This is a genomic window from Candidatus Annandia pinicola (genome assembly GCF_020541245.1).
In the GTDB taxonomy this organism is placed as follows: Bacteria; Pseudomonadota; Gammaproteobacteria; order Enterobacterales; family Enterobacteriaceae_A; genus Annandia; species Annandia pinicola.
Genome location: NZ_CP045876.1, coordinates 230,685 through 288,355, shown reverse-complemented (window position 1 = coordinate 288,355; position 57,671 = coordinate 230,685). Strand labels below are relative to the sequence as shown.

Genomic DNA, 57,671 nt, shown 5'->3' with positions numbered 1-57,671 from the left:
ATATATTTTAAGAAGTGACGGAGAAGACTAAGTTGGCCAAGCGAATGATATATTGGTTCAAACATTTAGATGGAATATTACTAAAAATAATATTCATAACATTGATGTGTTAAGATTATGAAGCCGTGAGAAAATAACTGATGTCATGCTCACAAGAAAAACTTCTACTTTAAAATAATATTAAATCGTACCTAAACCGACACAGGTAGTCAGGTAGAGAATACTAAGGCGCTTGAGAGAACTAAGGTGAAGGAACTAGGCAAAATGGTGCCGTAACTTCGGAAGAAGGCACGCTAATAAGTAGGTTATCAATTATTTTCTTAATATAGCCGATATTAGCTTCAAACAACAGCTGGCTGCAACTGTTTACTAAAAACATAGCACTGTGCAAACACGAAAGTGGAGGTATACGGTGTGACGCCTGCCCGGTGCCGGAAGGTTAATTAATAGAGTGACATTAAATTGAAGCTCTTGATCGAAGCCCCGGTAAACGGCGGCCGTAACTATAACGGTCCTAAGGTAGCGAAATTCCTTGTCGGGTAAGTTCCGACCTGCACGAATGGCGTAATGATGGCCAGACTGTCTCCACCTTAGACTCAGTGAAATTGAATTTGCTGTGAAGATGCAGTATACCTGCGACAAGACGGAAAGACCCCGTGAACCTTTACTACAGCTTGATACTGATCATAAAAAATTAATGTGTAGGATAGGTGGTAAGCTTAGAAGTATAGACGCCAGTTTATATGGAGCTGTCCTTGAAATACCACCCTTTAATTTTTAATGCTCTAACCTTGTATTGAAAACAAATATGGGGACAATGTCTGGTGGGTAGTTTGACTGGGGCGGTCTCCTCCTGAAGAGTAACGGAGGAGTGCAAAGATTGGCTAATCACGGTCAGAAATCGTGAGGTTAGTGCAAAGGCAAAAGCCAATTTGACTGCGAGCATGACAATGCGAGCAGGTGCGAAAGCAGGTCTTAGTGATCCGGTGGTTTCTATGTGGAAAGGCCATCGCTCAACGAATAAAAGGTACTCCGGGGATAACAGGCTAATACCGCCCAAGAGCTCATATCGACGGCGGTGTTTGGCACCTCGATGTCGGCTCATCACATCCTGGGGCTGAAGCAGGTCCCAAGGGTATGGCTGTTCGCCATTTAAAGTGGTACGCGAGCTGGGTTTAGAACGTCGTGAGACAGTTCGGTCCCTATCTGTCGTGGGCGTAGGATGATTGAGAGGAGCTGCTTCTAGTACGAGAGGACCGAAGTGGACGCATCTCTGGTGTTCGGGTTATCATGTCAATGGTATTGCCCGGTAGCTAAATGCGGAAAAGATAAGAGCTGAAAGCATCTAAGCACGAAACTTACCTCAAGATTAATCATCCCGAAACTATTTATTATTAGATTTATTTTCATTTATAGTTTCCTTAAGGGGCGTTGAAGACTACAACGTTGATAGGCTGGGTGTGTAAACATAGTGATATGTGTAGCTTACCAGTACTAATTGGACCCGTGTGACTTATAATTATAATTTTATTTGAAAAATGAAACTATCTATATTTTTTTTCTGGCGGTAATAGCTTAGTGGAACCACCTGATCCCATACCGAACTCAGAAGTGAAACGCTGTAGCGCCAATGGTAGTGCGGGGTTTCCCTGTGCGAGAGTAGGATACTGCCAGATTATAAATTTAGAATTTAAAAATAACCCCCCCCCAATAATTTTTTATATATTATATTTTTTTTAAATTATAAACCATTTACTATTTTTTAAAGATAATTTTTTTTTTTTTTTTTTTTGGCCGGCTTAGCTCAGAAGGTAGAGCAACTGACTTGTAATCAGTAGGTCGCCAGTTCGATTCCGGTAGCCGGCAATCTAATAAAATTTTAAAAAAAAAAAAAAATACATTTTTAGGTGGGATTCCCGAGTGGTTAAAGGGAGCAGACTGTAAATCTGCCGTCATTGACTTCGAAGGTTCGAATCCTTCTCCCACCATATAAATAATTACTGTTATATTATAATAATTTGCGGATATAGTATAATGGTATTACTTTAGCCTTCCAAGCTAAATACGCGGGTTCGATCCCCGCTATCCGCTAAAATAATAATTTATTAATTAAAAAATATTATTTATAATATAGCTGATGTAGCTCAGTAGGTAAGAGCACACCCTTGGTAAGGGTGAGGTCTCCAGTTCAAATCTGGACATCAGCAATTAAAATTATTTTGCAATTTTATAATTTTTAAATTATTTATTTTATTTGGAAATATTAATATAATGTATAATTCAATTTTACGTATTACTTTTAAATCATTTAATTATAATATAATTTATAAAGAAATGATTAAAATTATTGAAGTTGTTTATTTAAATGGTGTAAATATAAGAGGTCCTATTTGTTTACCTACAAAAATAGAAAAATTTACTGTATTAACTTCTCCACACGTACACAAAGATGCTCGTGATCAATATGAAATACGTACATATAAACACTTTATTGATATAATAAAACCAAATGAAAAAATAATAGATTCATTAATGCATATGGATTTAGTTTCTGGAATTAGTATAAATATTAGTATTTATTAAATTTTATAATACAATAAAAGAGGTTTTTTATAATATTTTATGATGGGTTTAATAGGTATAAAATACGGAATGACAAGGTCATTTGAAAAAAATGGAAATTCTGTACCAATAACAATAATTCATATAATTACAAATCGTGTTACACAAATTAAAAATTTAAAAAAAAATAACTATTTTTCATTACAAGTTACTGCTGGTTATAAAAAAGATTGTCGTGTTAAAAAACCTATTGAAGGACATTTTTTTAAAGCTTTTGTAGAACCAGGATGTGGTTTATGGGAATTTAAAACTTCTTGCGAAGAAAATCAAGGATTTTTATTAGGACAAGATTTAAATGTTGATCAATTTATTGGTGTTAAAAATGTTGATGTTACAGGAATATCTAAAGGTAAGGGTTTTTCTGGTACAATAAAAAAATGGAATTTTAGTTTACAAGATGCAACTCATGGTAATTCATTATCTCATAGAGCCCCTGGATCTATAGGTCAAAATCAAACACCCGGAAGAGTTTTTAAAGGAAAAAAAATGTCAGGTCATTTAGGTAATAAAAAAACAACTATACAAAATTTAGCTATTTCAGAAATCGATACAAAAAATAATTTACTTTTAATAAAAGGTTCAATACCTGGACATTTAAATAGTTATGTAATTATAAAACCCTCTATTAAAAAAAATAAAAAAATAAAACTAACATGATAATAATGTTATATGATAAAAAAAAAAATGTAGAAATCTCGGATAGTATATTTAATAAAAGTTTTAATAAAACATTACTTCATCAAGTCATAGTTTCTTATTCATTAAAATATAGACAAGGTACACATTCACAAAAAAATCGTTCTTTAGTATCAGGTTCTAACAAAAAACCTTGGAAACAAAAGGGAACTGGAAATGCTAGAGCTGGTTCTAAAAAAAGTCCTATATGGCGTAGTGGTGGAGTTACATTTGCAGCTAAATTACAAAATTATAGTCAAAAAATAAATAAAAAAATGTATTGTAATGCTTTAAAAATTATTTTATCAGAATTAATAAGACAAAAAAGATTATTAATATTTAATAAATTTTATTTAAAAAATTATAATACAAAAAGTTTAATTAATAAAGTAAAAAAAATTAATTTTAAAAAAATTTTAATAATAATAAATTATTATGATATAAATATTATGTTAGCTTCTAGAAATTTATATAAATTTAATATATGTTATTTAAGATCTATGAATATATTAAAGCTATTATCTTGTGATAAAGTTATTATTACTTTAGATTCTATTAGAAAAATAGAGAAATCTTTAAAATGAAAATAATAGATAAAAAACTTTATTTAACATTAAAGAAACCTTTTATATCTCAAAGAATTTCTTTTTTAAATAAAGAAGGTAATAAATTTATATTTAAAACTTCTTTAAAAACTAATAAAAAAGAAATTAAAAAAGCAATTATACAAATATTTAACACAAGTTTAATTAGTATAAATACATTAATTGTAAAAAAAAAAAAAATAAAAAGAGGAAAATTTATACATTATCATAAAAGTTGGAAAAAAGTATATATTTCTTTTAAAGAAAAAATATATATAGGACTTCCAAATCTTAAAATTACAAATAAACAGGTAAAATGAATATTATTAAGTGTAAACCTACATCTCCTGGTAGACGACATGTTATTAAATTAATTAATAATGAAATAGATAATAAAAATAAACCATATTATAAATTAATAAAAAAAAAAAATAAAACAGGTGGTAGAAATAATAATGGTAGAATAACTACTAGGCATATTGGTGGTGGAAGTAAAAACATGTATCGTATTATTGATTTTAAAAGAAACACTGATAATCTTACAGCTATTATATTAAAATTAGAATATGATCCTAATAGAACAGCAAATATTGCATTAATTATGTATTCTAATGGTAAAAAAAAATATATTTTAGCTACTAAAAATATGAAAGTAGGTGAATATATTCAGTCAGGGCCCAAAGCTCCTATTAAAAATGGTAATACATTACCTATAGAATTTATACCAATAGGATCTATAGTACATAATATAGAAATTAAACCTGGTAAAGGGGGGCAATTATCAAGATCAGCTGGAAGTTATGCAAGAATAATTTCTAAAGAAAAAATATATTCTTTTTTAAAGTTACGTTCTGGAGAAACGCGTAAAATAGAAAATAAATGTAGAGCAACAATTGGAGTTGTTAGTAATGAAAAAAAAATGTTAGTATCATTAGGTAAAGCAGGAGCATCAAGATGGAGAGGTATAAGACCAACAGTAAGAGGAACAGCTATGAATCCTATAGATCATCCTCACGGTGGTGGTGAAGGTAGAAATTTTGGTAAACATCCAGTTACACCTTGGGGTATAAAAACTAAAGGTAAAAAAACTAGAAAAAATAAAAGAACAGAAAAATTTATTATTCATCATAGAAAATAAATAATTTTTAAGGATATTATGAGCAGATCTGTTAAAAAAGGACCATTTATTGATTTACATTTATTAAAAAAAGTTGAAAATCATTTAAAAAATAAAAATAAAAAACCTATAAAAACCTGGTCACGACGTTCTACAATTTTTCCGGAAATGATAGGTTTAACAATTGCTGTACATAACGGTAAAAAACATATTCCTGTTTTTATATTAGAAGAAATGGTTGGTCATAAGTTAGGAGAATTTTCTCTTACAAGAACATATCGAGGTCATAATAGTCCTGATAAAAAAATAAAAAAAAATAATAATAAAGAATAAAATATGGATATTATAACTAAATACCTTTATGTTAATTCTTCAGCTCAAAAAATGAGATTAGCGGCTAATTTAATAAGAAAAAAAGCAATATGTACTTCATTGGACGTATTAAATAATGTTAATAAAAAATCTGCTGTAATTTTAAGAAAAGTATTAGAAGCTGCAATTTCAAATGCAGATGATTATAATTTTATTGATATAGATAAATTAAAAATAAAAAGTATATATGTTAACGATGGTCCTTCATATAAAAGAATTATACCTAGAGCTAAAGGAAGAGCTGATTATATTAAAAAAAAAAAATGTCATATTACTATCGTTTTACATTATTAATTAAAGGATAAAAAAAATTTTATGGGTCAAAAAGTTAATCCTAATGGAATGAGATTAGGTATTGTAAAATTACATAATTCTTGTTGGTTTTCTAATAAAAAAGAATTTGCTAATAATGTAAATTTTGATTTTAAAATTCGTAATTTTTTAGAAAAAAAATTATATAAATCATCTATATCTAAAATTATAATTGAAAGAATTAAAGAAAAAGTTAATATTAATATTTATTCTGGAAAACCTAGTACAATTTTAAATAAAAATAATGATCTTTTAAATAAAATTAAAACTGAGTTATTTAAAATAATAAATGTTAAAATCCAAATTAATGTTATTGGAATATATGATTTAGAATTAGATTCTAAAATTGTATCTAATAATATATCATTACAATTAGAAAAAAGAATATCATTTAAAAGAGCAATTAAAAGAGCAATACAAAATGCAATGAATTCAGGCGCTCAAGGAATTAAAATTGAAATAAGTGGTCGTTTAGGAGGATCTGAAATAGCTCGAACTGAATGGTATAGAGAAGGTAGAGTTCCATTGCATACTTTAAGAGCTGACATAGATTATAGTCATTCAGAAGCAAAAACTACTTATGGTAAAATTGGTGTTAAAGTTTGGATTTTTAAAGGAGAAGTATTAGATAAATTAATTAATAAAAAAAAAACTAGTTATTTTTCTAAATAGTAATAATAATAATGAGGTAAATTTGTGTTACAACCTAAACAAACCAAATTTAAAAAGATGCAAAAAGGTAAAAATAGAGGGTTTTCTAATAAAGGTTCTAATATATTTTTTGGAAAATTTGCTCTTAAAGCTATAACAAGAGGCAGAATTACTTCAAGACAAATAGAAGCTGCTCGTCGCTCAATGTCTAGATATGTTAAAAAAGAGGGTAAAATATGGATTAGAATTTTTCCAGATAAACCTATTACAAAAAAACCATTAGAAGTACGTATGGGAAAAGGAAAAGGTAATGTGGAATATTGGGTTATTTTAATTAAACCAGGAAGAATATTATATGAAATAGATGGAGTAAATCAAGATATTGCTTATAAAGCTTTAAAAATAGCTTCATCTAAATTACCTGTAAAAACAATTTTAATAAAAAAAATGGTAATATTATGAAAAAAAAAATATTAACTGTTTTCTGTTTTTTAAAAAAAATAAATCATTGTCTTATTAGAGAATTATATCAATACTTTATTTTAAAAATGAAAATAATTTTAAAATCTTTAAATAAAACTCATTTATTAAAAAAAAAACGTAGAAATATTGCAAAAATTAAAAATATGATTAAACAAAAGATTGAATATTATGTTAAAAAAAAAAAATAATATATTTTATGGAACTGTTATTAAAAAAAAAATGAAAAAAACAGCAACAGTAATTATTAAAAGAATAGTAAAACATTTAATATATGGTAAATTTATAAAAAAAATAACTAAAATACATATACATGATGAAAATGATAAATGTAAAATTGGTGATTTAGTTTTAATTAAATCATGTAAACCAATATCAAAAATTAAAAGTTGGAATTTAGTTAAAATTTTAAGATAAATAATTTATAAAATAATTATTTTTAAAATTATTAATATAAAAAAATATTATTTTTATGGAAATTAAAAATGATTTATGAACAAACTGTATTAAATGTAGCTGATAATTCTGGAGCTAAAAAAGTAATGTGTATTAAAGTTTTAGGAGGATCAAAAAAAAAATATGCTAATATTGGAGATATTATTAAAATAACTGTTAAAGAAGCAATTCCTAAAAGTAAAGTAAAAAAAGGTGAAGTATTTAAAGCAGTTATAGTAAGAACAAAAAAAGGAGTTAGAAGATTAGATTGGTCTATTATAAGATTTGATAGTAATGCATGCGTAATATTAAATAATACAAATGATCAACCAATTGGTACACGTATTTTTGGACCTATAACTCGTGAATTAAGAAATTCTAAATTTATGAAAATAATTTCTTTAGCACCTGAAGTTTTATAAAAGGTAAATAAATGAAATATAAAATTAAAAATAGAGATTATATAATTATTACAAAAGGTAAAGATAAGGGTAAAATTAGTATAGTTAAAAATATTTTTAATAATGGTAAGGTTTTAATATATAATTTAAATATAAAAAGAAAACATTTAAAAGTTTCTAAAATAAAAAAAATTTACGGTATTATACCTAAAGAAAATTATATAAATATTTCTAACATTGCTATTTTTAATCCTTATACAAACAAAGCAGATAAAATAAAATTTAAATTTGTATTAGGTAAAAAAATAAGATTTTTCAAATCAAATGGATTTAATATTATATAAATGGAAATATATGGAAATAAATTTAAAAAAGTTTTATAAAAATAATGTAATTAAAAAAATAATGTTAAAGTCATATTATTATTCAGTTATGCAAGTACCGAGATTAATTAAAATTATATTAAATATAGGTATTGGAAGTAATTTTAATGATAAAAAAACTTTAAATTATGCATTATCTGATTTAACTGCTATTACAGGGAGAAAACCAATAATAACTAAAACAAAAAAATCTATAGCTGGTTTTAAAATAAGAAAAGGATTTCCTATTGGTTGTAAAGTAACATTAAGAAAAAATATTATGTGGGAATTTTTAAAAAAATTAATACATATTGCTATACCTCGTATTAGAGATTTCCGTGGTTTATCTAAAAAGTCCTTTGATGGTTATGGTAATTATAATTTAGGAATTAAAGAACAAATAATATTTCCAGAAATTAATTATAATAAAATTGATCGTATTAGGGGTTTAGACATTAATATTATAACTACTGCTAAAAATAATAATGAAGCATTTAATTTATTATCTGAACTTAATTTTCCTTTCCGTAAATAAAGGATAATTTAATGGCTAAAAAAAGCTTAATAGAAAGAAATAATAAACGTATAAGGTTATCAAAAAAATTTTTTAAGAAAAGAGAATTATTAAAAAAAATAATTAAAGATATAAAAATAAAAAAAGAAGATCGTTGGGATGCAATTATAAAATTACAAAAATTACCTAGAGATTCTAGTACAATTCGTCAAAGAAATAGATGTAAACAAACAGGAAGAGCAAATTCTTTCATAAGAAGATTTGGTTTAAGTCGTATTAAATTACGTGAGTTTGCTATGCGTGGAGATATTCCTGGATTAACAAAATCAAGTTGGTAAATTATAAAAAAAAATAGGAAATATATATATAAATGAATATACAAGATCCTATATCTGATATGATAAATCATATTCGTAATAGTCAAATTGTAAAAAAAAAAAAAATTACTATGTATTCTTCAAAATTAAAGAATTCTATTTCTAAAATTTTAAAAGAAGAAGGATATATTGAAGATTTTAATATTATTAATAAAAATAAAAAAAAAATATTGGAAATTAAATTAAGATACTTTAAAAATAAATCAGTTATATATAATATAAATCGTGTAAGTAAACCAAGTTTAAGAATATATAAAAATAAAAATAATTTACCTAAAATAATTGCAGGATTGGGTATAGCAATAGTATCAACTTCTAAAGGATTAATGACAGATCATAACGCTCGTAAATATGGTCTAGGTGGTGAAATTATTTGTTATGTATCTTAAAAAAATAATTAAGGAGGGAAAATAATTTAAATGTCTCGTGTTGCTAAAATACCAATTGTAATACCCGAAAAAATAAAAGTAAAAATTAAAAATAATAAAATTATTATAAAAAATAATATAAATAAACTAATAGTTAATATAAATAGATTAGTTAAAATTGAAAAAATTAAAAATAAAATAATATTTAAACCTTACAAAGATAATAAAAATAGTTGGATACAATCAGGAACAATAAGATCGATCGTTAATAATATGATTATTGGAATTACTAAAGGTTTTACTAAAAAATTAAATATTATCGGTATAGGTTATAGAGCTTCTATAAAAAATAATATTATTGAATTTTTTTTAGGTTATTCTCATACTATTATTTATAAATTACCAAAAGATGTTAATGCAGTATGTTTATCACAAAATGAAATTGTTCTTAAAAGTATAAATAAACAATCTATAGGTCAAGTTGCTGCTAATATAAGATCTTATAGAAAACCAGAACTTTATAAAGGTAAAGGTATTCGTTATAGTGATGAAATAATAAATCTTAAAGAAGCTAAGAAAAAATAATATGATTAATAAAAAAAAGCGTCGTTTAAATCGTGCAATTCATATAAGATACAAAATAAGAAAAAATAAAAATATAGTATTGGTAGTTAATAAAACATTACGTCATATATATGCACAAATAATAATATATAAAGATGATTCACGAGTATTAGTATCAGCATCAACTTTAGAAAAAAAAATTAGAAAACAAATAAATTATACTAAAAATAAAAATTCAGCTAGTGTTATAGGAAAAATAATAGCTAAAAGATCATTAAATATAGGAATTAATAAAGTTGCATTTGATAGATCTGGTTTTAAATATCATGGATGTATACTTGAATTAGCTAAATCCGCTAGAAAAAATGGTTTAATATTTTAATATTTTAATTATAAGGTATGTAAATTGTTAAAAAAAAAAAATAAAGAAAAATTAAAAGAAAAACTTGTAGCTGTTAATCGTGTTTCTAAAACTGTAAAAGGAGGTAGAGTTTTCTCATTTACAGCTCTTATGGTTGTAGGAAACTGTAATGGTTTAATTGGATTTGGTTATGGTAAATCCCGTGAAGTTCCTATAGCTATAAAAAAAGGAATAGATAAAGCAAAAAAAAAATTAATTAAAATAGAATTAAATGATAATACTATACATTATGCAATTAAAAGTCATTATACAGGATCAACTATTTTTATGAAACCAGCATCTCCTGGTACTGGAATTATTGCGGGAGGAGCAATGAGATCTTTATTAGAAGTATCTGGAATTAGTGATATATTAGCTAAATCTTACGGATCTACAAATCCTATAAATGTAGTTAAAGCTACTATTAATGGTTTAATAAATATTCAATCACCTAAAAAAATTTATCAAAAAAGAGGTAAAATTTATTTATAAAAAAAACTAAATTATAAAATAATATATGAATAAAATTTATATTACTCAAATTAAAAGTTCAATAGGAATATTACCAAAACATAAAGCTACATTAAATGGTTTGGGTTTAAAAAAAATTGGTCATACTGTTTTAAGAAAAGATACAGAATCTATAAGAGGTATGATTAATTTAATAAGTTATATGATAAAAATTGGAAAATAATATATGTATTTAAATAATTTATCTTATAATAAAGGTACTAAAAAGAAAAAAAAAAGATTAGGTAGAGGTATTGGTTCTTGTTACGGTAAAACATGTGGTAAAGGTCATAAAGGACAAAAATCTAGATCTGGTGGAAAAATAAAAAGAGGATTTGAAGGAGGTCAAACACCATTATATCGTAGATTACCAAAATTTGGATTTAAAACAAAAAAAAACATTTTAACACAAGAGATTAAATTATCTAATTTAAATATTATTAAAAATACTGTTATAGATATTTATACATTAAAAAAATATAATTTAATTAAAAAAAATATTAAAAATATAAAAATTATTCTTTTTGGAAAAATATATTCTAGAAAAATAATTTGTAATATAAAAACTACTTTAAAATCTTATATAAAAATAAAAAATTTAGGTGGGGTTGTTGATACTTAAAAATGTTAATTAGTTTATTTTAATATGAAAAAAAAAGAATTAAAATATAGATTATGTTTTTTATTAATATCAATTATATTTTTACGTATAGGTTCTTTTATTCCTATTCCAAGTATTAATATTAATAATTTTAATAAAATTATTAATTACAATAATAATAATTTTATTGAATTATTAAATATATATTCAGGTGGTGCTTTATTACATGCATCTATTTTTACTTTAGGATTAATACCTTATATATCATCATCTATTTTTATACAAACATTAAATATTTTAAATAAAAAAATATTAAATATTAAAAAAAATGATATAAATAGCAATTTTATAATAAATAAATATATTAAATATACTGCTTTAATATTATCTATTATACAATCAATTATTATTACTTCAGTTTTATTAAATTCATTTAATACATCTGAATTAATATTATGTAATAATTTATTTGTTACATATTTTATTAATACTATTAGTTTAGTAACAGGAACAATGTTTTTAATATGGTTAGGAGATCAAATTACAAAATATAGTTTTGAAAATGGTATTTCTATTATTATATGTATTAATATTTTATCTAAATTACCATATTGTTTTTTTAATATAATAAATCAAATAAAATTAAATAATATTACAATATTTGAATTTATTATTTTTAATATAATTACAATTTTTATAATTTTATTAATTATTATTATAGAAAATAGTAATAAAAAAATAATAGTAGAATATTTAAATAATAATTATAATAAAATTAAAAAAAATATTTATTTATCATTTAAAATTAATATTTCTGGTATTATGCCAGCAATATTTTCATCAAGTTTAATGTTTATAATTAAACTTTTAATTTTAAGATATCATAATTTTATAATATCTTCATTAAATAATGATAATACATTTTTATTATTATGTCAAATATTAAATTTATTATTATATATTTTTGTTATTATTGTTTTTTGTTTTACATATAATAATATAATATTTGAAGATATGGAAATATCTAAATATTTAAAAAAATCAGATATTATAATACCAGGTATAATGCCAGGATTAAAAACTAAAAAATTTTTATATAAAATTATAAAAAAATTAACATTCATAAGTTCTATATATATTTCTATAATTTGTTTAATTCCTGAATTAATTAAATATTTTACTAAATTACCTTTTTATTTAAATGGAATTTCTTTATTAATAATTATAATTACTATTATGGAATGTATTAAACAAATTGAAACTATAAAATTAAATAATGAATATAATTATAAAAAAAATATTTTTTTAAATTAATATTTTTTTTAATAGGAATTTATATGAAAGTTAAAGCATCAGTTAAAAAATTGTGTCATAAATGTAAAATTATTCGTCGTAAAAGAATTGTTCGTTTAATTTGTGAAGCAAAACCAAGACATAAACAAAGACAGGGTTAATTTTTATTATTACAATTAATAATTAAAATTAATAATAATATTTTTAAATATAGGAGTTAAAATTGGCTCTTTTTGCAGGTATAAACATTCCTGATAATAAACGAACTATAATAGCATTAACATATATATATGGAATTGGTAAAAATATTTCAAAAAAAATATGTAAAATTGCTAATATAAAAGATAATGTTAAAACTAATTTATTATCAAGTATACAAAAAGAAATTTTAAGAAAAGAAATATCTAAATTAATAGTTGAAGGTGATTTAAAAAGAAAGTTAATATTAAATATTAAAAGATTAATAGATTTAAAATGTTATAGAGGTGTTTTTCATCGAAGAAAATTACCAGTAAGAGGCCAAAGAACTAAAACTAATGCTAGAACACGTAAAGGACCAAAAAAATCTATTAAAAAATAAATAAATATTAGGTAAAATTAATATGGTAAAAACAAAAAAAAAAAAATTAGAAAAACAATATATTGATGGTATTATTCATATTTATGCATCATTTAATAATACAATAATTACTGTTACTGATAGATTTGGTAATACTTTAGGATGGAAAACTTCAGGAGGTTCAGGATTTAGAGGCTCTAGAAAATCAACTCCTTTTGCATCTCAAACTGCAGCTGAAACTTGTGCAGCATTAGCAAAAAATTATGGTATAAAAAATTTAATTATTATGGTAAATGGTCCTGGACCTGGTAGAGAATCAGCAATTCGTGTATTTAATACTTTAAATTTTAATATTACTAATATTTATGATATTACACCAATACCTCATAATGGTTGTAGGCCTCCTAAAAAACGTAGAGTATAATTAAAATTATAAAATAGGAATATAAAATAAATAAAAATGTCTAAATATTTAGGACCTAAATTAAAACTTAGTCGTCGTGAAAAAACAGATTTATTTTTAAAATCAGGTATAAGAAATATTGAAACTAAATGTAAATTTAGTACATATCCTGGTCAACATGGTGCAAAAAAAATAAGAATTTCAGATTATGGAACTCAATTAAGAGAAAAACAAAAATTAAAACGTATTTATGGAATTTTAGAAAATCAATTCAGTAATTATTATAAACTAGCAAAAAAACTAAAAGGAAATACTGGAGAAAATTTATTAATAGTAATAGAAAGGCGTCTTGATAATATAGTTTATAGAATGGGGTTATCTTCTACTAGATTAGAAGCACGTCAGTTAATTAATCATAATAATATAATGATTAATTATAATATAGTAAATATACCTTCATATTTAGTCTCTATATCAGATATAATTAGTATAAAAAAAAATTGTAAAATAAAAAAAAAAATAAAAAAATGTTTAGAAATAAATAAAATTAAACCAAAACCATTATGGTTAATGATAAATAAAAATTATATGGAAGGTATTATTATTAGAATGCCTCATAGAAAAGAAATTTTAGAAGAAATTAACGAGCATTTAATTATAGAATTTTATTCTAAATAAATAATATATTATATTGGAAATATTATGGAAATAAATGAAAAATTTTTTTCTTTTCCTAATTTAATAAAAATTGAAAATGAAAGCCTTAAAAAATCAAAAGTAACAATTGAACCCTTAGAAAAAGGTTTAGGTCATACTTTAGGAAATTCATTAAGAAGAACATTAATGTCATTAATACCAGGTTATGCGATAACTCAAATAATGATTAAAAATATTAGACATGAATATGAATATAAAATAGGTTTAAGGGAAGATATTTCAGAAATTATATTAAATATAAAACAAATATCATGTAGAATTATTGAAAATACCCATGCTTTTATATACTTAAATAAAAAAGGAATTGGCCCTGTTTTATCTGGAGATATTTATCATAATAAAAATGTTAAAATATATGATAAAAAACATGTTATATGTCATTTAACTAGTGAAAGCTCTTCTATTTGTATGAGAATGAAAGTTCAAGCTGGAAAAGGATATGAACCTGCATATGATACTGATACTAATAGTACAAGAGATGAATATAGCAAAGATTGTATAATGTTAGATGCTTATTATAGCCCTATAAAACATGTAATGTATAATGTTGAATCTTCTCGTATCGGTAAAAACACTAATTTTGATAAATTAATTTTATATGTTGAAACTAATAGTGTTATGACTCCAGAATATGCTATTCGTTATGCATCTAGAATTTTATCTTCACAATTGCAAACATTTGTAAATTTAACTGATACTACTGAAATAGAACCTGAAGAAGAATTACCTGAATTTAATCCAATATTATTATATCCAATAGATATTTTAGAATTACCTGTAAGAGCTATTAATTGTTTAAAATCAGAAGTAATATACTATGTAGGTGATTTAGTACAAATTAAGGAATCAGAATTAATTAGTACTCCAAATTTAGGAAAAAAATCAATTTCAGAAATAAAAATTATTTTATCTTATCATGGATTACATTTAGGAACTATACTAGATAATTGGCAAGATAAAAAAAAAGAATTACAAGAAGAAAACAGTAAAAATAAAAAAAAAGGAATAACTTATGAGGCATCTAAAATATGGTAAAAAATTAAATCGTACAAGAAGTCATTTAAAATCTATGTTAAGAAATATGATTGTTAGTTTAATAAATTTTGAAATGATAAAAACTACTTCAACTAAAGCAAAATTATTAAAAAAAACAATTGAACCTATTATCAGTATTTCTAAACAAGATAATCATCATAATAGAATTATTTTATTTTCAATTTTAAGAAGTAAAGAAGCAATAATAAAATTATTTAATATTTTAGGTCCTAGATTAAAAAATGAAAATGGAGGTTATACTAAAATTATAAAATATAATTATCGTCGTAATGATGGAGCAATGATGTCTTATATTATGTTTAAAGATTTTTATTTTAAATTTTCTTAATATTTACAATTATTAAATATTTAGTTTTTTTTATTTTATTTTTACAATTATAAAATGATAAATTATTTTAATATTAATTATAATTTTTTTTACTAAATTTTCACTATTTTAATATTAAACTCAAACTAACCCCCCCCCCCTAAAAAAAAACAAATTAATTTATAAAATTTTTAAAAATTTAAAAAAAAATACATTGGCCCTACCTAACTTTTTTTTTTTTAGACTTAATTTTAACTATAAATATCATACAAATTACAATTTTTATAAAACATAATTTTTTATAATTTATTTAATTAATTATATTTTTTAAAATAAAAATATTATAAATATTATTCAAATTTTTTTTAACTTTAACTTTATTTTTACCTGAAAATTGAATTTCTTTTAAAATTAAAATACCACTAATAGTATTAATATTAATTCCATTATTATTAATACTTATAATTTCTCCTATATTATATTTATTATTTTTAATAAAATTAACATCTATTTTAAAAACTTTTATATATATTTTTTTTATTAAAAAAAAACATACTGGCCATAAATTAAATGCTTTTATAAATCTTTTTAAAAAAATTGCTGGTAAATACCATTTAATTCTAGCATTTTTTTTTTTTATTTTATATGCATAAGTTGAATAAAAATTATTTTGTTTTTCTAATAAAAATTTTTTTTTTACAATTAAATTTAAAGATATTATTAAACTTTCAATTCCTATATAAATTATTTTTTTATATAAATTATTAATATTATCTTTATCTTTAATAATACAAATACTTTTAAATATAATATCTCCTTCATCTAAATATTTATTAATTTTTATAATTGTAACACCTGTTTTTTTATCTCCATACAATATTGCATGTTGTATTGGTGATGAACCCCTCCATCTAGGTAAAATAGAAAAATGTACATTAATACAACCAAATTTTGGAATATTAAAAATTTTTTTAGGTATAATATTACCATATGAAGAAATAATAATTATATCTGGTTTTAAAAAAAATATTTTATAATATATATCTAATAAAAATTTAGGTTGTAAAATAGGTATTTTATAATATTTAGATAAAATTTTAATTTTTGAATATTTTTTTTTTTTATCCAATAATTTATCATATTTAGTAATAATAGCAATAATTTTATATTTTAATTTAAATAGATATTTTAAATATTTTTCAGCAATAAATGAAGTTCCAATAAAAATTATTTTTAATGATTTTAACAATTAAAAACTCCTAATAATAGTATTTTTTTTTAACTTTAAATATTTATTTTTAATTGTTTCTATTTTATAAAATGGTAAATAATCAATAATTAACTTACCTATTAAATGATCCATTTCATGTTGAATACAAAAAGATAATAAATTAGAAGCTTTTAATCTAAATAATTTACCATATTGATCATAAGCTTCTATTATTATTATTTTAAATCTTGGAATTGAATTCATATAATTAGGTATAGAAATACACCCTTCATGATTATGTGATAAATTATTTTTATATATAAATTTAGGATTTATCAATATTAAAGGTTTATTATGATCATTCGAGATATCAATTACTATAATTTGTTTTTGAACATTTATTTGATTAGCAGCTAAACCAATTCCTACATTATCATACATAATTTTTAACATATTTTTTATTAAGTAATTGTTTTTTTCACCAAATATTTTTATTTTTTTAGAATTTAAACGTAATCTTTTATCAGGATAATATAATAAATTTGATATTAACATATTTTTTTTTAATTTAAAAAATAAATTTTATTAAATTAAAATATAAAATAATAATTATTTATTTTATTAAAATAAATATTTTTTTATATTTTTTTTATTTATATAAAAATTAAATAAATAAATAATAAAATGAAATTAAAATAACATGAAAAAAATTGCTTTGTTTGGAAATCCTGTTTATCATAGTAAATCTCCTATAATAAATAAAATATTTTCTAATAATACTAATATAATATATTCTTATACTAAAGTAAATATACCAAAAAAAAATTTTTTTACTGTTTCAAAAAATTTTTTTTATTCTGGAGGTTACGGAGCTAATATAACATTACCATTTAAAAAAAAAGCATTACATTTATGTGATTTATTAACAAAAAGAGCTATTTTATCTAAATCAGTTAATGTTATAACTAGGTTTAAAAATAAATATTTATTAGGAGATAATACTGATGGTATAGGTTTTATTAATGATTTAAAAAGATTATTTTGTTGTTATACAAAAAAAAAAATTTTAATAATAGGAGCAGGTGGTGCTGCTAGGGGAATAATCCCCCAATTATTATTATATCATAATAAAATTACAATTACAAATAGAACTATAGAAAAAGCAAAAAATATATCTAAAGAATTTAAAAATTTAGGAAAAATAAAATATATAAAAGATATAAATTTATGTAAAAAAAAATTTGATATTATTATTAATGCTACGTCATGTAGTATTAATAATAAAATTCCAAAATTATCAGATAATATTATAAATTCAAAAACATTTTGTTATGATATGATGTATAGTAAAAATAAAACTTCATTTTTAAAATGGTGTTCTAAAAAAAGTATGAATATATATGATGGTTTAGGAATGTTAGTATCTCAAGCAGCTTATTCATTTTTTTTATGGCATAATAAAATGCCATCAATAGATTTATCAATAAAAATATTAAAAAAATGCATATAATTTATTTAAATAAAACTTTAAATTAAATAAATATTAATGTATAATATTTATTAATTATAATTATAAAAAAAATAAAATAATTATTATAATTTATTAATTAAAATAGTATTAATAAAATTATAAAAATAATATAAATTTATTTTTATAAATAAAAAGGGGTGTAGTTCAATTGGTAGAGCGTCGGTCTCCAAAACCGAAAGTTGTGGGTTCGAGTCCCTCCACCCCTGTTTTATAAATTTTATATAATTTAATTTTTAAAAAAATATGTTATATAAAATAATATATTTTTTTTAAATATATTATAAATTATAAAATTACTATGAATAAAAATTATAAAAATAAATATGATAGGAGCACAATATCTTATTCATAAATTATCTAGATTAGGTGTAGAAGTTGTGTTTGGTTATCCTGGAGGTGCAATAATGCCTGTATATGATGCTATATATAAAAGCAATATTAAACATATATTATGCAGACATGAACAGGGAGTAATTATGTCAGCAATTGGATATGCTAGATCTACCAATAAAATAGGAGTTTGTATTGTTACTTCTGGACCCGGGGCTACAAATCTTATTACAGGTTTATCTGATGCATTTATAGATTCTGTTCCTATAATAGCTATTACAGGTCAAGTTTCATCTAATTTAATAGGTAGTGATGCATTTCAAGAAGTTGATATGATTAGTCTTTCTTTATCTTGTACTAAACATAGTTTTTTAATAAATTCAATTGATAAAATGTCATTAATTATTAATAAATCATTTGAAATATCTAAAATAGGTAGACCAGGTCCAATATTAATAGATATACCTAAGGATATACAATTAAGTAAAATTAATATTAAAAATATTAAAAAAAAAAAAAAAAAAAATAAAAAAAATTTTTTTTATAATAAAAAAATTTTAAAAAAAATAATTTTTTTAATAAAAAAATCAAAAAAACCTATTATATATGCAGGTGGTGGTATAGGTATAGCTAAAGCAATTAATTCATTTAAAAAATTTATAAAAATTACAGGTATTCCTACAGTAGTAACTTTAAAAGGAATAGGTGTAATAAACTCATATCATAGTAAATATTATCTTGGTATGATTGGAATGCATGGTAATCAATCTGCTAATTTAGCAGTACAAGAATGTGATTTATTAATAGCAATTGGATCTAGATTTGATGACAGAGTAACTGGAAATTTAAAAAATTTTGCTAATTTAGCTAATGTTATTCATTTAGATATTGATTTTTCTGAAATTAACAAGGTTCGTAATGCTAATTTATATTTATGTGGTGATTTAAATAATATATTACCCATGTTAACAATAAAAATTAATATTAGTAAATGGCAAAATAAAATAATTTTACTTAAAAAAAGATATGGTTATAACTATAAAAATAATTTAAAAAAAATATGGGCTCCTTATTTATTAAAAAAATTATCAGAAATTAAACCTAAAAATACAATTATTACTACAGATGTTGGTCAACATCAAATGTGGGTAGCTCAACATATAGAATTCTATTATAATAAAGAATTTATTTCTTCTAGTGGTTTAGGCAGTATGGGGTTTGGTATACCATCAGCAATTGGAGCACAAATTGCTAAACCTAAAAAAACAGTAATTTGTATAACTGGAGATGGTTCATTTATAATGAATATACAAGAATTAAATACTATAAAAAGATATAATTTACCAATTAAAATTTTATTATTAGATAATAGAAGATTAGGAATGGTTAGACAATGGCAAGAATTATTTTTTTTTAGTAGATATAGTGAAACTAATCTTGATGATAATCCCGATTTTATAAAATTAGCCGACTCATTTAATATTGAAGGTAAAAATATTAGTAAAACTAAAGAAATAAAAAAATCATTAAAAATATTTTTTAAAACTAAAAAATCTTACTTACTACATGTATCAATTGATAAATATGATAATGTATGGCCTTTAGTACCACCTGGTGTAAGTAATACAGATATGATAGAATATTAAATAAATGTATAAATATAAAGTTTTTATTCAAATAAGTTTTAAACCAGAAATATTAGAAAGAATTATAAGAATTTTAAGACATCGTGGTTTTATAAATATTAATTTAAATTATAAATATGATTTTAATATTAAAAAAGTTAATATTAAAATTATTTTATTAAGTTATAAAAATTCAAAAATATTAAAATATCAATTAAAAAAAATAATAGATATAAATATATTATTTATATAATTTATCTTTTTAAAAAAATATAATTTGTTTTTTTAGTTTTAATCAAAGGTAAAAAATCAATATATTTATGATACAGTATCGTTCTAATACTTCTAAAAAAGGATCAGGTGCTAGAGCTTTATGGCGTGCAACAGGAATGAAAGATAATGATTTTGATAAACCTATAATTGCAGTAGTTAATTCTTTTACTCAATTTGTTCCAGGACATATTCATTTACGTGATGTAGGTTTAATAGTATCTCAACAAATTAATAATTGTGGTGGTGTTGCAAAAGAATTTAATACTATAGCTATTGATGACGGTATAGCTATGGGGCATAGTGGAATGTTATATTCTTTACCATCAAGAGATTTAATTGCTGATTCTATAGAATATATGATAAATGCTCATTGTGTTGATGCAATGGTATGTATATCTAATTGCGATAAAATAACTCCTGGTATGTTAATGGCATCTCTAAGATTAAATATTCCAACTATATTTGTATCTGGAGGTCCAATGGAATCTGGGAGATTAAATATTAATGGTTTTAAAAAAAAATTAGATTTAGTAGATGCTATAATGTATGATAATAAAATTAAAAAAAATAAAAAATATAATAGTATTGATATAGAAAAATCTGCATGTCCTACATGTGGTTCTTGTTCAGGAATGTTTACAGCAAATTCTATGAATTGTTTAATAGAAGCATTAGGTTTATCGTTACCTGGTAATGGTTCTTTATTAGCAACTCATTTTGATAGAAAAAAAATGTTTATATATGCTGGGCAAAGAATAGTAAAATTATCAAAATTTTTTTATGAAGATAATAAAAGTTATGTATTACCTAGAAATATTGCTAATTTAAATTCTTTTAAAAATGCAATGACATTAGATATAGCTATGGGTGGTTCTACAAATACTATATTACATTTATTAGCAGCAGCTCAAGAAGCAAAAATAAATTTTAATATGAAAGATATTGATATTTTATCTAAAAAAGTTCCTCATTTATGCAAAGTTTCACCAAGTTCTAAAAAATTTTATATGGAAGATGTACATAGAGCTGGTGGTGTAATGAGAATTTTAGGAGAATTAAATAGAATAGATTTATTAAACACAAACGTAATTAATATTCTGGGATATAGTTTAAAAGAAACCTTAAAATTATATGATATATCAGTAACAAAAGATAAAAATATAAAAAATATGTATAAAGCAAAACCATCAGGTAAACATAATATTAAAGCTTTTTCACAAAATAATAAATGGAAAAAATTAGATTTAGATTTTAAAAATGGATGTATCAGATCTAAAAAATTTTCTTTTAGTCAAGATGGTGGTTTAGCTGTATTATATGGTAATATAGCTCAAAATGGTTGTATAGTAAAAACTGCTGGTGTAAAAAAAAACATGTTATATTTTGAAGGTCCTGCAAAAGTATACGATAGTCAAGAATTAGCAATTAAAGATATTATTTCTGGAATGATATTACCAGGAGATGTTATTGTAATTAGATATGAAGGACCTAAAGGTGGTCCAGGAATGCAAGAAATGTTATATCCAACAACTTATTTAAAATCAATGGGAATAGATAAATATTGTGCATTAATTACAGATGGTAGATTTTCTGGAGGAACTTCAGGTTTATCAATTGGTCATATTTCACCAGAAGCTGCTAATAAAGGTAATATTGCTTTAATAAAAAATAAAGATATTATAAAAATTGATATACCAAATAGGTCAATTAATGTTAAATTATCAGATTATATTTTAAAAAAACGTATAATTAAAGAAAAAAAAAAAAAAAAATTATCTTATACTCCATTAAATCGTAAACGTAAAATATCTAAAACATTATTATATTATTCATATTTTGTATCAAGTGCTGATAAGGGTGCAATAAGAAAATTTTTATAAAATAAAAATTAGTAAAAAATATAAGGAATCTTTAAATAATATGAATAATTATTTTAATCAACTTAATTTTAGAAAAAAATTAAAAAATCTAAAAAAATGTAGATTAATGTCTTCACAAGAATTTTCATTAAAATGTAAATTTATTAGAAATAAAAAAATAGTTATTATAGGTTGTGGAGCACAGGGATTAAACCAAGGATTAAATATGCGTGATTCAGGTTTAAATATTTCCTACGCTTTAAAAAAAAAATCTATTAAAGATAAAAATATTTCTTGGAGAAGAGCAACTAAAAATAAATTTTTAGTTGATAGTTATCAAAAATTAATACCTGAAGCTGATATAGTTATAAATTTAACTCCTGATAAACAACATAGTAAAATAATAAAATTAATTCAACCATTAATGAAAAAAAAATCTATTTTAGGTTATTCTCATGGTTTTAATATTGTTGAAATGGGTGAAAAAATAAGAAATGATATTACTGTTATTATGGTTGCTCCAAAATGTCCAGGAACTGAAGTAAGAGAAGAATATAAAAAAGGTTTTGGAGTTCCAGCTTTAATTGCGGTACATCCAGAAAACGATCCTTTTAATAAAGGAATAGAAATTGCTAAATCTTGGGCTTATGCTATTGGATCACATAGAGCTGGGGTTTTAGAATCATCTTTTATAGCAGAAGTTAAATCTGATTTAATGGGTGAACAAACTATTTTATGTGGTTTATTACAAACAAGTTCTATATTATTATATAATAAATTAATTAAAGATGGTTTTGATAAAGGATTTTCTTGTAAGTTAATTCAATATGGATGGGAAACTATTACAGAATCTTTAAAATATGGTGGTATTACATTAATGATGAATCGTTTATCTAATTCATCTAAAATTAGAGCTTTTGATTTATCTTTAAAATTAAAAATTATTTTAAGACCATTATTTGAAAAACATATGGATGATATAATTTCTGGTGATTTTTCTAAAAATATGATGAAAGATTGGAATAACAATGATGTAAATTTATTAAATTGGCGTAAAAAAACAAATTGTTGTGAATTTGAAAAAGCTCCATTATATGATAAAAATATTAATGAACAAGAATATTTTGATCGTGGATTAATTATGGTTGCTTTAATAAAAGCAGGTGTAGAATTATCTTTTGAAATTATGGTAGAAACAGGTATTTTACCAGAATCTGCTTATTATGAATCTCTTCATGAATTACCTTTAATTGCAAATACAATTGCTCGTAAACGTTTATATGAAATGAATTTAGTAATTTCTGATACAGCTGAATATGGAAATTATTTATTTTTCAATAAAGCAATTACTTATTTAGAAAATTTTGTAAATAAACTAAATAAATATGATTTAGGTTTTTCTAAAAAAGAACCTATATCAATTGATAATAAAAAATTATTAAATATTGATTTAAAAATACAACAACATACAATAGAAAAAGTAGGTGTAAAATTAAGAAAATATATGATTAATACTAAGTTAATATATAAAAATAATAAGTAAAAGGAATAAAATTATTTTTAGTTTTATAGGAAATAAAATAATGTCTAATAAAAATAGTAATATTATAAATATTACAAATAATAATTTAGATAAAATATTAAAAAAATCTAAGAAATTATTATTAATAGATTTTTGGGCAACCTGGTGTAACCCATGCAAATTATTATCTCCTATTATAAATGAAATATCTTATAAATATATAAAAAAAATTGAAGTTTATAAAATTAATATAGATGAAAATAAAGATACTGTATCAAAATATAATATTAAAACTATACCCACAATTTTTTTTTTTAGGAATAATAAATTATTATATAAAATTTATGGTATTCAAACTAAAAGTAATATTTGTAGTTTAATTGATAAACATTTGAAGTTATTTAGTAATATTTAGTTAGTAAATATGTTTTAATTAGATTTAGAATTTAGATTTTTTTTTATGATCAATTTTGTAGGAATAAGAAAATTTAATAGATTAGAGAAAATATTAAACGTTGTTATCAATATAAAACATAAAACAATAAGATTATTTCCCAGGTATATAATTATTTTTTTTATGCTTAAAATTAATATTAAAATTGGTATTATAATGTTAGGTAGTGGTATTATAGAAATAGTAAATCTAAAATTTGGTTTTTTAAGATCTATATACAATAATTATTACTCAGGAATAAATGATATATATATATCATTAAGAAAAATAAAAAAATTTAGTTTAAAAACAGGTGATATGATAATTGGAAAAATTATACCACCAGGTTTTTATGAACGTTATTTCTCATTAATAGATATTATAACTATAAATTCTAATATACCAAAAATAAGTATTACAAGAGTTGATTTTGATAGTTTAGTACCACTATATCCTAATTTTCATTTAAATATGGAAAGAGAAATAAAAGAAGAAATAAAAAAAGAAGAAAATAAAGAAAAAATAGAAGAAAATAAAGAAGAAAATAAAGAAGAAAATAAAAAAGAAATAGAAGAAAAAATAGAAGAAAATAAAGAAGAAAATAAAGAAAAAATAGAAGAAAATAAAGAAGAAAATAAAAAAGAAATAGAAGAAAATAAAGAAGAAACAGAAGAAGAAAGAGAAAAAAGAAAAAAAAAAGAAGAAGAAAGAAGAGAAAAAGAAAAAGAAAAAATAAAAAAAGAAAAAAGAAAAAAACTAATTTATGATAATATAGCTTCTCGTATATTAGATTTAATAACTCCTATAGGTAATGGCCAAAGAGGTTTAATTGTTGCTCCCCCAAAAGCAGGTAAAACTATTCTTTTACAAAATATTGCTGATAGTATTTCTTATAATTATAAAAATCATTTTTTAATTGTATTGTTAATAGATGAAAGACCTGAAGAAGTAACTGAAATGAAAAAATTAATCAAAGGAGAGGTATTATATTCTACTTTTGATGAACCAGCATATAAACATATACATATTTCAGAAATAATTATTGAAAAAGCAAAAAGAATGGTTGAAAATAGTAATAATGTTGTAATATTATTAGATTCCTTAACCAGATTAACTAGAGCTTATAATTCTATAATTCCAAGTTCTGGAAAAACTTTAACTGGAGGAGTTGATTCAAATTCTTTGTATCGTCCTAAAAGATTTTTTGGATCAGCTAGAAATTTTCAAGAAGGAGGTAGTTTAACTATTATTGCTACTATTTTAATTAAAACAGGTTCTAAAATGGATGAAATAATCTACGAAGAATTTAAGGGCACAGGAAATATGGAATTACATCTTTCTAGAAAAATAGCTAATAAAAGAGTTTTTCCGGCAATAGATTATATTAAATCAAGTACTAGGAAAGAAGAATTATTAATTAAATGTAATGAATTAGAAAAAATATATCTATTAAGAAAAATATTAAGTTTTATGAATAAAGTTGATGCAATAAGATTTTTATTAAAAAATATAAAAAAAACTAAAAACAATAAAATTTTGTTAAACAATTTAAAGCGTCAATTAAAAAATAATTTAATAATTTAAATTAAAAAAACAATAAAAAAAATATATGTATAAAAAATTTTTTTTATTGATTAATAAAAATTTTTATGATATTATGTATAATAATAATAAGTTGTTTTTTGAAATTAATTATTAATCATCTTTCTGAAAAATATTTTTATTATTTAAATAATTTTTATTTAAAAAAAATAATTGTTAAATATGGTGGTCATAGCTCAGTTGGCAGAGCTCTGGATTGTGGTTCCAGTAGTCATGGGTTCGATTCCCATTGATCACCCAATAATTAAAATCTATAATAGTATTTTATTACATAACGGTGAGTGGCGCAGCTTGGTAGCGTAACTGGTTTGGGACCAGTTGGTCAGAGGTTCAAATCCTCTCTCACCGATTTTTATAAAGGAATAAAATGAAATTTTCTAAAATGCATGGTTTAGGTAATGATTTTATTATTATAAATAATATAATTGAAAAAATTAGATTTACTAAACAATTAATTATTAATTTATCAAATAGATATTTAGGAATTGGTTTTGATCAATTGCTTTCTATAGAATTACCATATAATAAAAATTATGATTTTCATTATAGAATTTTTAATTCAAATGGTAATGAAGTAACACAATGTGGTAATGGAGTAAGATGTTTTGCATATTATCTAAAAAAAAAAAAAATGATAAATAAAAATAAAATTAAAATAAAAACTAATAATAAAAAAATGTTATTAGAAATAATAAATAAAAATAATATAAAAGTAAATATGGGTAAACCAAATTTTAATAAAAATTTTATACCATTTATAAAATGTTTTGCAAAAAATTATTATATTAAATTAAAAAAAATAAAAATTAAATTTGATACATTATCATTAGGAAATCCTCATTGTATTATACAAGTTAATAATTTAAAAAAAATAAATGTAAATTTTTTAGGATATATTATAAGTAAACATATTAGTTTTCCACAAGGAGTTAATGTTAGTTTTATGGAAATAAAGAAAACTAATTATATTAAATTAAGAGTTTATGAAAGAGATGTAGGAGAAACTAAATCTTGTGGTAGTGCTGCATGTGCAGCAGTAGCTATAGGTATAAAAAAAAAAATATTATCTAATAAAAAAGTTAAAGTAAATTTACCTGGAGGAAATTTATATATTAAATATAAAGGATTAAAAAATAATTTATATATGATAGGACCAGCATCATATGTTTATGATGGAAAAATAAATATAAAAAAATTTATATAAAATTTTATATTAAAAAATATTATTTTATAATAATAGTAATTTTTTTTAATAAATTAATTTTAAAAAAAATATTAATTATATATATAATTTTTTAAATTAAAACGGAATTTCATCATCAAAATTTATATCTTCATTATTAATATATTCTTTTTTAATACTTTCATCAACAATATTTAAATTATTATTATTTGTATTAATATTTTTTGATATTTTATTAATAATTTTATTTTTAATATCATTATTTTCTTTAATATAATTTAATATTTTCATGGTACCATTTATATTAACTATTATTTCTGTATTATATCTATATTGATTATATTTATCTTTCCATTTTTTTGTTTGTAGTGATCCCTCAATATAAAGATAAGAACCTTTTTTTAAATATTTTCTAGCTATTTCTGCAAGTTTTGCAAATAAAACTATACGATGCCATTCAGTTTTTTCCTTAATTTCACCAGTAATTTTATCTTTCCATTTATCTGAAGTAGCTAAATTTAAATTTGCTACTGCTATTCCATTTGGCATATATCTTATTTCAGGATCTTTACCTAAATATCCGATTAATATTACTTTATTAATTCCTTTATTATTCATTATTATTTTACCTTGTAAATTAAAAAAAATATTTTATATAAATATATATATTTCTTAATAACATTAATTTATTATTTATATAAAATTTTGGCTCTTGTTGGATTCGAACCAACGACCAAGCGATTATGAGTCGCGTGCTCTAACCACTGAGCTAAAGAGCCACAATATAACATATAATTATATTATATTATTTAACAAAAGTAAAGAAAATATATTATTTATAAATTTTAGTATTTTTATTATTTTTTTTTCTTTCTTGTTCAGTAAGATATATTTTTCTTAAACGTATAGAATTTGGTGTTACTTCTACCAATTCATCATGTTCAATAAAATCTAAAGATTTTTCAAGATTCATATTTATATGAGGTATTAATGATATAGCTTCATCTGATCCAGATGCCCTCATATTTGTTAACTTTTTACCAGTTAAACAATTTACCGTAAGATCATTTATACGATTATGAATTCCTATTATTTGCCCTTCATATACTTCTGTACCATGTTTAATAAATAAATTTCCTCTATTTTGTAAATTAAATAAAGCAAAAGCTACTGCTTTACCTGTTCCATTTGATATTAATACTCCATTTTTTCTTTTATTATTACTATTAGAACAAACATTACCATAATGGCTAAAAGAAGAAGACATTAAACCAGTTCCAGAAGTAATTTTTATAAATTCATTTCTAAAACCAATAATATTTTTACTAGGTATTATATATATTATATTTAATCTACCTTTATTATCTGATGTTAAATCTTTAAGTTTTCCTTTTCTTTCTCCAATAACTTTCATAATTAAACCTTGATGTTTTTCTTCAATATCTATTAATAATTCTTCAAATGGTTCTTGAATTTTACCATTAATATTAATAAAAATAACTTTAGGTTTAGAAACAGATAATTCAAAACCTTCTCTTCGCATTTTTTCTATTAAAATGGATAAATGTAATTCACCTCTTCCAGATACTTTAAAAGTATCATTTTTTTTAGTATTTTTAACATTTAAAGCAATATCATGTATCATTTCTTTTTTCAAACGTTTTAATATTTTTGATGCAGTAATTTTATTTCCTTCTTTTCCAGACATCGGTGAATTGTTAACACAAAACAACATACTAATAGTAGGTTTATCTACTTTTAACTTAGGTAAAGATTTTAAACATTTAATATCACAAATTGTATCAAATATATTTATATCTCCTAAACCTGTTATTGCTACTATATTACCAGCATCAGCTGATTTAACTTCTATTTGTTTTAAACCTAAATATATAAGTATTTTTTCAATTTTAGCATTATGTTTTTTTTTATTTTTATAATCAATAACTGATACTTGTTTATTAATACTAATACAACCTTTATTAATACGACCAATTCCTATAATACCTAAATAATTATTATAATAAACTTGTGAAATTTGCATTTGAAAACTACTATTTTTATCAGAATTTGGTTTAGGAGTATATTTTATAATAGCTTCATATAAACAATTCATATTATTAGATATTTTATTTTCACTTAAACCAGAAATACCTTTTAATGCAGATGTATATATAACTGGAAAATCTAATTGAAATTCAGTAGCATCTAAATTAATGAATAAATCAAATATTTTATTTAATACCCAATTTGGTCTTGCACTTGGTAAATCAATTTTATTAATTACAACAATTGGTCTTAAACCATGTGAAAAGGCTTTTTTTGTTACAAATCTAGTTTGAGGCATAGGTCCATCAGTAGCATCTACTACTAATAATACAGAATCTACCATAGATAGTACTCTTTCAACTTCACCACCAAAATCTGCATGACCTGGAGTATCTACTATATTAATATGATAATTATTCCATCTAATAGCAGTATTTTTAGCTAATATTGTTATACCTCTTTCTTTTTCTAAAATATTAGAATCCATTACTCTCTCTTTTATTTCTTCTTTATTAGAAAAAGTATTTGATTGTTGTAATAATTTATCTACTAAAGTTGTTTTACCATGATCAACATGAGCAATAATAGCTATATTTCTTAATTTTATATTCAATATTTTATTTCCTAATATTATTTAATTTATTTTAAAATAATATAAATTATCAAATAATTATATATTTTTTTTATATAATATAATTTTATTTTTATATTAATTAAGGATAACTAATGGAATATTTAATAAGCTATATGACATCAATATTATGGTAATAATAATAATATAAACTTTCTGATCTTAAAATTGATTTAATAATTCTATTTTTATGTTTAATATTAAAAGTAAAAGTTTCAAAATATTTTAATTTGTAATCTAAATATTTTTTATTAATATAAATATACTTATCTTCATTTTTATTTTCTTTATTTTTTTTAAAATAGTCTAAAAACTTTAATAAAAGACCAATAATATCTTCTTTTTTTTCTTCTTTTTTTTCTTGTTCTTTATAGTTATCTAAACAATTAAATTCATGATTTAATATAATATCACATAATTTTTTTCTAATATTTTTCATATTTTTCCTAAGTTTTATTATTTATTATTTATTTTTAATGTTTTATCTAAGTATCCCATAATAAAAGCAGATATTACAAAAGTAATATGTATTGTTATATATAATAATATTTTAATATTATAAATACTATTTATTTCCATAAAAATACTTAATAAATGTATAGATGATATTGCTACAATAGAAGATGAAACTTTATTTTTTAATGAATTAGAATCCATTTTACCTAACCAACGCAATTTATTCAAGTTTTTATTAATATTTATTTTAGAAATAAAATTTTCATATCCAGATAACATTATCATAATTAACAAACTTCCCATTAAAGTCATATCAACCAAAGATAATAATAATAGTATTAATTCATTTTCAGAAATATTAAAAGAATTAATTATCAAATAAATATTTATTTGAAAAAATTTTATTGTTAAAGCAATTAAACCAAAAGATAAACCTAAATATATTGGAGCTAATAACCATCTCATTGTATATATAATATTTTCTATATAATTTTCCATAATAATAAAAATTATTACCTATTAAAAATATATATTAATTATTATATGATTAAATTAATATAAATTTAAAATTTATAAAAATATATTAATCTTCTAAAAAAGATTTTAATATTAAAGATCTACTAGGATGTCTTAACTTTATTAAAGCTTTTGCTTCAATTTGACGTATTCTTTCTCTAGTAACATTAAATTGTTTACCAACTTGTTCTAAAGTATATTGACAATTCATTCCTATACCAAATCTCATACGTAATACTTTCGCTTCTCTTGAAGTTAATCCTAATAATAATGATTCAATTATTTCTTTTAAATTTGATTCAGTAGCTGATTCTATAGGTAATTTAGTAGTTTTATCCTTTATAAAATCACCTAAAGCTGCATTATTATTTTCTCCATTTGAAATCGGAGCATTTATAGAAACTGGTTCTCTAGATATTTCTAATATATGTTTTATTTTTTTTATACTCATTGACATATCTTCACTTAATTCTTCTAAAGATGGTTTTCTACCTAATATTTGAGATTTAGCTTTGGATATTCTTTTTAATTTATTAATGTTTTCAACCATGTGTACAGGTATTCTAATGGTTCTAGCTTGATCAGCTATAGCTCTTGTTATTGCTTGACGAATCCACCATGTAGAATAAGTAGAAAATTTATATCCTTTTCGGTATTCAAATTTATCAACTGATTTCATTAACCCAATATTACCTTCTTGTATAACATCTAAAAATCTTAAACCCTTATTTGTATATTTTTTTGCAATAGAAATTACTAAACGTAAATTTGATTCTATCATACGATTTTTTATAATAATAACTCTTATATTATTAATAAAAGTTTTTCTACCAATAAATATTATTTGTAATGCTTTAAGTTTTGTTTCTTTTTCAATAGATAATATTTCATTAATACATTTTTTTATTTCATTATAATAATTAAATAATTTTTTAGCCCATTTTGTTTTTCTTTTTTTAATTTTATTTACCCAATTATGATTATATTCTTTATCAAATATTTTTTTAAAATATCTTTTAGGCATTTTACATTTTACAATACAAATATTAGTTAAAATAGATATTTGTAGCTTAGTTTTTTCAATAATATCTTTAATATATTTAACTAAATAACTTAAATGTTTTTGAGAAAATTTGAAACTTGAAAATAAAAAAGATAAATTTCTAATTTTTTCTTCTTCATATTCAAAAATATTAAAGTTTTTTTTTATTAAACTATAACTATTTATATATTTTCTTATTAATTTTAAAAATTTTTTTGATATTTCATTACCATTTGTAATTAATTTATCATTTTTATAAATTTTATTTTTAGTTCTATAAATATTAGGTTTTTTTTTTATAAAATAGTATATTAAGCTACTCATTTTAAGTTTTTTTTTATTAATTCTAATAAAATTATTAACTAAATAAATCATAACTTTAGGAAATATAATAAAAACATTATAAATTTTATTATAACCAGCTTCTAATTGTTTTGATATTTTTATTTCTCCATCTCTATTTAATAATCCCATGGCCCCCATTTCTTTCATGTATAAATTAATAGGATCAATATATTTTTTAGAATTATTAATATATTTTTTTAAAGATAGTATTTTTTTTTTTTTTGTTTTTTTTTTATTTATGATTTTTTTATATATTTTTATTATTTTTTTTTTCATAGTTTTATTATTTTTAATTTTTTAATAAAATATAATAAATTAAATTAATTTTAATTATTATATTATAAAAAAAATAAATTAAATTGGATATTAATATAATGATTATTTAAAATATATATATATTTTTTATTTACTTATCTCTAATAGTTTTTTAGTAAAATACCATAATAATATACGTTGTTTATTATCTAACCCTTCTAATCTTTCTTTTAATATTAATTTATCTATTTTTATTTCTAATTCATATTTACATAAATTATAAAAAATGTCAATAAAAACACATTTAATTAAATCTGAACTAATCATATTATCCCAGATAGATAATAATTTAATAGTTTTTTCATATTTTGTATTTCTATATAATTCTATTAATTGACCAGTTGTTATATAATTATTTTTATTATAATTATATATTAAATTTATAAAAAAATCTATACCTAATATTTTAGATTTATTAAAAATACGTAACATTTTATTAGGTATAACTTTAAATAAAATTGGATTTTGTATCAATAAAGAAATAAGTAGTTTCATATTACTATATTTAATTTTAATAAAACGTTTATTATTATATATAAAATTTTTAGATACCAATGATTCAAGTATTTCTTCTGGAATATTTAACATTTTACCTAATTTATTACGTAAATTAAAACGTAATGTTTTATTAGGTATTTTATTTATTAAAGGTATTGCTAATATATTTATATTTGTTAAACCTTCTATAGAATTACAATTTATTTTTAACATTAACATTTTAAAAAAAAAAATAGATAATGGTTCTGCATTATTTAATATTTTTTTAAAATATAATACTCCATACTTTCTAATAATACTATCAGGATCTTCTTTTAAAGGTAAGAACATAAATTTTAATTGATATCCATCTTTCATATAAGGTAAAGATAATTTTAACATATTCCAAGCAGCATTTAAACCAGATTGGTCTCCATCATAACAACAAACTATATTTTTAGAGTTTTTGAATAATATATTAATTTGTATTTTATTAATGTTATTACCTAATGTAGAAACAACATTATAAATACCATGTTGAAATAAAGTTAAAACATCTATATAACCTTCTACTAATATAATATATTTAATTTTTTTACATAACTTATACATTTCATATAAACCATATAAATTATTTTTTTTGCTAAAAATAAAATTATCCATAGTATTAATATATTTAGGAAAATTATTATTTATAGATCTACCACCAAAACCTACAATTTGTCCTGATATATTTTTAATTGGAAAAATAATTCTATTTTTAAAAAAATCTTTTAAAGATTTATTATTATATCTTGTAATTAAACCTAAAACTTTTAATAATTCTAAATTATTATTTTTTTTTTTATTAAAAATATTAATTATATCGTTACTATTAGAAGCAAAACCAATTTTAAAAAAATTAATTATATTTTTTTTTAATTTTCTATTAATTAAATAATTATAAGCTATATAATTATTTTTATTATATAAATTTTTATGATAAAATTTACCAACATTATTAATTAATTTAAAAAAAATATTGATATTATATTTATATTTTATTTTATTTTTTTTTATTGGAATATTTTTATAACCATTAAATAAAGCTAGTTCTTTAATAGATCTTAAAAAATCTAAACCATTATATTTCATTAAAAAATCTATTACGTTACCATGTTCATTACAACCAAAACAATAATAAAACTGTTTATCATTATTTACTATAAAAGATGGTTTATTTTCTGTATGAAAAGGACATAAAGCATAATAATACTTATTTTTTTTTTTAAGATTAATATATTGACTTATAAATTGCGTTATATTAGTTATAAAAACTAAATTATTAATAAATTTTTTAGAAATATATTTTTTCATATTTTAATATTATAAATTATTTTATATATATATATTTTTATTTATACGATTTAATTTACTAATATTATTTTTTGAATTTTTTTTTATATATCTTTTTATTGCTAATAATTTAGCTTTTTTTCTTCTAGTAGTTGGCTTTTCATAAAATTCTCTTTTACGAACTTCAGCTAAAATCCCAGCTTTTTCACAAGCACGTTTAAAACGACGCATAGATACTTCAAATGATTCATTATCTCTAATTTTAATAATTGGCATTTTTTTTTACCTTATTATTTTTAAAATAAAAATATTATTAAAAATTTAACATTAATTTAAAAAAAAATAAATTCTAATAAAATATAATTAATATAATATATTACAATATTTTTATATAAATTGCAAATTATTATTCTAAAATTATATATACTAATAAATTTAAATATTTTGTTATTAAATACAAGGATAAAGTTATGACTATTAAAGTTGGTATTAATGGATTTGGAAGAATTGGTAGAGTAGTATTTAGAGCAGCTCAAAGTCGTAAAGATATAGAAATAGTTGCAATAAATGATTTATTAGATATGGAATATATTGCTTATATGTTAAAATATGATTCAACACATGGTAATTTTAATAATAATATTTTATTTAAAAAAAATTCAATTTTAATTGATAATAAAAAAATTAGAATTACTTCTGAAAAAAATCCTACACAATTAAGATGGAAAGATTTATCAGTTGATGTAGTTGTAGAATCAACAGGAATATTTCTTACAAATAAAGAAAGCAATTTACACTTAAAAGCTGGTGCTAAAAAAGTTGTAATTACTGGACCAGCTAAAGATAGTACACCTATGTTTGTAAGAGGAGCAAATTTTGATAAATATTCAGGACAAAAAATTGTTTCTAATGCTTCATGTACGACTAATTGTTTAGCACCATTAGCAAAAGTATTAAATGATAATTTTGGTATTATAGAAGGACTTATGACTACTGTACATGCATCTACAGCTACACAAAAAGTTGTTGATTCTCCTTCTAGAAGAGATTGGAGAGGAGGAAGAGGTGCATTACAAAATATTATTCCATCATCTACAGGAGCAGCAAAAGCTGTAGGAAAAGTTTTACCTGAATTAAATAATAAATTAACTGGTATAGCATTTAGAGTACCAACAGCAAATGTATCTGTATTAGATTTAACAGTAAGATTAAAAAAAGCAACAACTTATTCTAATATTTGTAAAGTAATTAAAAATTCTTCTCAAAAAGAAATGAAAGATATTATAGGTTATACAGAAGATGATGTTGTTTCTACAGATTTTAATGGAAATACTTTAACTTCTATATTTGATGCTAAAGCCGGTTTATTATTAAATAACAATTTTGTTAAAATAATAGCGTGGTATGATAATGAAACTGGTTATTCTAATAAAGTTTTAGATTTAGTAAGTTTAGTAAATAGTAAATAAACATAATTAAAATAATATATTTTTGAGGATAATATTTTTTTTAAGTTATCCTCTAATAATATATTAATGTTTAATTATTAATATTTTTTTTTAAATTTAATAAATCTACAATTGTTCCATTAAAAATATCTGAAGATAAACCTATAGATTCAGATAAAGTAGGATGAGGGTGAATTATAAGAGAAATATCTTCAGCATCGCAACCCATTTCAATTGCTAAAACTATTTCACTTATTAATTCGTCTGCATGTTCACCTACTATAGCCCCTCCTATAATTTTATTACTTTTTTTATCAAAAATAAGTTTAGTCATTCCATTATCACAATTAGATAAAATAGCTCTTCCAGATGCTTTCCATGGAAAAATAGAGACTTCATAATTTATTCCTTTTAATTTAGCATTTTTTTCTGTTAACCCAGCCCATGATATCTCTGGATTAGTATAAGAAACATAAGGTATTACTAAAGGATCAAAATAATATTTTTTACCAGATATTATTTCAGCTACAATACGACCCTCATGAATTCCTTTATGAGCTAACATAGGTTGACCTACAACATCACCTATAGCATATATATTAGTTACATTTGTTTGCATTTGTTTATTAACTTTAATATAACCATCTTTATTTAATAATATATTAGTATTATTAATATATAAACTTTTTATATTTGGTTTTCTACCAATAGATATAAGAACATTATCATAAAATAAAGTTTTTATTTTTTTTTCATTATTTATAATTACATTAACACCTTTTTCAAATTTTTCTATAGAAATAATTTTTGTATTTAACATAAAGTTAAATTTACTTCTATTATTTTTTAAAAAAAAACTAACAACATCATTATCTAATGATGGTATAATTTGTGAAGATCTTTCAGCAATATCTACTTTACTTCCTAATGTATGATATACTGTTCCCATTTCTAAACCAATAATACCACCACCAATAATTAACATTTTTTTTGGTATATAAGGTATATTTAAAGCACTTGTAGAATTCCATATAAAATTATCATAATTTAAATTATTATATTTTATAGGTTTTGACCCTGTTGCAATTATTGCATTATTAAATTTTATAACGGTTTTTTTATTTTTTTTTTTTACTTCTAAAGAATTATTATTTATAAATTTAGCTTTACCGTATATTATATTAACATTTTTTTTAATTGCCATTTTAAAAATATTTTTAGATATATTATTTATTATTTTTTCTTTTAATAAAAGTAATTTTTTTATATTTAAAATGTTATCGTTAATATTATTAAAAATTTTATATTTAGAATAGTATTTTATATTATAAATTAATTTTGTAATATGTAATAAAGTTTTAGATGGTATACAACCTACATTTAAACATACACCACCTAAATTTTCATGTTTTTCAATTAATATTGTTTTATAATTTAAATCTGCACATCTAAAAGCTGCTGAATATCCTGAAGGTCCGGAACCTATAACAACAACTTCAGTTTCTATTATATTTTTATTCATATTATAATCCATTAATTTTTTAATAATTAAATTTTTAAACAATTATAAATATTATAATATAAATTTAATTTTATTTATTTTATAATAATAAAAATCTAATATCAGATAAACATTCTTTTATATATGTAATAAATTTAGCACCATAAACTCCATCAATTACTCTATGATCATAAGATAAAGATAAAGGTAACATAATACGTGGAATAAATTTATCTTTATTCCATATAGGTTTTATTACTGATCTAGATATACCTAAAATAGCAACTTCAGGAAAATTAATAATAGGGGTAAAAATATTTCCACCTATAGCACCTAAATTAGATATAGTAAAACATCCTCCTGTAATATCTTTTTTTGTGATTTTCATATTACGGGCTTTTTTTGATAATAATAATAATTCTTTAGATATATTAATTATATTTTTATCTTTTATATTAAATATTATTGGAACCAATAATCCTTTTTCAGTATTTACTGCTATACCAATATTAACATATTTTTTTATTATTAGTTTTTTTTTATCTTTAGTTATTGAACTATTAAAATTAGGATATTTTAATAATGCTTCAGAAACAACTTTTATAATAAATGATAATAAAGTAATTTTTATATTATTTTTTTTTTTTATATAAATTAAGTTTTGTTTTTTTCTAAAATTTTCTGTTTCTGTTATATCTGCTTCTTCAAATTGAGTAACATGTGGAATGTTTAACCAATTTTGATGTAAATTATTTCCAGAAATTTGTTTTATTTTATTTATTCTAATAATTTCAAATTTACCAAATTCATTAAAATTATTATTATTTTTATCTATATCTATATTTTTTACAATTTTATCTTTATTAATATATTTTAATAAATCTTCTTTAATAATTCTACCTTTTCTTCCACTACCTTTTATATCTTTTATAGGAATTTCATGTTCTCTTATAATTTTTCTAATTATAGGTGAAGCATGTATATAATTATACATTTTTTTTTTATTTATATCTTTTGATAATATTTTATTATTTTCATTATTTTTTAATTTTATTTCATTTTTTTTAAGAGTTATTATTAAAGAATTAGATTTAATTTTATCTCCAATATTTACTAATATTTTTTCAATTATTCCAGATGATGGTGATGGTATTTCCATTGAAACTTTATCACCTTCTACGACAATTAATGATTGATCTTTTTTAATTATATCTCCATTTTTAACCAATATATTAGTAATTTCAACTTCATCTAAACCTATGTCTGGCAATTTAATATTTTGAGTCATTTTTTTCCTTATTTTTTTTTATTTTATAATCTAGGATTAATTTTATTTATATCTATCTTAAATTTTTTAATAGCATCTATTACTATATTTTTATCAATAACATTAATTTCATATAATGCATATAAAGCTGTTACTGTTATATAGTTATAATCTATTTCAAAATATTTTCTTAAATTTTTACGACTATCAGAAAGACCAAAACCATCAGTACCTAATACATAATATGATTTTGATGGAATATATTTTCTTACCTGTTCTGCAAATAACTTAATATAATCAGTTGCTGCTACAGATGGTGAATCATTCATAACTTTAGTTATAAAAGGTATTTTAGGTTCTTTATTAGGATGTAAAATATTCCATCTATCACAATCTTGTCCATTACGAGCTAATTCATTAAAAGAAGTAACACTATAAATATCAACACTTATATTATAATATTTATATAAAATGTTAGCAGCTTTTTGTACCTGTATTAATATAGATCCAGATCCTAATAATTGTACTTTTTTGTAACTAGCTTTTATTGTTTTTATTTTATAAATTCCTTTACATATACCATCTAAACAATTTTTTGGAATTTCTGGCATTTTATAATTTTCATTCAATGTAGTAATATAATAATAAATATTTTCTTGTTTAGGGCCATACATTCTATTTAATCCATCATTAATAATTACAGCTAATTCATAAGCATAAGTAGGATTATAAGAAATACAATTAGGTATAGTTAAAGCATTTATATGACTATGTCCATCTTCATGTTGTAAACCTTCTCCATTTAAAGTTGTTCTTCCTGATGTAGCTCCAATTAAAAAACCTCTAGCTTGTTGGTCCCCAGATGCCCAACATAAATCACCAATACGTTGAAAACCAAACATAGAATAAAATATATAAAATGGTATCATAGGTAAATTATTTGTACTATATGAAGTAGCTGCAGCTAACCATGAAGAAAAAGCTCCTAATTCATTAATTCCTTCTTGAAGAATTTGACCGTTTACATTTTCTTTATAAAATATTATTTGTTCACAATCTTGAGATGTATATTTTTGACCATTTGAATTATATATTCCAATTTGTCTAAATAATCCTTCCATACCAAATGTTCTTGCCTCATCTGCTATTATAGGTACAATTTTATTTTTAATATTTTCATTTTTTAACAATATATTTAGTATTCTTACAAAAGATATTGTAGTAGATATTTTTTTGTTTTGTTTTTTTAAAATATCATTAAAATCTTTTAAATTAGGTAATTTTATTTTTTTATCAAAATTTATTCTTCTATAAGGAACATAACCATTCATTTTTTTTCTTTGTTTATGTAAATAATTATATTCTTTAGAATTTTTATCAAATTTTATATAAGGAAGATTTATTAAATCATCATCACTAATAGATATATTTAAATTATTACGTATATATTTTAATGAATTAATATCTATTTTTTTTATTTGGTGGGCAATATTTTTACCTTCAGCTATATTGCCCATTCCGTATCCTTTAGTGGTATGAATTAATATTACAACAGGTTTTTTTTTAACACTTTTTGCCTTTTTGAAGGCTGCATATATTTTTTTTGGATCATGCCCTCCTTTATTCAAGGACAGTATTTCCACATCTGATAAATTCTTAACTAAATATTCCGTTTCTTTATATTTACTAAAAAAATTTTTTCTCATGTAATCGCCACTTCTAGAAGTAAATGTTTGATAATCTCCATCTAATGTTTCATTCATTAATTTTACTAACTTATTATTTTTGTCTTTTTTTAATAATAAATCCCATTTATCACCCCATATAACTTTAATTACTTCCCAACCATAACCTAAAAATATATCTTCTAATTCATTAATTATTTTACCGTTTCCATAAACTGGACCATCTAATCTTTGTAAATTACAATTTATTACAAATATTAAATTATCTAATTTTTCACGAGATGCAATATTTAATAAACCCTTAGATTCTGGTTCATCCATTTCTCCATCACCTAAAAAAGCATAAACTGTTTGTTTAGAAGTATCTTTTATTTTTCTATTATTTAAATATTTTAAAAATTTTGCTTGATATATGGCATTTACAGCCCCTAAACCCATAGATACAGTAGGAAATTGCCAAAAATTAGGCATTAACTTAGGATGAGGGTAAGATGATAAACCAGGTAAAAAAGCTTCTTGTCTAAAATTATTAATTTGTTCTAATGTTAATCTTCCTTCTAAATATGCTCTAGAATAAATTCCAGGAGATATATGACCTTGAAAAAAAATTAAATCACCTCCATCAAATTTATTAGATGCTAAAAAAAAATGGTTAAAACAAACTTCATAAATATTAGCAGAAGATTGAAAAGAAGATATATGTCCACCCAAGTCCAAATTTTTATTTGAAGCTCTTAAAACCATAATTATAGCATTCCATCTTACTGCTGAACAAATACTATTTTCTATATCAATATCTCCAGGGTATTTAGGTTCTTCATTATAATGAATAGTATTAATATAATTTCTATCATTAATAATTTTTATATCTTCTTTTAATTTTATTTCTCCTAAAAGTTTTAAAATTAAAAATTTACATCTATCTATTCCGTCTTTTTCTAGTACTGATTTTAATGAATCTAACCATTCTTTAGTTTCTATATAATCTATATCATCTAATAACATATTATTTTCCTTTATAAGTTTTTATTAAAAAAAAAATTATATTAATTTGTAAATGTTATATATAATTGATACAGAAAAATTAAAAATAGTCAAGTTATTTATTTTTTTCTAAAAAAAATATTTTTAATATTATTAATAAAATATGATAAATTATATTTTGAATATAATCTTGATTTAAATAAACTATTATTTAAATATATTTTTTTATTTTTTATTAAAATATTTTCATTTAATATTTTAGTTTGAATAATATTAAGATTACTTAAAATTTTATATTTTAAAGATTCTATCATATTAATAAATAATTTATATGATTCAATTTTATATTCTTGAATAGGATTTTGTTGATTATAAAATTTTAAATTAACACTTTTTTTTAAAATTTGTAAGTTAATTAGATGATTTTTCCAAAATAAATCTATGTTTTTTAAAATAATATTTTTTTCTATATTATTCATAATATTATTATCAATTTTATTACTTCTATATAAATATAATTTTATAGATTCTTGTATTATTATTTTTTTAATAAATAATTTATTTTTTTTTATTTTTTTTAAATTACCTAAAATAGGTATTTTTAAATTAAAATCAGAATATAAAATATTACATAATTTATCTATTTCAAATGATTTAAAAAATAAACTATTTATTATATATTTATCAACAATTTTAGATAAAATTTCTTCAAATAAATTTTTAACTAAAAAATCTATATTATTAATATTTAATATTTTATTTCTTTGATAATATATTATATTACGTTGAATATTAATTATATTATCATACTTAAATAAATTTTTTCTAATATTAAAATTATTTGATTCTATTTTATTTTGAGCATTTAATATAATTTTATTAATAAAATTATGTTCTATAGGTTTTCCATATTTTATATTAATTTTTTTTAAAATATTAATAATATTTTTAGATATAAAAATATTTATTAATTGATCTTCCAATGAAACATAAAAACGTGAAGATCCTGGATCACCTTGTCTTCCTGATCTACCTCTTAATTGATTATCAATACGTTTAGATTCATAATGACTAACACCAATTACATGTAAACCTCCAGATAATAAAACTATTTTATTATTTTTTTTCCATTTATTTTTTATTTTAATTATTTCTTCATTATATAAAATATTTGATTTTATTATTTTATTTTTTAGATTACCGCCTAATACAATATCTGTTCCTCTTCCTGCCATATTAGTTGATATTGTAACACAACAAGGTTTTCCGGCTTTTGATATTATATGAGCTTCTTTAGAATGAAATTTAGCATTTAAAACTTGATGTTTAATTTTTTCTTTATTTAATATTTTTGAAATTAATTCTGATTCTTCTATTGATATAGTACCAACTAAAATAGGTTGCATTTTTTTTATTCTTTTTTTAATATCTAAGACAATAGAATTATATTTTTCTTCTTTAGTAATATATAGTAAATCTGGTAAATCTTTACGTATTATAGGAAAATGTGTAGGTATTAAAAATGTTTCTAAATTATAAATAGAATAAAATTCCTCAGATTCGGTTATTGCAGTTCCTGTCATACCTGAAATTTTTTTATATAAACAAAAATAATTTTGAATAGTAATTGAATTAAATATTTCATTTTCACTATTAACTTTTAAATTTTCTTTAGATTCTATTGCTTGATGTAAACCATCTGACCATTTTTTTCCATACATTAATCTACCAGTATTTTTATCTATAATAATTATTTTTTTTTTTTTTACAATATAATCTATATTCTTTTTAAATAATAAATGAGATTTTAATGAAAGCACAATATGGTTTATAAATAAAATGTGTGTTCTTAAATATAATTTATTTTTTTTAATAATTTTATTTTTAATTAAAATTTTTTCTATAGCTATTAAACCATATTTTTTTAAATATAATTGACCTTCATTTTTATTTAAATAATAACATTTACTATTATTTTTTAATAATTTAACTATTTTGTTTATTTCAGAATATATTTTTAATTTTTTATTTTCAATACTAGATATAATTAATGGATTTTTACCATTATCTATTAAAACAGAATCAACTTCATCAATTAATACATAATTTAATTTACGTTGTACTTTTTTTTTTAAATTAAATAACATATTATCTCGTAAATAATCAAAACAAAATTCACTACTAGTACCATATGTTACATCATATTTATATACTTTTGTTTTTTCTTGATAATCCATTCCTTTTAAATTAATACCAATTTTAATATCTAAAAAATCAAATAAAGGTTTATTATTTTTTAAATCACGTTTTGCTAAATATTCATTAGTTGTTATTACATGAACACCTTTTTTTAATAAAGAATTCAAATAAATTGGTAATATAGAAATTAAAGTTTTTCCTTCCCCCGTACATATTTCTGCTATATTACCTTTATGTAATATTATACCACCAATCAATTGAACATCAAAATAATTTATATTAAATACTCTTTTACAAGCTTCTTTAACTAAAGCAAATGATTCTGGTATTAATTTATTTAAATTAATTTTTTGATTTAACATAATACGAAATTTTTTAGTTTTTTTTTTTAATTCTTTATCAGATAATTTTGAAAAATATTTTCCTAAATTATTAATATTAACTACAATTTTTTTTAATTTATTTATTACAATAGTATTTCTACTATAAAAAAATTTTATAAATAGTTTTTTAAACATATTAAATAATATCTCTATATTAATTAAAATAAATATATTTTATATATTTATTTTAATTTATAAAATAAATTAATTAATTTTTTTAGCAACACGAAGTATTGCGCTTCTAGATTTAATATTATTTGTTATTTCATTATATGATGGAATAATTTTTTTAAAAATTTTAAACTTTATAATACTTTTTTTTTTAATTTGTTCTTCACTAATTGGTAATCCTTTAGGTATATTTATTTTTGAACTATATTTATTCATAAATCTTTTAACTATTCTATCTTCTAAAGAATTAAAACTAATTACAGATAAACGTCCGTTTAAAGATAACAAGGATAATGATAATTTTAATATTTTTTTAATATTTTTTAACTCGTCATTTATAAATATTCTTAATGCTTGAAAACTTTTAGTAGCATAATGTTTAAAATTGTTTTTATTTGGTATTGATTTATATAATATTTTTAATAAATCAAAAGTTTTTTTAATTTTTTTTTTTTTTCTATAAACACCAATTTCTTTTGCTATACGATAACAAAATTTTTCTTCACCATATTTTTTTAATATTAAAGATAATTTATTAATATTAATTTTATTTAATATTTTATATAAAGGAATTCCAATAGTGTTATCCATTCTCATATCTAACAATCCATTTTTCATAAAAGAAAAACCTCTTTTATAATCATTTAATTGTAATGTAGAAACACCTAAATCCAATAAAATACCATTTATTTTACCAAATATATTATATTTTTCAATATATTTTTCAACATTCGCAAAAGATCCATGTATAACTTTTATTCTATTATCTTTTATAAGAGAAGCAATTTTAATAGAATTATAATCACAGTCTATTGCATATAGTTTACCATTAATTCCTAATTTTGATAATATTAATTTAGAATGACCTCCTTGACCAAAAGTACAATCTATATAAAATCCATTACTTTTAATATCTAAAGATTTAATAGTTTCATTTAATAAAACTGGTATATGTTTATTTAATGTCATTTTTTTTCTTATTAATAATTATAATTTAATTATATTTAAGGAGTTAAATATGTTTATTACTAAATATTTAATATCAACTTTAAAAGAAATTCCTTCCCATACATATACTGTTAGCCATAAATTAATGATTAAAGCTGGTTTAATACGTCAATTAGCGTCAGGGTTATACACATGGCTTCCTACAGGATTACTTGTATTAAAAAAAATAAAAAATATTATACATGAAGAAATGAATAAAATAGGAGCGCTAGAAATTTTAATACCTATAATGCAACCTTCTGATATATGGAAAAAAAGCGGTAGATTAAATAATTATGGTGATGAATTAATAAAATTTAAAGATAGAAATAATAGATCTTTTATATTAAGTCCTACAAATGAAGAAACAATTACTCATTTAATTAAAAATGAAATTAAATCTTATAAATCATTACCAATACATTTATATCAAATCCAAACAAAATTTAGAGATGAAATAAGACCTAAATCAGGAACTATAAGATTAAGAGAATTTATTATGAAAGATAGTTATTCTTTTCATAATAATTATAAATCTTTAAAAAGTACATATTATTTAATGCATAAAACTTATAAAAAAATATTTAATTTTATTGGTTTGAAATTTACTAAAACTAAAGCAAGCACAGGAAATATAGGTGGTAATATATCTCATGAATTTCAAGCTTTTTCAAAAAATGGTGATAATAAAATTGTTATAACAAAACCTTCAAATTATGTTTCTAGTATTGAATTAACTGATTCTATAAGAAATATAAATAAATATAGTTTACCTTTTACAAATATTTCATATATATATACTAATAATATTAAAAATATTAATGAATTATCTTATAAAATTAATGTATCAATTAAAAAAATAATAAAAATTTTTATTGTTAAAGGTTCTAAAAAAAAAAAACCTTTAATAGCAATATTAATAAGAAGTGATCATAGTTTAAATATAATAAAAACAGAAAAAATTAATAGTATATTTTCACCATTATATATTTTAAATGATGAAGAAATATATAATTATTTAGGTGTTAAATCAATATTTTTAGGACCCTTAGGATTAAAAATACCTATTATAGCAGATTTTACTCTTTTAAAAATTAATGACTTTATATCTGGTTCTAATATTAAAAATAAATTTTTAATAGGCATTAATTGGAAAAGAGATTTACCTTTACCTATTTTTAAAAATATTAGAAATGTAGTTGAAGGAGATATACATTTGGATAATAAAGAAATTATTTATATAAAAAATAGTATAGAAATAGGACATATATTTATGTTAGGCAATAAATATTCTAAAATAATGAAAAGTAATTTTCAAAATAAATTAGGAAAAAAAGAAAATTTAATTATGGGTTGTTACGGTATAGGTGTTACACGTATAATATCTGCTATTATCGAACAAAACTATGACAAAGATGGAATTATATGGCCAATTTCTATATCACCATTTAAAATTGCTATAATACCTATAAATATGCATAATTATTCTAAAGTAAAAAAAATATCAAAATTATTATATATTTTATTAAAAAAATATAAATTAGAAGTTATATTTGATGATAGAAAAGAAAGTCCTATGGTTATGATAAAAGATATTAAATTGATAGGTATACCTTATATTATAATAATAAATAATTATAATATAAAAAAAAAAAAAATTGAATATATAAATAGAATTAGTAATGAAAAAAAAATAATTTATATTAAAGATATTTTAAATTTTTTTTTAAATATATAAATATTTTAAATTATAATATAAATATTATTTTTATATTTTTTTATTATATGTTTATTAATAATAAATTTTGGATTAGTATTTAAATTAGGGTTAATTATTTCTTTATAAATACTTTTAATTATTTTATATGATGGAATAAAATTAGTATTATTTTGAATCCATTTTTTTAATAAATAAAAAGAATATTTTTTATTTTTTTTTTTTAAATTATAAATATTTAACATATTTTTTTTTAAAGATATTCTATTAAAATCATTAGCAGATAATCTATTTAATAGATTTTCTTGATCATTACATAATTTTGCGCTTTTATTAACATTTTTAGTAAAAAAAGGCCATTTTTTATTTATTAATGGTAATATTTTATTTCTCAAAAAATTTCTGTCAAAATTATTATTTAAATTACTAGAATCATCTATCCAAGTTAAATCATTTTTTTTAGATAATATTTTAATTTTTTTTTTAGTATAATTTAATAAAGGTCTTATTATTTTTGTATTAAAAAAGTTTCTTTTAAATCTTATAGAAGATAAACCTTGTGGACCACTACCACGTTTTAATGATAATATAAAGGTTTCACATTGATCATCCATATGATGTGCTGTTAATAAAATTTCATTTGGTAATATATGTTTTTTTATAGCTTTATATCTTAATTTTCTAGCATTATTTTCAATATTACTATTAATATCAATTATATTTATTTTTTCAATTATTAAAGGTATTCTCCAAATATCACATTGTTCTTTACAATGATAAATCCAAATATCAGAATTACTATGTAATTTATGATTTATATAAATTGCTCTAATATTAATATTATAATATTTTCTTAAATTTGCAAATTTATAAAGTAAAAAAGTAGAATCTATACCACCACTATATGCAATTAAAAAATTTTTATTATTATAAATCATATTTTTTTAATTATTTTTATAATATTTTGTGTTTATTAATATAATTTAAAAATTTTTATTATATTTAATATTTAATTATATTTGTTTTTTTAAATTTTTTATCAATAAAATATTAATTATTTTTTTTTTGATATAAAATTAAATTTAATTTTATTTAATCCAAACAATAAACGTATTTTTTTAATAAAATTAAAATCAAACTTAATATAAATAAAATTATTATTTAATAATTTTACAATTTTTTTATTTTTTTTATAAAATAAATTAACTTTTATTAATCCATATGAACATAAATTTAATAATTTATATATTTTTTTAATAAAAATATTGTTAATATGATATTTCATAAAATATAAATTTAAAGAAAACAATTTATATTTTTTTAAACTATTAATATTAATTAAATTATATGCTATTATTTTATTTCTATTTTTAAATATATCATGTTGTATAATTCCTTTAACAATTATAATATTGTTTTTTAATAAAATATCATTATATTTATTAACTAAATTTGAAAATAATATTATTTCTATTTGATTATTGTTATCATTTAATACACATATACAAATTTTTTTTTTTTTTTTAGTATTAATAAATTTTAAAAATAATATCATACCTATTACCATAACTTTTTCTTTAATATACCTATAATTTAATATTTCTTTTAAAGAATAACCTATATATTTTTTTATTATATATTTATATTTATTAATTGGATGATCAGTTATATAAAAACCTAAAGATTCTTTTTCTTTTTTTAATTTTATATCATTATCCCAATATTTAATATTTTTAACATTATTTTTTAAAATTTTATTTATTTTAATAATATTATTATTATCTTTTTGAAATAACTGAATTTGACCAATATTTTTATTATAACGATAATTTTCTGCATGTTTAATTGTACTAGGTAATAAATTAATTAATAATTCTCTTTTAAGATTAAATAAATCTAAGGACCCAGATTTAATAATTTTTTCCATCATTTTAGTATGCATTTTTTTTATATTTGATTTTAAACATAAATCATATAAATTTATAAATTTACCAAATTTAATTCTTGATGAAATAATTTTAATAATTAATTTTTTTTGTATTCCTTTAATTGCCCCCATTCCATAAATAATATTTCCTTTATTATTTATACTAAATTTATATATACTATAATTTATATTTGGAGGTATTATTTTTAAGTTCATATTACGACATTCATATATTAATTTAACTACCTTATTAATATTATCTATATCTGAATTTATCACTGATAACATAAATTCTGAAGGATAATAAGTTTTTAACCACATGGTTTGATAAGATAATAATGCATAAGCTGTAGAATGAGATTTATTAAATCCATATTCTGCAAAATTTGATATTAAATTAAATATTTTAATTGCTATATTTTTATTTATACCTTTTTTTATAGCTCTAAATTGAAAAATATCTCTTTGTTTTTTCATTTCAGATTTATTTTTTTTACTCATAGCTCTACATAAAATATCAGCATCCCCTAAATTATAATCAGCTATTTTTTTTGCAACTTCCATTACTTGTTCTTGATATAAAATAATACCATAGGTAGGTTTTAATATTTTTTTTAAACCAATATAATGACATTTTATATCAGGGTAATAAATATTTTCTTTTCCATGTTTTCTATTTATAAAATTATTAACCATTCCTGATTTTAAAGGACCTGGTCTGAATAAAGATATTAAAGCTATAATATCTTCAAAACAATCTGGTTTTAATTTAAAAATTAATTCTTTCATACCATAAGATTCTAATTGAAAAATTGAAGTTGTATTTGCTTCTTTTAATTTTAAAAAAACCTTTTTATCACATAATGATATTTTGTTTATATTAAAATTTTTTTTATTATTATTATTAATAATATTTATTGTAGAATTTATAACTGTTAATGTACGTAATCCTAAAAAATCAAATTTTATTAAACCTATCTTTTCAATATCATACTTATCAAATTGAGTTATTAAATTATTTCCATTATGATCACAATATAAAGGTACAAAATCAGTAATTTTTCTTGGAGATATAACTAATCCTCCAGCATGTTTTCCAATATTACGTGTTAAACCTTCTAATTTAATGGCTATATTTATTAAAATTCTAGCATTATTATCATATTTATATATTTTTGATAATTGTGGTGATTTTTTAAACGCTTGTTTTAAACTTATTCCTTGATTTGTGGGTACTAATTTAGCTATTTTATCAACAAATTTATATGGATTTCCTAATACTCTACCTACATCTCTAATTACTGATTTAGCTGTCATAGTACCAAAAGTGATAATTTGAGCTACTTTATACCTACCATATAATTTTATAACATGTTCTATAACTTTGTCTCTTTGATTCATACAAAAATCAATATCAAAATCTGGCATAGAAATTCTTTCTAAATTTAAAAATCTTTCAAAAAGTAAATTAAATTCAATTGGATCTAAATCAGTTATATTTAATGAATAAGCAACTAGTGATCCAGCTCCAGAACCTCTTCCAGGACCTACTGGAATTTTATTTTTTTTAGCCCATTTTATAAATTCCATAACAATTAAAAAATATCCAGAAAATCCAGATTTATTAATAATATTTAATTCTTTTAATAGTCTTTTCTTATATTTTTTAATTTTTTTTCTTTTGTTTCTTATTAAAATTTTTTTATTTGATAATCTATTTTCTAAACCATTTTTAGATTTCATAATTAATACATTTTTTTCATTTAATTTTGTAACAGGAAATTTAGGTAAGAAACACTTATTTAAATCTAATATTACATTACAGCGTTTAGAAATTTCTAAAGTATTTTGTATTGCAGAAGGTATATCAGAAAATATTGAACACATTTCTTCTGAACTACGCATATATTGCTGTTCGCTATATTTTTTAGGATAATAATTATTTAAATTATATTTATTATAAATAGCAACCCTTACTTCATGTATATAAAAATCTGATTTATTTAAAAAACAAACTTCATTAGTAGCAACTAAAGGTAGTTTTTTATTAAAAGATAATTTTAATACCGAATCTATATATATATCTTCATTATCACGCCCGGTTCGCATTATTTCTAAATAAAATTTGTTATCAAAATATTTTTTATAAAAATCTGTAAAATATTCTAAAGAAACATTGTTATTTGTTAATATACTTTGTCCAATATCACCATGACAACCACCTGATAATATAATAAGACCTTTATTATATTTAATTAAATGTTTAAAATTTATTTTTGGTCCATCATTTATATTATATCCATTTTGATAAGCTAATGATGTAATATTAATTAAATTTTTATAACCAATAATATTCATTGCTAAAATTGTAATTTTAGAGTTTTTTATTCCTAATAAATTCCATTGCATCTTAAAATCTACACCTATAATAGGTTTTATACCATAAAAATGAGATTTATTATAAAACTTTATTACTCCATACATGTTAGTGAAATCTGTAATTGCAATAGATTTCATTTTCATATATTTAGCTTTTTTAACTAAAGAATCTACTTTACTTAAACCATCTTTTAAAGAAAAATCACTATGTATTCTTAGATGAATAAAATTAGATGAATTCATAATAACTATAATATCATCCTTAATTTATAAAAATTTATAAATAATATATAATTTTATTTAAATTTATTAAAATTTAAATAAAATTATATAATTTAAATTATAATATTTTATATTAAATTAAAATTTCATTAATTCTTCTTCTTTTTTTTTTAAAATATCATTAATTTTTTTAATATATTGATTAGTAAATTTTTGTATTTCATCTAATAAATAATATTCTTCATCTTTTGTAATTTTATCATTTTTAACTAAATTTTTAATAAATATTTTTTTATATTTTCTATGATTACGTATTGATATTCTTGATTTTTCTGCATTATTTTTAGCAATTTTAATAAAATGATTTCTTCTCTCTTTTGTCAATTGTGGTATTGGTATAATTATATTATTACCATCATCAATAGGATTAAATCCTAAATTTGATTCTATAATAGATTTTTTAATGTTATTTTTTGATAATTGATCAAAAATACTAATATTTAAAGTATGAGAATTTTTAACTGTAATATGACTTAATGTTTTTAATGGAACCAAATTATTATGATAATTTACCATAATACCATCTAATATTTCAATAGAAGCTCTTCCAGTTTGTAATTTCATAATACTTTTTTTAAAAGAATTAAAACTATTTTCCATTTCAATATGAGTTTTTTTAATTTCTTTTTTTATCATTTTATTTACCTTAATATTATAAATAAAATATTAAAAATTTTAAATTTTTAAATAATAATAAAATATTTATTATGATTCACCTAATTCAAAACGAATAAAATTTTTAATTAAAATATTATATTCATTTAAAACTTTTTTAACTTTTTTAGAAGTTTCAAATATAAAATTTTGTTCTGATAAAACAATACTATCTATAAATTTTTTAATTTTACCTTTAATTATTCTCTCAAAAAAAATTTTATCTTTTTTATTTTTAATTAAAATTTCTAATTGTATTTTTTTTTCTTTTTCTATAATATCTAATGGTACATCTTTTACATTTATATATCTTGGATTACTTGCTGCTATATGCATTGCTATACTTTTCAATATTTTTTTTGGAGCATTATATGAAGAAATTAGTACACCAATTTTTTTGTCATGTAAATAATAATCCATACAACTATCTTTTAATACACCTAATCTATTAATTTTAATATTTTCTCCAAAGGTATAAACTAATTTTTCTATATCATTTTTAAATATGTTTTTTAAAATATTAATATCATAAATATTTTTTTTAATAATAGTATTTATTACTTTTTCACAAAATTTTATAAAAATAATATTTTTAGATACAAAATCAGTTTCACAATTTATTTCAATAATTACTTCTAATTTTCTGTTTGATTTAATTAATATAATTCCATTTACAGCTTTGTTTTTTAATTTTTTGTGTATATTAATTTTACCTTCTTTTCTCATAATATTAATTGCTTCTTCTATATCACCCTTAGATTTAATTAAAGCTTTTTTACAATCTACAATTCCAACATTAGTTTTATTTCTTAATTCTTTTATTAATTTTATATATTTATTCATTTTATTTTCTTATATTATATTAAAAAATTATTTTTATTTTTTTTTTTTATTAATAACTTCAGAAATTAAATTTAAATATAAATTTATTGATTTAATTGCATCATCATTACCAGGGATTATAAAATCCACACCATCTGGATTTGAGTTAGTATCTACAATTGCAAATACTGGTATATTTAAATTATTAGCTTCTTTAACCGCAATACGTTCATATAAAACATCAATTATAAATACAGCATCTGGTAATCTTCCCATATTTTTAATCCCCCCTAAACTATTTTCTAATTTATTTAGCTCTTTATAACGCATTAATGCTTCTTTTTTTGTTAGTTTATTAAATGTTCCATCATTAGATTGTATTTCTAATTCTTTTAATAATTTAATAGATTTATTCACAGTTACCCAATTAGTTAACATACCACCTAACCATCTATAGTTTACAAAAAACTGATTACAATTTATAGCAGTTTTTTTTATTATATTTCTAATAGATTTTTTTGTACCTATAAATAATATTTTACATTTATTTAATGATAATTTATAAATTTCTATTAAAGCAATATTTAACATTTTTATAGTAGTTTCTAAATTTATAATATGTATTTTATTTTTAACTCCAAAAATAAATGGTTTCATTTTAGGATTCCAATATTTAGTTTGATGACCATAATGAACACCAGCATTTAACATATCTTTAATTAAAATTTTTACCATAATTAATTATCCTTTATTAATAATTTTAAAAATATTTTTATTATTTTATAAAAAAAAATAATATAATAATAAATAAATATAATAATATTATTATATAAATATTAAAAACTTAAAACAATAAAATGAAAATAACAATAAATAATAATAAAGATATAAAAAAAATGAAATTTATTTGTAAAAAAGCTTCTGAAACATTAGAAATGATTAGTTTATATATTAAACCTGGTATAACAACTGAAAAAATAGATACACTATGTCATGATTTTATTATAAACTATCAAGATTCTTCTTCAGCATGTTTAGGTTATCAAAGTTTTCCAAAATCAATATGTACATCTATTAATGATGTAGTATGTCATGGTATCCCTAATAATAAAACTTTAAAAGAAGGGGATATAATTAATATAGATGTTACTTTACATAAAGATGGTTTTTATGGAGATACATCTAAAATGTTTTTAGTAGGTAATAAACATAATAATAAAATAAAAATATTATGTAAAGAAACATTAAGAAGTTTGTATATAGCTATTAAATTAGTTAAACCTGGTATTAGATTAGGTATATTAGGAAAAAATATACAAAAACATGCTGAAAAGAAAGGTTTATCTATAGTAAGAAATTATTGTGGTCACGGTATAGGTAAGAATTTTCATGAAGATCCTATGGTTTTACATTACGATTATTATGATAATGGAATTATATTAAAAAAAGGAATGATTTTTACCATAGAACCAATGTTAAATATAGGAAAATTTGATACTTATTTAGATCATGATGGTTGGACTGTAAGAACTATGGATAAAAAATTATCAGCTCAATATGAACATACTATTTTAGTAACAGAAAGTGGTTATGAAATATTAACTTTAAGAAATAATGAAAATATTAATTACGTTAAAATATAATAATATTTATAATAAATTTTAATTATTATAAATATTAAAAAAATAATATAATAATGGAAATTATGGAAAATTTAAAAAAAACTATAAATCAAGCTTTTGATAATCGTAAAAATATTGATTTTAGTAATGTCAATAAAGAATTATATAATAATATTAATAAAATTATAAATATGCTTGATAAAGGTATTTTAAGAGTTGCAGAAAAAATAAACAATTTATGGATATCATATGAATGGATTAAAAAAGCAATATTATTATATTTTTTAATAAAAAAAAACAAATTAATTAAAGGATCTGAAAATAATTATTATGATAAAGTTCCTTTAAAATTTAATAATTATGAAGAAAATCAATTTTTAAAAGATAATATAAGAGTAGTACCACCAGCAACAGTTAGAAAAGGATCATTTATATCTTCTAATGTAATATTAATGCCTTCTTATATTAATATTGGTGCTTATATTGGTGAAGGTACTATGATTGATACATGGGCTACTGTAGGTTCATGTGCTCAAATTGGTAAAAATGTACACTTATCTGGAGGTGTTGGTATAGGAGGTGTTTTAGAACCCTTACAATCAAAACCAACTATTATTGAAGATAACTGTTTTATAGGAGCTCGTTCAGAAATAGTAGAAGGTGTAATTGTAGAATCTGGTTCTGTAATATCAATGGGGGTTTATATTGGACAAAGTACAAAAATATATGATAGAGAAAAAGATATTATATATAATGGAAGAGTTCCTTCAGGATCAGTAGTTGTTCCTGGTAATTTATTAAATAAAAATAATAAATATGGTTTATATTGTGCTGTTATAGTTAAAAAAGTAGATCAAAAAACTTTAAGTAAAATAGGTATAAATGAATTATTACGTAATATATAATTAAAAAAAAATAAATTATTTACTTTGGAGGAGGAGAGATTCGAACTCTCGGATAGTTTCCCATCGGCGGTTTTCAAGACCGCTGCCTTAAACCACTCGGCCACCCCTCCATAATATTAAATACTTTAATTAATATAACTTATTTTTTTTATTATATCAACATTTTTATAAAAAAAATATATTTTTTTAAATATATAATATTATTTTAATAATTAATTTAATAAATTTTTAAAAAAATCTTATTAAATATTTTATTAATACATGATTATATTTTTTTATTATATTAATATTTAAGGATGATTATAAATGAATGAAATATCAATAAAAAATATATTTGATGAAAAAATTAAAATAAATACTATTATTAAAATTAAAGGTTGGATAAAATCTAAAAGAGATTCAAAATTAGGATTATCTTTTTTATCAATATATGATGGATCTCATATTAATTTTGCTCAAGTTATTGTTAAAAAAAAAATTTATAATTATGAAAAAATATTAAAATTAACAACAGGATGTTCTTTAGAAATAGAGGGTAAATTAATATATTCTTTGGGAAAAAAACAAAAATATGAAATAGAGGCTAAAATTATAAAAATAATAGGATTAGTTTATAAAAAAGAATCTTATCCTATATCTTTAAAAAATCATAGTAATAATTTTTTAAGAAATATGGCACATTTAAGACCAAGAACTAATTTAATAAGTGCTATTATGAGAATTCGTAATTCTTTATCATATGAAATTCATAACTTTTTATATAAAAATGGTTATTGTTTAATTTCTACACCATTAATAACAACTTTAAATACAGAAGGTTCTGGAGAAGTATTTAATATTATTACCGAAAGTAAAAATAAAAACAATGATAAAAAATATCAAAGTAATTTTTTTAAAAAAAAAGCCTTTTTAACTGTTTCTGGACAATTACATTTAGAATCTTATGCATGTGCTTTATCTAAAGTATATACATTTGGTCCTACTTTTAGAGCTGAAAATTCTAATACTAGAAGACATTTATGTGAATTTTGGATGTTAGAAATAGAAAAAGCTTTTTCAAATTTAGAAGATATTAATATTATAGCTGAAGTTTTATTAAAATATTTGTTTAAAAAAATAATAAAAAAATGTAATAACGATTTAATTTTTTTATCAAATAATAATGATAATATTATTGAAAGATTAAAAAAAAATATTAAATCTAAATTTATTCAAATAGATTATAATGAAGCTATAAAAATTTTATATAAATATAATAAAATTTTCGATAAAAAAATATATTGGGGTTCAGAAATTTATAAAGAACATGAAATTTATTTAACAAATAAATATTTTAATTCTCCAATAATTATTAAAAACTATCCTCAAAATATAAAAGCTTTTTATATGAGATTAAATAATGATAATAAAACTGTTGCCGCTATGGATATAATATTTCCAAATGTAGGTGAAGTTATAGGAGGTTCTCAAAGAGAAGAAAGATTAAAAATATTAGATTTAAATTTAAAAAAAATGAATTTAAAAAAATCTGATTATTGGTGGTATAGAGATTTAAGAAAATATGGAACGGTTCCTCACTCTGGTTTTGGTTTAGGATTTGAAAGATTAATTTCTTATATAACTGGAGTTAAAAATATAAAAGATTTAATTCCTTTTCCAAGAACCCCTAAAAATGCTAATTTTTAAAATATATAAAATACTTATTATTTTTTTTTTTTAATTATAGATGTTTTAATAGTTTGTTTTTTATGATCAATTCCTAATAATTTTAATTTTAAACTATTTTTATAATAAATATTTTCTTTATAATAATCTTTATCTAAAATTTCAGAACTTTCTATATGAGTTTTTACATTTTTTTCTAATTCTAAAATAATACCATTATTATCTATTCTTATAATTTTGCCTTCTATTGTACTATTAATTTCACGAGAAGACATATAATCACTTACTGGATTGTATTCAATTTGTTTAATTCCTAAAGATATTCTTTCTTTTTTTATATCTATATTTAATAATATAACTGATATTTTATCTCCTTTTTTATATTTACTTAAAATTTTTGAGTTATAAGGTTTCCATGAAATATCAGATATATGTATTAAACCATCTAATTGATTTTCTAATGATACAAATATACCAAAAGAAGTTATTGATTTAATATATCCTTCAATTTTATCTCCTAAATTATAAATTTTAGAAAATTGATACCAAGGATTACTTATACATTGTTTAATACCTAATGATATTCTTTTACGAGGTTTATCTATACTTAATACAATAACTTCTACTTTATCATTTAATTTTAATATTTTTGATATATT

61 protein-coding genes, 9 tRNA genes and 2 rRNA genes (2 of these 72 cut by a window edge) are annotated in these 57,671 nt (G+C 20.2%); 50 read left to right on the top strand and 22 right to left on the bottom strand.

Annotation, left to right across the window (positions count from 1 at the left end; genetic code table 11):
• The 34 genes from GFK87_RS01525 to rplQ all read left to right on the top strand — a co-directional run.
• A 23S ribosomal RNA gene (locus GFK87_RS01525) occupies positions 1-1,521 on the top strand (it extends 1,484 nt beyond the left edge of the window).
• A gap of 39 nt (positions 1,522-1,560) precedes the next feature.
• Positions 1,561-1,676, top strand: a 5S ribosomal RNA gene (gene rrf / locus GFK87_RS01520).
• 117 nt (positions 1,677-1,793) lie between these two features.
• Positions 1,794-1,866 (top strand) — tRNA-Thr (locus GFK87_RS01515).
• 40 nt (positions 1,867-1,906) lie between these two features.
• A tRNA-Tyr gene (locus GFK87_RS01510) sits at positions 1,907-1,988 on the top strand.
• Positions 1,989-2,020: 32 nt separating this feature from the next.
• A tRNA-Gly gene (locus GFK87_RS01505) sits at positions 2,021-2,091 on the top strand.
• A gap of 42 nt (positions 2,092-2,133) precedes the next feature.
• Positions 2,134-2,207 (top strand) — tRNA-Thr (locus GFK87_RS01500).
• 64 nt (positions 2,208-2,271) lie between these two features.
• Positions 2,272-2,583, top strand: coding sequence for a 30S ribosomal protein S10 (gene rpsJ / locus GFK87_RS01495; RefSeq protein ID WP_226799005.1), 312 nt, complete (start codon positions 2,272-2,274; stop codon positions 2,581-2,583).
• Between the two features lie 39 nt (positions 2,584-2,622).
• The gene (gene rplC / locus GFK87_RS01490) at positions 2,623-3,279 is read left to right on the top strand and encodes a 50S ribosomal protein L3 (protein ID WP_226799003.1); all 657 of its coding nucleotides are present in this window, start codon (positions 2,623-2,625) and stop codon (positions 3,277-3,279) included.
• Entirely contained in the window at positions 3,276-3,881 is a 606-nt protein-coding gene (gene rplD, locus GFK87_RS01485; RefSeq protein WP_226799001.1) for a 50S ribosomal protein L4, read from the top strand. The genes rplC and rplD overlap by 4 nt, the downstream gene beginning before the upstream one ends.
• Positions 3,878-4,201 carry a 50S ribosomal protein L23 gene (gene rplW / locus GFK87_RS01480; protein ID WP_226798999.1) on the top strand — a complete coding sequence of 108 codons (324 nt, stop codon included), beginning with the start codon at positions 3,878-3,880 and terminating at the stop codon, positions 4,199-4,201. Before rplD ends, rplW begins: the two co-directional genes overlap by 4 nt.
• On the top strand, positions 4,198-5,019 hold the full coding sequence (rplB, locus tag GFK87_RS01475; RefSeq protein ID WP_226798997.1) for a 50S ribosomal protein L2: 822 nt from the start codon (positions 4,198-4,200) through the stop codon (positions 5,017-5,019). The genes rplW and rplB overlap by 4 nt, the downstream gene beginning before the upstream one ends.
• A gap of 18 nt (positions 5,020-5,037) precedes the next feature.
• On the top strand, positions 5,038-5,331 hold the full coding sequence (rpsS, locus tag GFK87_RS01470; RefSeq protein WP_226798995.1) for a 30S ribosomal protein S19: 294 nt from the start codon (positions 5,038-5,040) through the stop codon (positions 5,329-5,331).
• A gap of 3 nt (positions 5,332-5,334) precedes the next feature.
• Positions 5,335-5,664, top strand: coding sequence for a 50S ribosomal protein L22 (rplV, locus tag GFK87_RS01465; protein ID WP_226798993.1), 330 nt, complete (start codon positions 5,335-5,337; stop codon positions 5,662-5,664).
• Positions 5,665-5,685: 21 nt separating this feature from the next.
• Complete coding sequence (gene rpsC, locus GFK87_RS01460; protein WP_226798991.1) at positions 5,686-6,354, top strand: 30S ribosomal protein S3; 669 nt, start codon at positions 5,686-5,688, stop codon at positions 6,352-6,354.
• Positions 6,355-6,378: 24 nt separating this feature from the next.
• The gene (rplP, locus tag GFK87_RS01455; protein WP_226798989.1) at positions 6,379-6,795 is read left to right on the top strand and encodes a 50S ribosomal protein L16; all 417 of its coding nucleotides are present in this window, start codon (positions 6,379-6,381) and stop codon (positions 6,793-6,795) included.
• On the top strand, positions 6,792-7,004 hold the full coding sequence (locus tag GFK87_RS01450) for a 50S ribosomal protein L29 (protein WP_226798988.1): 213 nt from the start codon (positions 6,792-6,794) through the stop codon (positions 7,002-7,004). The genes rplP and GFK87_RS01450 overlap by 4 nt, the downstream gene beginning before the upstream one ends.
• Positions 6,985-7,230 carry a 30S ribosomal protein S17 gene (gene rpsQ / locus GFK87_RS01445; protein WP_226798986.1) on the top strand — a complete coding sequence of 82 codons (246 nt, stop codon included), beginning with the start codon at positions 6,985-6,987 and terminating at the stop codon, positions 7,228-7,230. Before GFK87_RS01450 ends, rpsQ begins: the two co-directional genes overlap by 20 nt.
• 68 nt (positions 7,231-7,298) lie before the next feature.
• Positions 7,299-7,670: a 50S ribosomal protein L14 gene (gene rplN / locus GFK87_RS01440; RefSeq protein ID WP_226798984.1), complete on the top strand. Its 372-nt coding sequence runs from the start codon at positions 7,299-7,301 to the stop codon at positions 7,668-7,670.
• An 11-nt stretch (positions 7,671-7,681) separates the two neighbouring features.
• Positions 7,682-7,993 carry a 50S ribosomal protein L24 gene (rplX, locus tag GFK87_RS01435; protein WP_226798982.1) on the top strand — a complete coding sequence of 104 codons (312 nt, stop codon included), beginning with the start codon at positions 7,682-7,684 and terminating at the stop codon, positions 7,991-7,993.
• A 61-nt stretch (positions 7,994-8,054) separates the two neighbouring features.
• The gene (gene rplE, locus GFK87_RS01430) at positions 8,055-8,546 is read left to right on the top strand and encodes a 50S ribosomal protein L5 (RefSeq protein ID WP_408610805.1); all 492 of its coding nucleotides are present in this window, start codon (positions 8,055-8,057) and stop codon (positions 8,544-8,546) included.
• 11 nt (positions 8,547-8,557) lie between these two features.
• The gene (rpsN, locus tag GFK87_RS01425; RefSeq protein ID WP_226798978.1) at positions 8,558-8,863 is read left to right on the top strand and encodes a 30S ribosomal protein S14; all 306 of its coding nucleotides are present in this window, start codon (positions 8,558-8,560) and stop codon (positions 8,861-8,863) included.
• A gap of 32 nt (positions 8,864-8,895) precedes the next feature.
• Complete coding sequence (gene rpsH / locus GFK87_RS01420) at positions 8,896-9,291, top strand: 30S ribosomal protein S8 (RefSeq protein ID WP_226798976.1); 396 nt, start codon at positions 8,896-8,898, stop codon at positions 9,289-9,291.
• Between the two features lie 30 nt (positions 9,292-9,321).
• Positions 9,322-9,855, top strand: a complete 534-nt coding sequence (rplF, locus tag GFK87_RS01415; protein ID WP_226798974.1) for a 50S ribosomal protein L6 — start codon at positions 9,322-9,324, stop codon at positions 9,853-9,855.
• 1 nt (position 9,856) lies between these two features.
• Entirely contained in the window at positions 9,857-10,216 is a 360-nt protein-coding gene (gene rplR / locus GFK87_RS01410) for a 50S ribosomal protein L18 (protein ID WP_408610800.1), read from the top strand.
• 24 nt (positions 10,217-10,240) lie between these two features.
• A complete protein-coding gene (gene rpsE / locus GFK87_RS01405) occupies positions 10,241-10,726 on the top strand; it encodes a 30S ribosomal protein S5 (protein ID WP_226798972.1) in 486 nt (161 codons plus the stop codon).
• 25 nt (positions 10,727-10,751) lie between these two features.
• Positions 10,752-10,928 (top strand): 50S ribosomal protein L30, encoded by a 177-nt coding sequence (gene rpmD, locus GFK87_RS01400; RefSeq protein ID WP_226798970.1) that lies wholly within the window; start codon positions 10,752-10,754, stop codon positions 10,926-10,928.
• Between the two features lie 3 nt (positions 10,929-10,931).
• Positions 10,932-11,366, top strand: coding sequence for a 50S ribosomal protein L15 (gene rplO, locus GFK87_RS01395; protein WP_226798968.1), 435 nt, complete (start codon positions 10,932-10,934; stop codon positions 11,364-11,366).
• A gap of 24 nt (positions 11,367-11,390) precedes the next feature.
• Complete coding sequence (gene secY / locus GFK87_RS01390) at positions 11,391-12,659, top strand: preprotein translocase subunit SecY (RefSeq protein WP_226798966.1); 1,269 nt, start codon at positions 11,391-11,393, stop codon at positions 12,657-12,659.
• 23 nt (positions 12,660-12,682) lie between these two features.
• Complete coding sequence (rpmJ, locus tag GFK87_RS01385) at positions 12,683-12,799, top strand: 50S ribosomal protein L36 (RefSeq protein ID WP_226798964.1); 117 nt, start codon at positions 12,683-12,685, stop codon at positions 12,797-12,799.
• Between the two features lie 62 nt (positions 12,800-12,861).
• Complete coding sequence (gene rpsM, locus GFK87_RS01380) at positions 12,862-13,218, top strand: 30S ribosomal protein S13 (protein ID WP_226798962.1); 357 nt, start codon at positions 12,862-12,864, stop codon at positions 13,216-13,218.
• Positions 13,219-13,240: 22 nt separating this feature from the next.
• The gene (gene rpsK / locus GFK87_RS01375; RefSeq protein ID WP_226798960.1) at positions 13,241-13,621 is read left to right on the top strand and encodes a 30S ribosomal protein S11; all 381 of its coding nucleotides are present in this window, start codon (positions 13,241-13,243) and stop codon (positions 13,619-13,621) included.
• A gap of 36 nt (positions 13,622-13,657) precedes the next feature.
• Entirely contained in the window at positions 13,658-14,278 is a 621-nt protein-coding gene (rpsD, locus tag GFK87_RS01370; RefSeq protein WP_226798958.1) for a 30S ribosomal protein S4, read from the top strand.
• Between the two features lie 24 nt (positions 14,279-14,302).
• Positions 14,303-15,352, top strand: coding sequence for a DNA-directed RNA polymerase subunit alpha (locus tag GFK87_RS01365; protein ID WP_226798956.1), 1,050 nt, complete (start codon positions 14,303-14,305; stop codon positions 15,350-15,352).
• Positions 15,330-15,701, top strand: coding sequence for a 50S ribosomal protein L17 (gene rplQ / locus GFK87_RS01360; RefSeq protein ID WP_226798954.1), 372 nt, complete (start codon positions 15,330-15,332; stop codon positions 15,699-15,701). Before GFK87_RS01365 ends, rplQ begins: the two co-directional genes overlap by 23 nt.
• 289 nt (positions 15,702-15,990) lie before the next feature.
• Here rplQ and fmt read toward each other — a convergent pair whose 3' ends face one another.
• Both fmt and def read right to left on the bottom strand, forming a co-directional pair.
• Positions 15,991-16,929 (bottom strand): methionyl-tRNA formyltransferase, encoded by a 939-nt coding sequence (gene fmt, locus GFK87_RS01355; protein WP_226798952.1) that lies wholly within the window; start codon positions 16,927-16,929, stop codon positions 15,991-15,993.
• Positions 16,930-17,445: a peptide deformylase gene (def, locus tag GFK87_RS01350; protein WP_226798950.1), complete on the bottom strand. Its 516-nt coding sequence runs from the start codon at positions 17,443-17,445 to the stop codon at positions 16,930-16,932.
• 145 nt (positions 17,446-17,590) lie between these two features.
• On the opposite strand from def, the gene aroE reads away from it, so the two are divergent.
• From aroE to dapF, 11 genes are all read left to right on the top strand, one after another.
• The gene (gene aroE, locus GFK87_RS01345) at positions 17,591-18,400 is read left to right on the top strand and encodes a shikimate dehydrogenase (protein WP_226798948.1); all 810 of its coding nucleotides are present in this window, start codon (positions 17,591-17,593) and stop codon (positions 18,398-18,400) included.
• Between the two features lie 154 nt (positions 18,401-18,554).
• Positions 18,555-18,627, top strand: a tRNA-Trp gene (locus GFK87_RS01340).
• A gap of 117 nt (positions 18,628-18,744) precedes the next feature.
• Positions 18,745-20,397, top strand: coding sequence for an acetolactate synthase 2 catalytic subunit (gene ilvG, locus GFK87_RS01335; protein WP_226798946.1), 1,653 nt, complete (start codon positions 18,745-18,747; stop codon positions 20,395-20,397).
• A 4-nt stretch (positions 20,398-20,401) separates the two neighbouring features.
• On the top strand, positions 20,402-20,629 hold the full coding sequence (locus GFK87_RS01330) for an acetolactate synthase 2 small subunit (protein ID WP_226798944.1): 228 nt from the start codon (positions 20,402-20,404) through the stop codon (positions 20,627-20,629).
• Between the two features lie 67 nt (positions 20,630-20,696).
• Positions 20,697-22,529, top strand: coding sequence for a dihydroxy-acid dehydratase (gene ilvD / locus GFK87_RS01325; RefSeq protein ID WP_226798942.1), 1,833 nt, complete (start codon positions 20,697-20,699; stop codon positions 22,527-22,529).
• A 40-nt stretch (positions 22,530-22,569) separates the two neighbouring features.
• Positions 22,570-24,051 carry a ketol-acid reductoisomerase gene (gene ilvC / locus GFK87_RS01320; RefSeq protein WP_226798940.1) on the top strand — a complete coding sequence of 494 codons (1,482 nt, stop codon included), beginning with the start codon at positions 22,570-22,572 and terminating at the stop codon, positions 24,049-24,051.
• Positions 24,052-24,091: 40 nt separating this feature from the next.
• The gene (gene trxA, locus GFK87_RS01315) at positions 24,092-24,445 is read left to right on the top strand and encodes a thioredoxin (RefSeq protein WP_226798937.1); all 354 of its coding nucleotides are present in this window, start codon (positions 24,092-24,094) and stop codon (positions 24,443-24,445) included.
• A gap of 45 nt (positions 24,446-24,490) precedes the next feature.
• The gene (rho, locus tag GFK87_RS01790; protein WP_408610799.1) at positions 24,491-26,047 is read left to right on the top strand and encodes a transcription termination factor Rho; all 1,557 of its coding nucleotides are present in this window, start codon (positions 24,491-24,493) and stop codon (positions 26,045-26,047) included.
• A 183-nt stretch (positions 26,048-26,230) separates the two neighbouring features.
• A tRNA-His gene (locus GFK87_RS01300) sits at positions 26,231-26,303 on the top strand.
• A 37-nt stretch (positions 26,304-26,340) separates the two neighbouring features.
• A tRNA-Pro gene (locus GFK87_RS01295) sits at positions 26,341-26,414 on the top strand.
• Between the two features lie 18 nt (positions 26,415-26,432).
• The gene (dapF, locus tag GFK87_RS01290) at positions 26,433-27,269 is read left to right on the top strand and encodes a diaminopimelate epimerase (protein ID WP_226798935.1); all 837 of its coding nucleotides are present in this window, start codon (positions 26,433-26,435) and stop codon (positions 27,267-27,269) included.
• 96 nt (positions 27,270-27,365) lie between these two features.
• Here the strand turns inward: dapF and ssb are convergent, their stop codons facing one another.
• The 8 genes from ssb to rpsU all read right to left on the bottom strand — a co-directional run bounded on the left by ssb (position 27,366) and on the right by rpsU (position 34,690).
• Positions 27,366-27,866, bottom strand: a complete 501-nt coding sequence (gene ssb, locus GFK87_RS01285; protein WP_226798933.1) for a single-stranded DNA-binding protein — start codon at positions 27,864-27,866, stop codon at positions 27,366-27,368.
• 88 nt (positions 27,867-27,954) lie between these two features.
• Positions 27,955-28,027: transfer RNA gene (locus tag GFK87_RS01280), tRNA-Ile, on the bottom strand.
• 53 nt (positions 28,028-28,080) lie between these two features.
• Positions 28,081-29,910, bottom strand: coding sequence for a translational GTPase TypA (gene typA / locus GFK87_RS01275; RefSeq protein WP_226798931.1), 1,830 nt, complete (start codon positions 29,908-29,910; stop codon positions 28,081-28,083).
• Positions 29,911-30,040: 130 nt separating this feature from the next.
• Entirely contained in the window at positions 30,041-30,367 is a 327-nt protein-coding gene (locus tag GFK87_RS01270; RefSeq protein WP_226798929.1) for a hypothetical protein, read from the bottom strand.
• Between the two features lie 17 nt (positions 30,368-30,384).
• Complete coding sequence (locus GFK87_RS01265; RefSeq protein ID WP_226798927.1) at positions 30,385-30,882, bottom strand: TIGR00645 family protein; 498 nt, start codon at positions 30,880-30,882, stop codon at positions 30,385-30,387.
• Between the two features lie 85 nt (positions 30,883-30,967).
• The gene (locus tag GFK87_RS01260) at positions 30,968-32,563 is read right to left on the bottom strand and encodes a sigma-70 family RNA polymerase sigma factor (RefSeq protein ID WP_226798925.1); all 1,596 of its coding nucleotides are present in this window, start codon (positions 32,561-32,563) and stop codon (positions 30,968-30,970) included.
• Between the two features lie 126 nt (positions 32,564-32,689).
• On the bottom strand, positions 32,690-34,435 hold the full coding sequence (gene dnaG / locus GFK87_RS01255) for a DNA primase (RefSeq protein ID WP_226798923.1): 1,746 nt from the start codon (positions 34,433-34,435) through the stop codon (positions 32,690-32,692).
• 21 nt (positions 34,436-34,456) lie between these two features.
• Positions 34,457-34,690, bottom strand: a complete 234-nt coding sequence (rpsU, locus tag GFK87_RS01250; protein ID WP_226798921.1) for a 30S ribosomal protein S21 — start codon at positions 34,688-34,690, stop codon at positions 34,457-34,459.
• A gap of 194 nt (positions 34,691-34,884) precedes the next feature.
• Here rpsU and gap point away from each other — a divergent pair, with 194 nt between their 5' ends.
• Entirely contained in the window at positions 34,885-35,883 is a 999-nt protein-coding gene (gene gap / locus GFK87_RS01245; RefSeq protein ID WP_226798919.1) for a type I glyceraldehyde-3-phosphate dehydrogenase, read from the top strand.
• 70 nt (positions 35,884-35,953) lie between these two features.
• Here the strand turns inward: gap and lpdA are convergent, their stop codons facing one another.
• The 5 genes from lpdA to rsmH form a co-directional block, all read right to left on the bottom strand.
• On the bottom strand, positions 35,954-37,384 hold the full coding sequence (gene lpdA, locus GFK87_RS01240; protein ID WP_226798917.1) for a dihydrolipoyl dehydrogenase: 1,431 nt from the start codon (positions 37,382-37,384) through the stop codon (positions 35,954-35,956).
• 79 nt (positions 37,385-37,463) lie between these two features.
• Positions 37,464-38,651, bottom strand: coding sequence for a 2-oxo acid dehydrogenase subunit E2 (locus GFK87_RS01235; RefSeq protein WP_226798915.1), 1,188 nt, complete (start codon positions 38,649-38,651; stop codon positions 37,464-37,466).
• Positions 38,652-38,674: 23 nt separating this feature from the next.
• A complete protein-coding gene (gene aceE / locus GFK87_RS01230; protein ID WP_226798913.1) occupies positions 38,675-41,320 on the bottom strand; it encodes a pyruvate dehydrogenase (acetyl-transferring), homodimeric type in 2,646 nt (881 codons plus the stop codon).
• A gap of 98 nt (positions 41,321-41,418) precedes the next feature.
• Entirely contained in the window at positions 41,419-44,016 is a 2,598-nt protein-coding gene (gene secA, locus GFK87_RS01225) for a preprotein translocase subunit SecA (protein ID WP_226798911.1), read from the bottom strand.
• A gap of 69 nt (positions 44,017-44,085) precedes the next feature.
• The gene (rsmH, locus tag GFK87_RS01220; RefSeq protein WP_226798909.1) at positions 44,086-45,021 is read right to left on the bottom strand and encodes a 16S rRNA (cytosine(1402)-N(4))-methyltransferase RsmH; all 936 of its coding nucleotides are present in this window, start codon (positions 45,019-45,021) and stop codon (positions 44,086-44,088) included.
• Positions 45,022-45,070: 49 nt separating this feature from the next.
• Between rsmH and GFK87_RS01215 the strand changes: the two genes are divergently transcribed.
• Entirely contained in the window at positions 45,071-46,777 is a 1,707-nt protein-coding gene (locus GFK87_RS01215; RefSeq protein WP_226798907.1) for a proline--tRNA ligase, read from the top strand.
• A gap of 5 nt (positions 46,778-46,782) precedes the next feature.
• Here GFK87_RS01215 and tilS read toward each other — a convergent pair whose 3' ends face one another.
• The 5 genes from tilS to rpsB form a co-directional block, all read right to left on the bottom strand.
• The gene (gene tilS, locus GFK87_RS01210; RefSeq protein WP_226798905.1) at positions 46,783-47,694 is read right to left on the bottom strand and encodes a tRNA lysidine(34) synthetase TilS; all 912 of its coding nucleotides are present in this window, start codon (positions 47,692-47,694) and stop codon (positions 46,783-46,785) included.
• Between the two features lie 116 nt (positions 47,695-47,810).
• Positions 47,811-51,305, bottom strand: coding sequence for a DNA polymerase III subunit alpha (dnaE, locus tag GFK87_RS01205; RefSeq protein ID WP_226798904.1), 3,495 nt, complete (start codon positions 51,303-51,305; stop codon positions 47,811-47,813).
• A gap of 117 nt (positions 51,306-51,422) precedes the next feature.
• Positions 51,423-51,980, bottom strand: coding sequence for a ribosome recycling factor (frr, locus tag GFK87_RS01200; RefSeq protein WP_226798902.1), 558 nt, complete (start codon positions 51,978-51,980; stop codon positions 51,423-51,425).
• Between the two features lie 69 nt (positions 51,981-52,049).
• Complete coding sequence (gene tsf / locus GFK87_RS01195; RefSeq protein ID WP_226798900.1) at positions 52,050-52,841, bottom strand: translation elongation factor Ts; 792 nt, start codon at positions 52,839-52,841, stop codon at positions 52,050-52,052.
• A 33-nt stretch (positions 52,842-52,874) separates the two neighbouring features.
• The gene (gene rpsB, locus GFK87_RS01190) at positions 52,875-53,555 is read right to left on the bottom strand and encodes a 30S ribosomal protein S2 (protein ID WP_226798898.1); all 681 of its coding nucleotides are present in this window, start codon (positions 53,553-53,555) and stop codon (positions 52,875-52,877) included.
• A 122-nt stretch (positions 53,556-53,677) separates the two neighbouring features.
• Between rpsB and map the strand changes: the two genes are divergently transcribed.
• Complete coding sequence (map, locus tag GFK87_RS01185) at positions 53,678-54,463, top strand: type I methionyl aminopeptidase (protein ID WP_226798896.1); 786 nt, start codon at positions 53,678-53,680, stop codon at positions 54,461-54,463.
• A gap of 62 nt (positions 54,464-54,525) precedes the next feature.
• On the top strand, positions 54,526-55,347 hold the full coding sequence (gene dapD / locus GFK87_RS01180) for a 2,3,4,5-tetrahydropyridine-2,6-dicarboxylate N-succinyltransferase (RefSeq protein WP_226798894.1): 822 nt from the start codon (positions 54,526-54,528) through the stop codon (positions 55,345-55,347).
• Between the two features lie 25 nt (positions 55,348-55,372).
• On the opposite strand, the gene GFK87_RS01175 is transcribed toward dapD, so the two are convergent.
• Positions 55,373-55,457: transfer RNA gene (locus GFK87_RS01175), tRNA-Ser, on the bottom strand.
• A 196-nt stretch (positions 55,458-55,653) separates the two neighbouring features.
• Between GFK87_RS01175 and asnS the strand changes: the two genes are divergently transcribed.
• Positions 55,654-57,033 carry an asparagine--tRNA ligase gene (asnS, locus tag GFK87_RS01170; protein ID WP_226798892.1) on the top strand — a complete coding sequence of 460 codons (1,380 nt, stop codon included), beginning with the start codon at positions 55,654-55,656 and terminating at the stop codon, positions 57,031-57,033.
• A 17-nt stretch (positions 57,034-57,050) separates the two neighbouring features.
• On the opposite strand, the gene GFK87_RS01165 is transcribed toward asnS, so the two are convergent.
• Positions 57,051-57,671: the 3' end of a 30S ribosomal protein S1 gene (locus tag GFK87_RS01165; protein WP_226798890.1), read on the bottom strand. Its footprint extends 954 nt past the window's final position; only the last 621 of its 1,575 coding nucleotides appear in the window; its start codon lies beyond the right edge, outside the window — the gene reads right to left on this strand; its stop codon occupies positions 57,051-57,053.

What these genes read in the sequence shown, in the direction of transcription:
- rpsK (WP_226798960.1), top strand. Translation starts at nt 13,241, where the DNA reads ATGGTAAAAACAAAAAAAAAAAAATTAGAAAAACAATATATTGATGGT.
- rplD (WP_226799001.1), top strand. Translation starts at nt 3,276, where the DNA reads ATGATAATAATGTTATATGATAAAAAAAAAAATGTAGAAATCTCGGAT.
- dnaG (WP_226798923.1), bottom strand. Translation starts at nt 34,435, where the DNA reads ATGAAAAAATATATTTCTAAAAAATTTATTAATAATTTAGTTTTTATA.
- rpsD (WP_226798958.1), top strand. Translation starts at nt 13,658, where the DNA reads ATGTCTAAATATTTAGGACCTAAATTAAAACTTAGTCGTCGTGAAAAA.
- rpsC (WP_226798991.1), top strand. Translation starts at nt 5,686, where the DNA reads ATGGGTCAAAAAGTTAATCCTAATGGAATGAGATTAGGTATTGTAAAA.
- rplF (WP_226798974.1), top strand. Translation starts at nt 9,322, where the DNA reads ATGTCTCGTGTTGCTAAAATACCAATTGTAATACCCGAAAAAATAAAA.
- rplN (WP_226798984.1), top strand. Translation starts at nt 7,299, where the DNA reads ATGATTTATGAACAAACTGTATTAAATGTAGCTGATAATTCTGGAGCT.
- secA (WP_226798911.1), bottom strand. Translation starts at nt 44,016, where the DNA reads ATGTTTAAAAAACTATTTATAAAATTTTTTTATAGTAGAAATACTATT.
- tsf (WP_226798900.1), bottom strand. Translation starts at nt 52,841, where the DNA reads ATGAATAAATATATAAAATTAATAAAAGAATTAAGAAATAAAACTAAT.
- GFK87_RS01265 (WP_226798927.1), bottom strand. Translation starts at nt 30,882, where the DNA reads ATGGAAAATTATATAGAAAATATTATATATACAATGAGATGGTTATTA.
- trxA (WP_226798937.1), top strand. Translation starts at nt 24,092, where the DNA reads ATGTCTAATAAAAATAGTAATATTATAAATATTACAAATAATAATTTA.
- aceE (WP_226798913.1), bottom strand. Translation starts at nt 41,320, where the DNA reads ATGTTATTAGATGATATAGATTATATAGAAACTAAAGAATGGTTAGAT.
- GFK87_RS01235 (WP_226798915.1), bottom strand. Translation starts at nt 38,651, where the DNA reads ATGACTCAAAATATTAAATTGCCAGACATAGGTTTAGATGAAGTTGAA.
- dapD (WP_226798894.1), top strand. Translation starts at nt 54,526, where the DNA reads ATGGAAAATTTAAAAAAAACTATAAATCAAGCTTTTGATAATCGTAAA.
- rpmJ (WP_226798964.1), top strand. Translation starts at nt 12,683, where the DNA reads ATGAAAGTTAAAGCATCAGTTAAAAAATTGTGTCATAAATGTAAAATT.
- dnaE (WP_226798904.1), bottom strand. Translation starts at nt 51,305, where the DNA reads ATGAATTCATCTAATTTTATTCATCTAAGAATACATAGTGATTTTTCT.
- rplC (WP_226799003.1), top strand. Translation starts at nt 2,623, where the DNA reads ATGATGGGTTTAATAGGTATAAAATACGGAATGACAAGGTCATTTGAA.
- GFK87_RS01215 (WP_226798907.1), top strand. Translation starts at nt 45,071, where the DNA reads ATGTTTATTACTAAATATTTAATATCAACTTTAAAAGAAATTCCTTCC.
- secY (WP_226798966.1), top strand. Translation starts at nt 11,391, where the DNA reads ATGAAAAAAAAAGAATTAAAATATAGATTATGTTTTTTATTAATATCA.
- rpsH (WP_226798976.1), top strand. Translation starts at nt 8,896, where the DNA reads ATGAATATACAAGATCCTATATCTGATATGATAAATCATATTCGTAAT.
- rplO (WP_226798968.1), top strand. Translation starts at nt 10,932, where the DNA reads ATGTATTTAAATAATTTATCTTATAATAAAGGTACTAAAAAGAAAAAA.
- GFK87_RS01450 (WP_226798988.1), top strand. Translation starts at nt 6,792, where the DNA reads ATGAAAAAAAAAATATTAACTGTTTTCTGTTTTTTAAAAAAAATAAAT.
- rplB (WP_226798997.1), top strand. Translation starts at nt 4,198, where the DNA reads ATGAATATTATTAAGTGTAAACCTACATCTCCTGGTAGACGACATGTT.
- frr (WP_226798902.1), bottom strand. Translation starts at nt 51,980, where the DNA reads ATGATAAAAAAAGAAATTAAAAAAACTCATATTGAAATGGAAAATAGT.
- rpsS (WP_226798995.1), top strand. Translation starts at nt 5,038, where the DNA reads ATGAGCAGATCTGTTAAAAAAGGACCATTTATTGATTTACATTTATTA.
- rplX (WP_226798982.1), top strand. Translation starts at nt 7,682, where the DNA reads ATGAAATATAAAATTAAAAATAGAGATTATATAATTATTACAAAAGGT.
- ilvC (WP_226798940.1), top strand. Translation starts at nt 22,570, where the DNA reads ATGAATAATTATTTTAATCAACTTAATTTTAGAAAAAAATTAAAAAAT.
- lpdA (WP_226798917.1), bottom strand. Translation starts at nt 37,384, where the DNA reads ATGAATAAAAATATAATAGAAACTGAAGTTGTTGTTATAGGTTCCGGA.
- GFK87_RS01260 (WP_226798925.1), bottom strand. Translation starts at nt 32,563, where the DNA reads ATGAAAAAAAAAATAATAAAAATATATAAAAAAATCATAAATAAAAAA.
- rplW (WP_226798999.1), top strand. Translation starts at nt 3,878, where the DNA reads ATGAAAATAATAGATAAAAAACTTTATTTAACATTAAAGAAACCTTTT.
- gap (WP_226798919.1), top strand. Translation starts at nt 34,885, where the DNA reads ATGACTATTAAAGTTGGTATTAATGGATTTGGAAGAATTGGTAGAGTA.
- rplR (WP_408610800.1), top strand. Translation starts at nt 9,857, where the DNA reads ATGATTAATAAAAAAAAGCGTCGTTTAAATCGTGCAATTCATATAAGA.
- rplE (WP_408610805.1), top strand. Translation starts at nt 8,055, where the DNA reads ATGTTAAAGTCATATTATTATTCAGTTATGCAAGTACCGAGATTAATT.
- def (WP_226798950.1), bottom strand. Translation starts at nt 17,445, where the DNA reads ATGTTAATATCAAATTTATTATATTATCCTGATAAAAGATTACGTTTA.
- rpsU (WP_226798921.1), bottom strand. Translation starts at nt 34,690, where the DNA reads ATGCCAATTATTAAAATTAGAGATAATGAATCATTTGAAGTATCTATG.
- rho (WP_408610799.1), top strand. Translation starts at nt 24,491, where the DNA reads ATGATCAATTTTGTAGGAATAAGAAAATTTAATAGATTAGAGAAAATA.
- rplV (WP_226798993.1), top strand. Translation starts at nt 5,335, where the DNA reads ATGGATATTATAACTAAATACCTTTATGTTAATTCTTCAGCTCAAAAA.
- rpsQ (WP_226798986.1), top strand. Translation starts at nt 6,985, where the DNA reads ATGTTAAAAAAAAAAAATAATATATTTTATGGAACTGTTATTAAAAAA.
- tilS (WP_226798905.1), bottom strand. Translation starts at nt 47,694, where the DNA reads ATGATTTATAATAATAAAAATTTTTTAATTGCATATAGTGGTGGTATA.
- ilvG (WP_226798946.1), top strand. Translation starts at nt 18,745, where the DNA reads ATGATAGGAGCACAATATCTTATTCATAAATTATCTAGATTAGGTGTA.
- ssb (WP_226798933.1), bottom strand. Translation starts at nt 27,866, where the DNA reads ATGAATAATAAAGGAATTAATAAAGTAATATTAATCGGATATTTAGGT.
- GFK87_RS01365 (WP_226798956.1), top strand. Translation starts at nt 14,303, where the DNA reads ATGGAAATAAATGAAAAATTTTTTTCTTTTCCTAATTTAATAAAAATT.
- rsmH (WP_226798909.1), bottom strand. Translation starts at nt 45,021, where the DNA reads ATGACATTAAATAAACATATACCAGTTTTATTAAATGAAACTATTAAA.
- dapF (WP_226798935.1), top strand. Translation starts at nt 26,433, where the DNA reads ATGAAATTTTCTAAAATGCATGGTTTAGGTAATGATTTTATTATTATA.
- rpsB (WP_226798898.1), bottom strand. Translation starts at nt 53,555, where the DNA reads ATGGTAAAAATTTTAATTAAAGATATGTTAAATGCTGGTGTTCATTAT.
- GFK87_RS01270 (WP_226798929.1), bottom strand. Translation starts at nt 30,367, where the DNA reads ATGAAAAATATTAGAAAAAAATTATGTGATATTATATTAAATCATGAA.
- map (WP_226798896.1), top strand. Translation starts at nt 53,678, where the DNA reads ATGAAAATAACAATAAATAATAATAAAGATATAAAAAAAATGAAATTT.
- aroE (WP_226798948.1), top strand. Translation starts at nt 17,591, where the DNA reads ATGAAAAAAATTGCTTTGTTTGGAAATCCTGTTTATCATAGTAAATCT.
- ilvD (WP_226798942.1), top strand. Translation starts at nt 20,697, where the DNA reads ATGATACAGTATCGTTCTAATACTTCTAAAAAAGGATCAGGTGCTAGA.
- rpmD (WP_226798970.1), top strand. Translation starts at nt 10,752, where the DNA reads ATGAATAAAATTTATATTACTCAAATTAAAAGTTCAATAGGAATATTA.
- rpsJ (WP_226799005.1), top strand. Translation starts at nt 2,272, where the DNA reads ATGTATAATTCAATTTTACGTATTACTTTTAAATCATTTAATTATAAT.
- rpsN (WP_226798978.1), top strand. Translation starts at nt 8,558, where the DNA reads ATGGCTAAAAAAAGCTTAATAGAAAGAAATAATAAACGTATAAGGTTA.
- asnS (WP_226798892.1), top strand. Translation starts at nt 55,654, where the DNA reads ATGAATGAAATATCAATAAAAAATATATTTGATGAAAAAATTAAAATA.
- rplQ (WP_226798954.1), top strand. Translation starts at nt 15,330, where the DNA reads ATGAGGCATCTAAAATATGGTAAAAAATTAAATCGTACAAGAAGTCAT.
- GFK87_RS01330 (WP_226798944.1), top strand. Translation starts at nt 20,402, where the DNA reads ATGTATAAATATAAAGTTTTTATTCAAATAAGTTTTAAACCAGAAATA.